This is a genomic window from uncultured Campylobacter sp., from assembly GCF_938030785.1.
In the GTDB taxonomy this organism is placed as follows: domain Bacteria; phylum Campylobacterota; class Campylobacteria; order Campylobacterales; family Campylobacteraceae; genus Campylobacter_B.
Window position 1 is genome coordinate 1 of sequence record NZ_CALHIK010000134.1, and the last position, 55,974, is coordinate 55,974.

A 55,974-nucleotide genomic window follows, 5' to 3' on the forward strand; every position below is an offset into this window, starting at 1 on the left:
GTCTATCCAAATCGATAAAGCCGAGATCGCAAAATTTAAAAGCGAGCTATAGTAAAATGCACGAGCAATATGGCCTTAAGACTTAATCCGCGATAATTTTAACATGTCTCAAATATCGTTAAATCAGAGCTTTTCTCGATCCGCTTCGGCAAATTTCATCTCAATGCTTTGTAGGTATTAGGCTCTTGTGTGCTCGTCGCACCTCTTGCCGAGAGGGTAAAATTTAGCTGGGCTTTTTCGACTTAAACGCCCTTTTTGCCGTCATATAAAAGCCGCTGAAGATAAAAAGCGCCATACAAAGCGAGACGAGCGACCATAAAATTTTACCCGCTAGCCCGAAAAAATAGCCCGTGTGAAGCTGATAGTTCGCGTCTTTAAACTCGCCCACGGTGATACCCTCCGTCTGCTTCTGCTTCGCGATTTTGTCCGCTTTTAGATCGACACTCGCGCCTTTTGGACGGGCGGTAGCGGGCGCGTCGGGCTCATAATACCTGACGCCGATCTTATCTCCCGCCGCGAGCATTAGGGTAAATTCCTTATACTCTATGCCGCTTGATCTGAATATCTCATAAGCCCTCTGCGCGTCGCTAAATTTATACGTAGCGGGCTTTTTGCCCTCCTCTTTAGCAGATGCGGCGGCGTGATCTTTAGAAGCGGCGGCTTTAGGTGCGCTAGCTTGCGGTAAATTTTGCGAACTTACGAAAAGCTTCATCACCGCGTCGTTATACCAGCCGTACGACCAGTTAAGCCCGGTTAAGCAGATAAGCAGGTAAATCACTGCACTTAGCGAACCTAGGCTCGTATGCAGATTGTAAAAAAGAGCGTATTTTTTGAGTTTAAAATTTGGCTTTATCGCCTCGATAAATTTACGCCTAAGCCTTGGGAAATGCAGCCATACGCCGCTTATTACGAGTAGTATCATCGCTGTGGCGCTCGCACCTACGATCTGTTTACCAACCTCGCCTGCGGTTTTGTTGCCGCTTAGCGCTAGGCCTAAATTTCGATGCAGCGCCATCACCGTTAGCACAAAGCCCGTGCCGCGATCCTTGCCGATGATCTGCGCGGTGTATGGATTGACCAGATACGCATCATTTCTGTTTGCGTAAATGACGAAGGCTTCGTCATCGCTTTTGGGCACGACGAGCCTTACGGGCTGCTTAGCGCCCGTTTGCTCGCTAAAGCTTTGCAGGATTTTCTCCACGCTTTGCATTTCGCCCGTTTTTTCGACCTTTTTAGAGCCCGCGTTTATTAGCGCCTCAAACTCGTGCTGATACGATAAAATCGCGCCCGTAACGCCAATGATAAGCAGCGGTATAGAAAAAACTATCGACAAAATAAGATGGACGTTAAACAAAATTTTATTGCGCTTCAAAAGCGAGCTCATTGTAGATCCTTGCGAGATAAATTTAATCTTTATTTGATTGAGGTTCGCAATTATATTGTGCGATTTTAAATATTTTCAAAAGCGAGGAATTGTTGTTTAAATTTAAGCGGCACATTTTAGGAAGCGCGGTGCGGCACAAAAACGGCGAGATCGCAGAGCGCCCAGGTACCTCACGCAATATCATAAACCGCGTGTCGTAGGATCTCAAAGCAAAAATTTAATTCGACTTTCGCGCGGCAAGATCACGCCGGTGAGGTAAAATTCTAAGCGCACCTGATCTGCGTAAGAGTAGTCTGCTTTTATTTTAAATGAAACATTGGTTTTAACTTAAGAAGCCCGAAATTACAATATCGAAATAGTAGTTTTTGACCCATTTTTTGATATAATCGGCGTCTAAATTTTAACGAAAAGCGGCCACCTTGAACGAACAAAGACGCCGCTTTAGTATAAATTTAAAAGAGAAAATCGGGGACTTATAAAGGAGTTTAGATGATAGATCCTAACGCAAAGAGAAAACGACAATTTACGATATGCTTTGCTATTTTAATGGTTATTCTGCCGCTTGCTTTTTTGTGCATGAAATATATCGATAAAGAGCCCGACGATTTAAAGCAGAGCTCTACTATCGATCAGCCGACGATGCAGAAAAAAGAGACGAGCAAAGAAAATTTTCAAATTCCGCAAAATAGCGATAAATTTATCGGCAAGAACGACGCAACGATTGAAAAAGATATCGCAAACAACTCCGTTCAAATTCCGCCTATCGATAAAGCGTCCGAAAATTCAGAACAAAGCCCGGCTATCGATCAGCACGCGATACCGAAAAAAGAGGCAAGTAAAGAAAGGGTTGAAATTCCACAAAATAGCGCCAAATTTACTAACAAGAAAAGCAATAAATTTACGGGCAAAAAAGACGTAACGATATATAAAAAAGATATCATAAATAACTCCGTTCAAATTCCGTTTGAAGTGCGCGATATGATGGTATCTCACAGCAAAAAGAGGCTATACACTCTCGGACACGACAGAGACGGTATAAGCGTGATAGATATATCAAATTTAAACCGCATAGAGCTGCTCGGGCTTTTTTATTTCCCGGAGGCTAGATATAACGTAGAAAATATCCAAGCGGCCGAGTCAAACGACGGAGAAAGCCTATATGTTGTAAGCCCGAATTTAGGTATTCTACGCCTTGACGTTAGAGACCCTAAAAATACAAAAATCGCGACTAAATTTCAAGCCAAAGGTTTCTCTAGAATAAAGCTAAGCGAAAATAATAAGCTAGCCTACGTAAAAGCCAAAAACGGTATGGTTATTTTAGATATTTCGTCGGATAATATAAAAATGATAGGCGAGTTTATAGGTATGGAGACCTTTAATCCGATAGAAAAAGGCGATATAGCTGTATACTCGGACAAATACGTTTTTATGTCGGACTTCGCGGGTCTTCATGTGCTTGACGTGAGCGATCCGAAAAACATAAAAGAGGTTTATAGACGAGATAATTTCGGAGTCATTATAAATTTACAAATTTCTGCCGATAAAAAATATCTATACGCAAACGAACTTCATAATTTTAATGTTTACGGCATCAAAAACATAGACGATATCGAGCATCTGAAAAACTATACCGTTAGCAATAGAATTTATACTTTTGATATCGGCGGGGATGACGAAATAATATATTTGTCTAGAAGCAAAGACGGCTCGGACGATACGGCTTTGCCGAGCATAGACGTCTTAGATATTTCCGGCGGATTTGAGCCTACCCGCCTAAAAAGCTATTATATGCCGGAGGCTGATGATGTAAATTCGGCGCTACCTTTAGACGAACGCCGCATGATTATATCTTTGGTGTCCGATTTTAAAGGTTTTATAAGCGTTATAAAAAATAACGATGATACAAATACTTTAACAGAAGAACCCATAAAAAATGAGATAGGAAGCAAAGAGCTAGAGGATTCAAGTAAAAATATAGACAAATCAAAGCCTGTTTGGGATCTGCCTTTTTCTCAAAACGGCTTTTCATCTATCAATATGGCCGTATCTACCGACGACGGATATATATTGGCCGGAGAGTACGAAAGCGGTAGAAGTCCCGATCTTTTTATGAAGGTTGATAAGAGCGGGCGCGAAATTTGGAGAAAAATAATCGATAAAAGCTTCATCGGAAGAGGAAATTTAATAGCAGCCCAGATGCAAAGCTACTACGTATTAGGAAACGAAGAGGCGGCTTACGTAGTAGATAAGGCGACATATAAAATCTCAAATACGCTTCCTCGCGCCCTAAAACAGATAGCTCCGACTGATAATGATGAATTTGTGGCGTGCGATTATGGAAATAATATATTTAGAATGGATAAAAACGCAAAAATAATCTGGGAGAAACCGATCGACGTTTCGCATCTGCCAGATACTTTTTATAACAGTTACATTTACGATGGAACATCCCCGGATAAGCAACCGGAGGTAAAGAAAATTAAAGAACCGAAAGACGGTCTTATAAAGATATTAAAAACGAGCGACGGAGGTTTTATTCTGGTCGTAGAAGAGCTAGGAATTCTTAAATTTAACCCGGACGGAAACCTTATATTTGAAACCAAAATAGATATGAACGGGTATTTTTTAAAAGATATGATCGAGAGCGACGACGGCTCGATTTTGATGTTATTTGAAACAAGTAATACCGCCGATATTATAAAGCTAAATGGCCAAGGCGAGCTTATAAAAAAATCGACCGTTTATCAAAGTAAAGATTCATTTTATCTAGCCTCTATCGCTAAATACAAGGAAGGCAAATATTTAATAGGGCTTAAGTTATCAAAAGATGATCGCCTGCTGCTTCTTGAAATAGACGGCGAAAACAATGTAACGGATCAAAAATATATAGACAATCTCGGAAAATATGTAGCCTTTCATAATCTATTAAATATACCGGACAGAGGCGTGTTAATCGCGGGACGTAGAACATATACAAAAATAAGACCACCTGAATATATAGGAGGCGAGCTAGTAAAACTCTCCGACTACCATATAGAAGAAGCCTATATGTTTATAGTAAATTTTCACCAAAAGCTAAGCGAGCAAAATTTTAGCGCCGAAGATAGAGAGTAAAGCGCTAAATTAGCGTCTAAATTTAATGAAAGAGCTTTGACGAAATTAGCTACGCCGCAGGGTTTGCAAGATGGAACGTAAAAATAATCAGCATACGCGGCAAAAATAGCGGTGTTAAATTCGGGGCGGGATTTTTATATGCACGAAGGGATATAGATTTTTTGCAAAATTTTATATCAGAAAAGCTCGCTGAAATTTCAAAAGCTAAAGCGGCCGAACAAGATGCCTGGGCTTAATTTAACGCTAAAAATATCTAAATTTAAGGCGGTGGCATGATATTTTTATATTTGATATTTGGCATAAATCTTTTACTGTTTGGGCTTGCTATTTTAAAAAGCATGGTTTTTATAAGCAAAGCCTCTTATAAAACCGTGCAAAAGGGCGCCTGGCTCATACCTCCTAGCCCCATAGCAAAAACTATGCTTATCGTGCTATTTTTATCCTGGGGTTCGCTGGTAGCATTTGATGAGCCTTGGATAAAAACAACAAAAGGCAGAGGTAAAGTTGCATGCTTTGATACAAACGACCCTCTATGCGTAGGCGGGTATATACAAAGAGGCGGCGGCGAGACCACACTTGTGATCGTGATGGGTCTTGCAATGATGCTAATTGCCATACTGCCGTTATCTGAAAAGGGCGTCATTATAGATAGCCGCACCGTAAGGAAAGAATGGAGATTTTTATCGTTTAAATTTAGCACAAAGATCGATATAGAAAATGCCCTTACGGAGAAAGGGATGAGGGGCGAGATGCCGATTTTGATAGTAGAAGACGGGCAAAGTGGCAAAAATTTTACGCTCTCATTCCCATACGCACAGCAAGATATAAAATTTATCGAAGCAGAAATAAGAAAGAGGCGCTATAAGATGATGAAATCAAAAGAGGCAAAAGCTCCCAAATCCGCGCTCAAAAAAACCATAAACTTAAAAGGGGCGAGCAAGTGCGCAAACATAGAAATTCTAAAAAACGACAAAGAGGACGCGGGCGATTAAATTTTAAATTTAGCCACGCGCGAGCAATAGCTGTGAAAATTTATGACAAGTTGCGGCGAAGAGACGTAATGATCGCGCGAGTAGTAGCCGTAAAATTTATGCGAGTGTGCGAACAAGTGCGCGCAAGCCCAAAAAGACGAACCCAGCGCAAGCCTAAAAAGACGAGCCGGACGCTTAAAATTTAACTCGCGATTTTAAAATCCTAAATTCCAAATCGCTCCGCCAAAATTTAGCCTATTTTTTACCTAAAATTTCGTAGAATTACGACTTTAAATTTTCAAAAAGGACACAGATGAATAAAAGTTTGGAATTTAGAGCCGACATCGGAATGCTCTTCGTGGCGATCGCTTTTGGGCTCGGGTATCTGCCCACCTCGCAGGCGCTTGCGAGCAACAACGTCTTCGTGCTGCTATTTTGGCGCTTTTTCGCCGCGAGCATCATCGCAGGCGCGATATTTTTCCCAAAGCTCAAAGCGCTCACTTCGCGCGAGATCAAGTACGGCGCGGTGCTTAGCCTATTTTTATTCGCGGGCTTTACGTCGCAGACCTTCGCCTTTAAATTTGCGCAAAGCTCCTCCGTGGCGTTCATCATCGGCCTAAACGTCGCGCTCGTACCCTTCATCGCCGCGGCGCTGTTTAGACATAAAATTTACTCCTACGCCTACGCGGGCATCGCGCTTGCGATCGCTGGGCTCTATCTCATCGGCGACACGCAGCTAGGCCTGGGCAAGGGCGAAGCGCTGGCGCTAGTCTGCGCGTGCGCGTATTCGTTTCACATCGTGCTAACCAACCGCTTCGTTCAAAGCTGCGACGTAGCGGGCATCGCCTACGTACAGATCCTCTGCTTAAGCGTGCTTTGCTGCTTTGCGACGATCTTTTTTGAAAAGGTCAGCATCGTGCCGGTGATGGACCGAAGCTTTTTCGTCGCGATGGCGGTGATCTGCCTGCTGGGAACGGTTTTTGGCTTTTTCGCGCAGGCTTTGATGCAAAAATACACGACGCCCGTAAAAACCGCTCTGTTTTTCACGCTAGAGCCCGTAACGGCGGGTATTATGGGCGTATTCGTGGGCGGCGAAAGGCTAAGCGCGATGCAAATTTTAGGCGCGGCGCTCATCCTCGCGGGCGTTTTGATAAGCGAGATCGGAAGCTACCTCAGCGCGAAACGGAGCAGATCCGCAGACGTTTGATTTTGCGGTGCCATAAAATTCCGCGCCGCATAAAATTTGCACGCGAAATTCCTTGCCGAAAAAATTCTGCGTCTTAAAATTTCGCGGCGAAATTCTGTTTTAGAATTTTACGAAGCAAAGCCGAGCGGCGGAATTTTAGCGATGAAATTTTGTCCGTTAAGCAGCGCGATGATAAAATAACGAAATTTTAAAAAAGGAGCCATTTATGAAAAAAATCATCCTTCTTGTAGCCGCGCTTGCGGGCATGCTGTTTGCCAAAAGCGTAGAGCTAGAGACGCCGCCCAATCATAAAGACGGCGTAAATCACCTGGAATTAGTGCTAGTTTTAGATAAATCGGGCTCAATGAGCGGGCTTGAGAGCGATACGATCGGCGGATTTAACTCGATGATAGAAAAGGAGCGCAAAGAGGGCATCGACGCCAGCGTCACGACCGTGCTTTTCGATACGAAATTTAACGTCATCCACGATCGCACGCCGCTTAAAAAGGTCGAAAATCTAACGTCCAAAGAGTACTCCGCCTACGGCAATACCGCGCTACTAGATGCGATCGGCAACACGATAGCGCGTATCGAGCGAGTGCCGGATATCTATGCCAAAAACAATCGCGTGCTTTTCGTCATCATCACCGACGGCTACGAAAACTCAAGCTGCGAATACTCCAGAGCGCAGATTAAGAAGATGATTAGCGACAAGCAGGAAAAATACGACTGGGAATTTATATTTTTGGGCGCTAATATCGACGCCGCGAGCGAAGCGTAAAGCATCGGTATCAAAAGCGAAAACGCCCTAAAATACGAGAATTCCAAAGAGGGCGTGAGTAAAAATTTCGAAGCGGCAGCCGAGATATCCAAAGACGTAGCGACCGACAACAAAGCAAACTCGAAATGGCGCGACAAGGTGCTTCAGGATAAAAAATAGCGAAGCGCAAAGCAAGGCGCGCTAGAAAATGAAGCGCCGCTACGAAGCGAGCGGCACAAAAATAGGCGGCGGACGTGAAAACATTCGGCGCAAAACGAGCTTTAGCAAAAACACGAGCGGCGGCGCAGAATCATAAATTTGCTCGCCAAATTTAAATGCTTCGCGCAAGCAGTGCTAATTTACGGCGCACAAGTTCCGCTCTTCGCAAGCGACACGTAAATTTCGCCGCCACGAAACGGGCGCAGCTACCAAGTGCAGCTGAATTAAAATTTCGTAAATTTAAAGAGGAGGAAACTTATGAAGGTATCCGAGATCGACACGCCGGCGCTGCTGATTGATCGCGAAATCGTGCTTCGCAATCTGCAAAAGATGCAAAGCTATGCAGACGCCGCGGGCGTGAGCCTGCGCCCGCACACCAAAACGCACAAAATGCCCTATTTCGCGAAGCTGCAAGAAAGCTTCGGCGCTGCGGGCATCACGGTCGCCAAAACGGGCGAGGCCGAGATCATGGCGGCAAACGGGCTGAAAGATATATTTATCGCAAACGAGATCGCTGGCGAGCTAAAATTTCAGCGCATCATCGCGCTTTTGCGCGCGGGGATAAACTTAAGCTTCGGCGCAGATAGCATAGAGCAGGCAAGCCTGATAGAGTGCGCCTTTGAGCGCAGCGGCACGAAGGCCTGCGTGCTTGCCGAGATCGAAGTGGGCGAAAACCGCTCTGGCTTCGTAGAAAAGCAGGATTTCACGGCGTTTATAAAATTTCTAAAAGGCTGCAAAAATATAGAATTCCGCGGCGTATTCTCCCACGACGGCCACTCCTACAAGGCCGCTGATAAAAGCGAATGCGAGCGCATCCACCTAGCCGCGCAGCGCCGCACGCTGGAGTTTGCGGATATCGCGCGCGAGCTAGCTCTGCCCGCACGCGTCGTTAGTATCGGCTCGACGCCCTCGCTCATCAACGATTTTGAAATTTTAAAGGGCGTCACCGAGATCCGCCCGGGCACATATATCTTTATGGACGCCTCACAGGCGCAGGCGTACGGCGATTATTCAATGAACGCCGCAAGCATCCTTACGACCGTCATCAGCAGACCTACGGCGGATCGCATCATCACCGACGTCGGCGCCAAGGGGCTCACGCAGCAAAGGCGCACCGAGGGCTTTACGGCAACGCCCGGGCTCGGACGCATAAAGGGCACGGACGTGTGGATAAAGGGCGTTTACGACGAGCATGCGATCATCTACGACAGAGCGCTGCGAGATGCCGTGCGCGTGGGCGATCGACTCGAAATTTATCCAAACCACATCTGCCCCGTCGTAAATTTACACGAGTTCGCCTATCTCGTTAGCGGCGGCGAGGTCATAGAAAAGATCGCTGTGCTATGCAGAGGCAAGCTGCAATGAGCGGGCAAAATTTAAAGGTGCGGCTACTGAGAGTTTGCGAAGCAGGATAGACTGCAATGAGCGGTAAATTTTAAATGCGCAGCGAGGTAAAATTTTAGCTTCGATAGATCGCGGCTAAATTTAAAGCGTGCGAGTTGGGCTAAATCGTTCTGCTCTGCCCGCGTAGAATTTTATCCCTTGTGCGAGCGAGCTTCACCCGTGCGGCGCTGCTTTTAAATTTATCGGTTTTCATACAAAGCTAAGCTTTGCGTAGTATCATACAGGATCGGGCGCCGTGCGGCCTCTGCGGCGGCGTGCAGAGCCTAAAGGATGCACTCAAAAGCGGCGGCGACGAAGCGAGCAAGGTGCAAGCTAACGTGATGTTAAGCGAATATTTCGTGATGAAAGGCGATTTTGCGCAGGCAGGCGGCACCTCAAAGCCGTAGCCCAAAACTCTAGCGAACTGGAAGAGGAATACGACGACTTACTAAACGATGAGATTTGCAAGGTCGATCTGCTCCTAGATATGATCGGTCGCTTCGGCTTTTTGGCGAAGTGAGGCGATGCGGCGGGTAAATTTGCGGTATAAATCCAGCGATTTATAGGGCAAACCGCGTCAAATTTAGCCCGCGAAAACGGCTATAAATTTAATGAAAGGCAAAAATGAGGCTTTGGACGATAAGCTTTAAATATCTCGACGCAAAGGGGCTAGTCGCACTTTGGCGCGAGGCTCTGCTAGCTAAAAACGTGCTGGCTGGACTAACTAAGGGCTACAAAAATCACCCGCAGCTTGACCGCTTTTACGCGCACGAAAACGCGCTAGAGGCGATAAACGCGTATCTGGCGGAGGTTTACGCGCAGAGCTGCGCTCGCGGCTATAAATTTGACGCGGCAAAAGTGGGCGAATTTGACGAGCGAAATTTAGCCAAAATAGCCGTCTCTCGCGGGCAGATAGAGTATGAATTTGCATTTTTGCAAGAGAAGTTAAAATCACGCGACATCAAGGCTTACGAGCGAAATTTAAGCGTAAAAAATATAGAAATCGCGAGCATTTTTAAAGAGGTCGAGGGCGGAATCGAGCCGTGGGAAAAGGTGAAAATTTAGCTCTGTTTCGCGCGGCAGCGGCGACGAGCATATTCGGCTTATGCGGGTGAGCTTTTCGCATGCGGCGCTGCTTTTAAATTTATCGGTTTGCCACAAAGCCAAGCTTTGCGTAATATCGTACAGGATCGCGCGCCGTGCCGCTTCTGCGGCGTCGCACACGCCGCGATCGATCAGCGGCGTAACGTGGCGGATTAGCGCTAGCGTCATGATCTTGCCTCTAATGCAAGCTTGCGCGGCTATTTAAGCCTTTCGTAGCTTTCGCATGAGCTTTTCCATATCTGCTCATGCTCCGCTACCGAACTCATAAATCTATCCTTGCCGCCCAGCTCGCAGGCTTTTTTGTAGTATTCTACGGCTTTAACATTATCGCTGCCCTCGTAAAGACGCGCTAAATTTAGGCACGCAGCCCAGCTATCCGCGATATCCATATCACAGCCGCGCACATAGTAACCTATGCCCTTTATAACGTCTTTACGCACGCCTCTGCCTCCGATATACGCAGAGCCTGCGTTACTGCAGCCTATCGCGTGCCCGTCATCGCAAGCTTTGTCGAACAGCTCCGCCGCCTTCGCCTCATCGCGCGGCATCCCCTCTCCGCTTTGATACAAAATGCCTAAATTTACGCACGACTCCGCATCGCCGCCTTTGCAAGCTTTGACGTATAGCGGCGCAGCCTTTAGCAGATCTTGCGGCACGCCCCAGCCATAATTGTAAACCTGCGCCAACGCCCCGCACGCCTTCACATCGCCCTTATCGCAGGATTTTGTAGCTCTGCTTATATCGTCTGCGGTGGCTACGAAATCAGCTAGCGCGAAATTTGCGGCAAGCGCCGCGACGAGCGCTAGAATTAAAATTTTATTTTTCATTTTCGTCCTTTTCGGTTTTTTAAGATCGCCCGCCAAGCCTAAGGCGCGGATTTATCATCTGGGCGTAGATTTATCGTCGCCCGCTCTTTGTTTTTTAGAGCCTCGTAAATTTCATCGACGCCGCTTAGGTTTTGATCCAAAACCTCCCTCGCCTTTTTTAGAGTGCGTGAGCCGAAAATCCCGTCCTGCTTCACTCCGATGCTTTTTTGGATATATAAAATTTTCTCTTTTTGCGAAGGCTCCGGTTTCGGCGCGGCGCTCTGCGCCGAAATTTCAGCGCCGGATCCGTTTGTATCGACGGCGGCGGCAGAGCCTGCGTCTATCTGCTCGCCTTTTTTCAAACCGAGATTTCGCGCAAGATCAAATCTCGCGTCAAGCTCGTAGAGTCTAGGCGCGTATCCAAGGCTTGCCGCAATGCCGTAAATCGCCCCGAGCAGACAGCAAGCGATCAAAATTTTACGAAATTTAACGAAAGCCTTTTGATTTTGCATACCCGTTCGGTACTCCGCGGGTACCTTGCGCCTGCGAAACATCGTAACGAGCGCGCTAAGCGGAGTAAGGACGCACCAAGATACAACCAAACAAATCGCCAAAAAAGCAACACCGCAAATCGGAGTGAGAATATAGCGCTCGGTGAAATTTTCTCCAAAAAATCCCGCCGTAAAAACCAGCGCAAAAAGCCAAAATATCGAGCCTAGACCAAACCAAACGACGGGCGAATAAACGGGCGAAATTTTATTTAAGCACCTTTTTAGCGCATCTCCCAGCTGTTTCGCGGCCTGCTGTGATATGTATCCGTCGCACGTATCCGCCACGGCGTCTTTTGGCTCGCCGCCCTGCTTCGCAAGCTTCTTTAGCGACGCGTCCAAGGCGGGCTGCGCGGCATAGCGATTAAAAAATTTAAACGCCTCGGCGCCGCTTATCTTGCCGTCCGAACCCATATCGTTAAGCATCGCAAGCTCGTCCGCAAAAAGATCGTCGAAAATCGCGGGCCGTATAAATGCAAGGAGCGGATCGCCGAAGCCCGCCGCCTCGTATCTTTTACCCAAAAGTTCAAAGCGCAACTGAGTGATCGTGTGGCTGCCTACGTAGATAAAATCGTGCTCGCCGTCGCCGCCCTGCTCCTCTTTTAGGCGAAACGGGATCTTTTGCGACAAAAACTCGCACGACTGATTGCATAAAAACTCCTGCAGCTCCTGCGCGTAAACGGCGGATCGCACCTGCACGCCTACTTTAGCCCTTGCGTGGGCGCTTACGTTTCTTATATACATAAAGTATCCCTGCCCGCCGCAGCGATCGCACTTGATATATCCGTCGCCAAAGCACGCGGAGCAGCTACGATGTCCGCTGCCGTAGCACGCGCTGCATACTTGCGTGCCGCTTCCTCCGCAGACGGAGCACGCTTCATACCTGTATGCGGTGCTCGCGCTTCCGTCGCTGCGGTACTGCGTATATGGGCGGTTTTGCCCGCCGCTGCCGCCGCAATTAGGGCAACTTTTGCGCCCTCGTCCGCCGCAGCTCGTGCAGCGCACCTTGCCGCGACCGCCGCATCTGCCGCAGCGCACCTTGCCGCTGCCTAGGCAAACGCCGCATTTTTGAAACGCGCTAAAGGGCTTAAAATCGTAATACTTCACGGCATTATCCGCCGCAGCTACGCCGCTTTGCGGATCCGATCTAAATTTAGAAAGTAAAATTTCATGCAAAGACTCGCTATGACGCGCATCTCGCAGGCAGTCTTGGGTATGGTTTTGAAACTCTTGCAAATCGTCGCCGAAATGGATCTCCGCCTTCTCTCCACCCGTTATTTCGCGCTCTTTACACTCGCCGTAAAATTCCCACGAAGCGTCTAAATAGACGCGAAAATCGTAGCACTCGGATGAAATTTCTTTTAGATCGCCGCCGTCCGCGCCGTTGCCGTCCACTAAATTTTTAAGATGCCTTAAAAACGGCTCGCTTAGATCAAATCTGTCAAAATCGCTCATCCAAATAACCTTAAAATTTTATCGTTAAAGTGCGGTTTGAGGCGCGCTCTTTTAAATTTTAAAATTCCGCGCCGAAGCTTTTACGCCGCTCTATCGCGCAAATTCCCCGCGCGGAAAATAAAATTTCAGATCACGCCAGCCCGCTTATGACGCCATCGCTAGTAATCTTCATATTTAGCGCGTTAGGAACCTTCGGTAGCCCCGGCATCAGCATTATCTTGCCGCAGACGACGACGATAAAGCCCGCTCCCGTGCGGATCTGAAGGTCTTTGACGCTAAGCTTAAAGCCGCGCGCGCGCCCAAGCGCCTTAGCATCGTCGCTGAAGCTATACTGCGTCTTGGCGATGCAGACGTTTAGCCGCTCAAGGCCCAAAGCCTTGATGTGCTGCAGCGCCTTTTGCGCTTCAGGCTCGAAAACGACCTCGCTCGCGCCGTAAATTTTAGTAGCGATCTTTTCGATCTTGCTCGCCGTATCGTCGCTAAGCTCGTAGGCAAACTTCAGCTCCTTAGCGCGCTCGCACTCATCTACTACGAGGCGGGCCAGCTCAAGCGCGCCCTCGCCTCCTTTGGCGAAATTTTCGCAAATCGCCATCTGCACGCCGCGCTGCTTGCAGTAATCGCGTACGAAAGCGATCTCCTCGTCGCTATCGAAGCTGAAGCGGTTAAGCGCCACGACGGGATTTAGCCCAAAGTTTTGTAAAATTTCAATATGCCCGCCTAAATTTACGATACCTCTTTGAAGCGCGGCAAGATCAGGGCTCGCGATATTTTCTTTCTCCGCACCGCCGTTGTATTTAAGCGAGCGGATCGTGCTAACCAGCACCGCGGCGTCCGGAGCGATGCCCGCGCGGCGACACTTGATGTCGATAAATTTTTCAGCCCCAAGCTCGCTGCCGAAGCCAGCTTCCGTAACGGCGTAATCGGCAAGCGAGAGCGCTAACTTGCTCGCCATTATGGAGTTGCAGCCGTGCGCGATATTTGCAAAGGGTCCTCCGTGCACGAGCGCGGGCGTGTGCTCTAGGCTTTGGATGAGATTAGGCTTCATCGCGTCTTTTAGCAGGATCGCCACGGCATCCGCGCAGCCCAGATCGCGCACGTATATCGGCTCTCCCTGCGTATCGTAGGCGACCATTATGTTTGCGATATTTTCCTTAAGCTCGGCAAGATCGTTCGAGAGGCACAGAACCGCCATTATCTCGCTAGCTGCGGTGATATTAAAGCCGTCCTCGCGCTGCACTCCGTCAGTGCGCCCGCCCTGTCCAACGGTGATGTGGCGCAGCGCGCGGTCGTTCATATCCATGCAGCGCTTCCATAAAATTTTATCGATCTTTAGCGGGTTTTCTTGATACAGCGAGTTGTCGATGACCGCCGAAATGAGATTGTTTGCGGAGGTGATCGCGTGAAAATCGCCGTTAAAATGCAAATTTAGATCATCCATCGGCACCAGCTGCGAGTACCCGCCGCCCGCGGCGCCGCCTTTGATACCGAAAACCGGCCCCAGCGACGGCTCGCGCAGCGCAAGGCAAACGCTTTTGCCCAGACGCTTTAGCGCGTCGGCTAGACCGATAGAAGTCGTCGTCTTGCCCTCGCCAAACGGCGTCGGATTGGTCGCCGTGACCAAAATAAGCTTCGAAGCGCGCGATCGCGGCTTGATATTTAGCTTGGCTTTGTAGTGCCCGTACAGCTCGATCTCATCCTCGCCAAGCCCCAAATTTTTCGCAACGTTTGAAATTTTATCCGGCTTCGCCGCATTTGCTATTTCGATATCGCTCAACATTTTCTCTCCTTAAATTTAAAATTTTATCGCGCAGCTTTTACGCACCGCCTCTTTAAATCCGCGCATTAGCTCGCGCGCTATGCGCACCTTATCCGCTAGCCGCGCAAATCAAAGCGCGCGGCGTGAAATTCGCCCCGACTAAATTTCGATCTCGATGCCCACGGGGCAGTGGTCGCTGCCCATCACGTCGCTTAGGATGAAAGCATCTTTTAGCCGCGAGCGCAAATTGGCCGAGATGAAAAAATAATCGATCCGCCAGCCTACGTTTTTTGCGCGCGCGTTAAAGCGGTAGCTCCACCACGAGTAGGCGTCCCGCAGCTCGCCGCGCACGGCACGGAAGGTATCGACGAAGCCCGCCGCCTCCACCTCATCGAGCCATGCCCGCTCGATCGGCAAAAAGCCCGAGGTTTTGGAGTTTGCTTTGGGGTTTGCAAGATCGATCTCGCGGTGCGCGGTATTTACGTCGCCGCAAAATATCACCCCGAGCCCCTGCTCCGCGAGGCTGCGCGCATAGGCTAAGAATTTCGCGTAAAATTCCATCTTATAGGCTAGCCGCGCCTCGTCCTTTTGGCCGTTGGGAAAGTAGATATTAAAAAGCACGACATTGCCGAAGCGGTGCTGCAGCACGCGCCCCTCGTCGTCGGGAAAAAACAGCGCCTTGCTCGTCTCGCTTTTAAATTTAGCCAGGCTCGCCACGCCCGAATATCCCGCGCGAGCGGCGGAATTTAGATCGATCTGAGAAAATCCGAGCTCGTAAAGCCCTTTCGGAGCGTCCTTTTCGCTCACCTTGATCTCTTGCAAGCCCAAAAAATCGGGATTTTGCTCCGCAAGCCACGCAAAGCCGTCTTTGCCGAGCACTGCGCGCAGCCCGTTTACGTTCCAACTAATCAGTTTCAAATTTAGCCTTTGGCGCAAAAATTTTGGTATGATTATACGAAATTTTGACTAAATTTAAAGGAAAATTATGCGCAATCAGCCCAAATACCGATTTTTTGCCAACTGGAGCTACGCGATGGCGGGTCTTGCCGAGATGCTACGCAGCGAGCGTAGCTTCAGGCTCGAGCTTTACGTGTTCATCCCGCTTGCGCTGTCGCTATTTTTTTGGAATTTCAGCGCGGTGCTAAATCTATTTTTGATCTTCGGCGCAGTCTTTACGCTCGTGCTCGAGTGCATAAACTCCGCCATTGAGCGTGCGGTCGATCTTGCCACGAGCGAAATCCACCCGCTAGCTAAGGGCGCCAAAGATACCGCAAGCACGGCCGTGATGATGAGCCTATTTCTCAACGCCGCGCTGTGGGGCTACGCGCTGATAGATAAGCTATTTTAGCGGCGAACTGCGTATAAAAATTTAATTTCACCGCAGCGCCATAGATAAATGGCAAATTAAGCCTAAATTTCGTAAAATCGCCACCAAGACGCGAGGTCGCGTAATACGTTTAAAGGCAAACAATGCAAAACTCAACCGCATAAATTCCGCTAAATTTAAACCGAGTCAACCAATCAAATTTAAATTTAACGGAGAAAAACCATGAAAAGACGAGACTTTCTAAAACTAGGCGCGCTCGCGGCAGCTTCGGCGCAGGCAAAACAATTTGACGCCGCGGCGCAGGCGATATTTGACGAGCAGATGGGGCTTTGCGCGAATAAATTTGGCGCGTTTTACGTAAAAACCATCGGCGGCAGGGTCGTTGGCACCGAGCCGTTTGAGGGAGATGCTATGCCGACGGTGCTAAACAACGCCCTAAGCGATCATATTCAAAACGAAACGCGCGTGAAATACCCATACGTACGCAAAAGCTTCCTATCCGATCCCTCAAATCCAAAGCCGCAGCTTCGCGGCAAAGAGCCCTTCGTGCGCGTTAGCTGGGACGAGGCGATAAAGCTAAGCGCTAAAATTTTAAAAGAAAACTTCGACAAATACGGCTCGGAGGCCATTTACGGGCAGCTTTATCAGTGGGGCAGTCTCGGTAAGGTCGGTCACTCGCAGCGCACCGCAAAGCGCATGCTAAACGTGCTAGGAGGCTACGTGAACGAGCTTGGCGGCTACTCATACGGTGCGGCTACGGCGTTTTTACCTCACGTGACGGGCTCGATCGATCCGACGCACGCTCCGACGCGCTGGGAGGGCGTGGTAAAGGAGGCCAAAACGATCGTGTTTTGGGGCACGAATCCCGTCGTCTCAAACAAGATCGCTACCTCCGTGCCGATGCACAACTCCTACGTCTACTACGAGATTATGAAGGATAAATTTAAAAAAGGCGAGATGAAAATTTACAGCGTGGACGTTTACCGCAACGAAACGGCGGAGTATTTCGGCGCGGATTATCTTGCCGTGCGCCCCTGCACCGATACGGCGATGATGATCGGGCTTTGCGAATATCTCTACGAAAACGGACTTTACGACAAGGAATTTATTGAGCGCTACACGGTCGGGTTTGATAAATTTAAGGATTATTTCACGGGCGCAAAAGACGGCGTGAAAAAGGATCTAAAATGGGCGAGTAAAATTTGCGGCGTGAGCGAAAAAGAGCTAAAAAATTTAGCCGATACGTTAGCTAAAAAAGACACGCTCATCGTCACGGGCTACGCGATACAGCGCCAGCACCACGGCGAGATGGCGTACTGGGCGCTGATCACGCTAGCTGCGATGCTAGGCGACATCGGCAAGACGGGGCGCGGCTACGTGATGAACGATCAGATGCATAAAAACGCAGATATTAGCTTCATCGCGCCCAAGCTTCAGGCATTTAACCCAGCGGTAAACGAAAAATACATCGCCCCGCAAGGCAAGCTAGCCAAAGCCAAATACCACGAGATACCAAACAGCAGGCTCATAGACGCGATCATGGAGCCTGGCAAGCTAATCGAGCGCAATGGCAAAAAGTACGTCATGCCGCACATCCGCGTGATGTTTAACGCCAACGGCTCGACCTTTACCCGTCACCCTGACACCAACCGCGCTGTCGAAGCGATGAAAAAGATCGAAGCGATCATCACCACCGAGCCCTTTTGGACGAGTACGGCAAGGCTCAGCGACATCGTGCTGCCAGCTGCTCTTGAGTGCGAGCGCACGGACATCGAGTTTGCAAACTCGACTAGCGAATACCTCTTTGCCATTAAACCGCTAGTAAAGCCCGCCGGGGAAAGCAAGAGCGACTTTGAGATCGCGCGGCTCATCTGCGCGCAGTGGGGCGAGGAGTACGAGCAGGCCTTTAGCGAGGGCAAAACGGAGCTTGAGTGGGTGAAGGAAATCTACGAAAATGCCGCAAAGCAAGCCGAGGGTATGGGTATAGCGATGCCTAAATTTGAGGAGTTTTGGCAAAAAGGATATGTCAAATTTGATAAGATCGACGAGAAAAAGCGGTACTTCACAAACTACGCGGACTTCCGCGCCGATCCCGAGAAAAACGCGCTAAAAACACCGTCTGGCAAGATCGAGCTCTACTCCGAAGCGGTCGAAAAGCTAGGTTATCCCGACTGCCCGCCGCACGCGACGTGGATGGAGCCGTTTGAGTGGCTGGGCGGCGACGTGAGCAAGTACCCGGTCGCCATCAGCGGCGCGCACTCTAAATTTAGGCTCCACTCGCAGTTAAACAGCTCGCTGCTTCGCAACTACGCCGAGATCGCAAACCGCGAACCAGCACTCATTAGCCCCGCCACGGCAAAGGCGCGCGGCATAAAAACGGGCGACGTGGTGAGGATCTACAACGACCGAGGCGAGATCCTCTGCGGCGCGCTGGTGAGCGAGCGAGCGCAAGATAACGTCGTGATAGTAAGCGAAGGCGCGTGGTACGACCCGGCCGTCTGGGGCGAGCGTAGCCTATGCAAACACGGCAACATAAACGTGCTAACCAAGGACGTGCCTAGCTCGCAGCTCTCGCAAAGTAACACCGCGCACACGAGCATGGTGCAGATCGAGAAATTTAAAGGCGAACTGCCGAGCGTAACGGCGTTTGATAGGCCTGTGACGATAGAGGCTTAGACATTACTTTCTTTGAGCGAGCTGGAATTTTGATTTTTAAGGCTATAAATTTAGGACTCTTGAAGGCCGCACGGACGAAATTTATCCGCGCTTCGTGCGGCCTTTTTTGAAATTTCGGTTTTAGAATTTAATCTTTAAAGCCGCACGCAAAACCCTACTATGTGCGGCTGCAAGCTACAAGTCTGGGCTTTTGTTTTCCTTTCGGTAGCCGCGCAGAGCCGATTTTAGCGCGACGCGCAGCGCGCACGAGCGATACGCTTCGCCATTCATAGATATCTTTAAATTTAGATGCTTACATTCATGCAGCGGATTATTTATGCTCCGCACCAAAAGCTAGCGGCGGCAAAATTTTAAAATTTTGCGCCTTAGCGATAAATTTAATCACGATAAAATTTGCGCGTGAAGCAAAAATAAATTTGCGCAAAGATAGAATTTCCAACCGCCGCGAGCGTGAAATTTTAAAAGCAGCCGCCGTATCGAAAGAAAATGTTACTATAAATTTAAAGTAGCTCGCATCGGTAAAATTCCGAGGCTGAAATCCACGAGCGGCACGCGCGAGGCGATGCGGGTTAAATTTGCGCGCACTTTAAAAACGACAAACCGCTTTAAAGAAATTTCAACCGCGCTCGCGCTATGAAATTTTAAAGGTAAGTTGCCATACCGAGCTACCGCAAAATTTAAAGCGAATTAGCCGCAGGATTCCGCATGATTAGACCAAAAAATTGCGCCGCAAAATTTTAAATGTAGTTTACTACATCCAGGCTTCCGCTAAATTTAGCAGGACGGCTGCGCTGCGAAATCGAGGGTCACGCCTATCCCAAGTAAGCTTGCCCGTGAAATTTTAAAGACAAGTCGCCGTGCCTACGCTGCCGCCAAATTTAAAATAAACCAATCGCACTGTAAAATTTTAAAAGTAAGTCGCTGCGCCCAAACTAGCTAAATTTAAAATAAAGCAATCGCTCCGTTTATGCTACGAATGCCGCTCGTCCGCAAGCCGCGCCCGCAAAGCCTCCGATTGCAAGCTCCGCGCCGCAAGCGCCCTACGCTACGACGTTTGGAAACTCATAGACCACGCGGCCGCTTTTGATCGTGCAAACCGCAGCGCCCGTAAGCTGTTTGCCGAAAAGCGGTGAGTTACGCGATTTGGACTTATTTAGCGCCTCGTCGTAAACGTAGGAAATCTGCGGATCGATGATCGCGACGTCGGCCAAAAGGCCCTCTTTAATCTCGCCCTTGTCTTTTAAATTTAGAATTTTAGCCGGGTTAAACGAGCACAGCCGCACCATGTCTTCAAGGCTGATGACGCCCTCGTTTACGAGCCGCAGCGTAAGCGGCACGAGGGTTTGAAGCCCCAAAATTCCAAACGGCGCATGGTCGAATTCTACGAATTTATCGTCAGTGTTGTGCGGCGCGTGATCAGTTACGATGGCGTCGATCAGACCGCTTTTAAGCGCCTCTCTGATCGCTTGCACGTCGCTTTGAGTGCGAAGCGGCGGCGACATTTTAAAATTCGTATCGTATCCCATCAGCTCGCGCTCGTCGAAGGTGAAGTGATGCGGCGTAGCTTCGCAGGTGACGCGGATGCCCTCGCGCTTAGCCTGCTTTATGAGCTTTAGCGACCACGCCGAGCTTACGTGCGCGATGTGGATGTGCCCGCCCGTCTTTTTAGCAAGCAGCAGATCGCGCGCGATCATGATCTCCTCTTTTTCGCTCGCCATCCCCTTTAGGCCGAGGATCGCGCTGACTTTTCCCTCGTTCATCACGCCGCCGTGGCAAAGCGAGCAATCCTCGCTGTGATTTATCACGAATGAGCCGAAGTGCGCGGAATATTCGAGCGCCTGTCGCATCACGGAGCTGTCGGTCACAGGCAGCCCGTCGTCGCTGAAAGCCACGCAGCCGGCTTCCAGCATATCGCCCATCTCAACGATCTTTGCGCCCTTGCAGTCCTGCGAGATCGCGCCTATGGGCAGCAGATCGATCAGTCCGCGCCCTTTAGCCTTAGCGATCATCGCGCGAGTAATGCTGGAGTTGTCGTTCACGGGCCTAGTATTCGCCATCGGAAGGCAGGTCGTCACGCCGCCTGCGACCGCGGTTTCGCTGCCGCTGATGACGTCGTCTTTGTATTCGAGCCCCGGGTCTCTGAAATGTACGTGCATATCGATGAGACCGGGCATCACGAGCTTGCCCGCAGCGTCTATGACGCGATCTGCGGCGGGACACTCGCGCGTGATCTTCGAAATTTTATCGCTCTCGATCAGGACGTTTGCTTCCTCGCTGCCGTCGTGATTAACGATCGTACCGTTTTTTATCAAAATTTTCATCGTACGCTCCTGTTTAAATTTATCGTATGAAGTATCGCCATTCGCATCGCCTCGCCGTTTTCTACCTGATCTAAAACGCAGCTATAGCGCGGATCGTCGGCTACGTCGGAGTTGATCTCCACGCCGCGGTTGATCGGGCCCGGGTGCATTATCATGACGCCCTCTTTTGCCGCTTGCATTCGCCTCGCAGTAAGTCCGAAAAATTTCGAGTACTCGCGCACGCTCGGGAAGCTCGGCTCGCCGTCTTGCCGCTCAAGCTGTATTCTTAGCATAATGATGACGTCGGCGCCCTCGATCGCCTCCTCTACGCTTTTGCATATCGGGCAGCCGAACGCGTCGCAGTCGCGCAGCATCATCGGAGGGCCGAAGAGCCGCACGTTTATGCCTAGTTTTTTCATCGCCCAGATGTCGCTTCTAGCCACGCGCGAGCGAAATATATCGCCGATGATCGCGACGTTTAAATTCTCGATTCTGCCCTTGTGCTCGCTGATCGTAAAAAGATCCAGTAGCGCCTGGCTCGGGTGCTCATTCAGCCCGTCGCCCGCATTTACGATCGATGCGTCGCAGTTGGCCGCGACAAATTTCGCCGCACCCGAGCAGCTGTGGCGCAGCACGAAGATATCCGTGCGCATCGCCTGCATATTTCTGATAGTGTCGATCAGCGTCTCGCCCTTTTTCGTGCTGCTGTCTGCAGCCGTGAAATTTACGCTGTCCGCGCCCAGGCGCTTGGCTGCGATCTCAAAGCTCGTGCGGGTGCGGGTGGAGTTTTCAAAAAACGCGTTGATGACCGTCTTGCCGCGAAGCGAGTCGGATTTTTTGACATCAGAGCGGTTGAGCGCTTTAAACTCGCGCGCTAGACCTATAAAGTCGTAGATGTCCTCGCGGCTTAGATCCTGCGCGCTAAGAAGATGCTTTAGCTTATACATTCCCTCTCCTTTTTTGGGCCGAATTTCAGCCGTAATTGTATAAAAAAATCTCTGATAAAATTTTAAAATTTAAGAGCTGGGCTCAAATTTAGACGCGGAATTTTGCTTGGAATTTCATTTGAGTTCGCATACGAAGCGCGAGCGGAATTTTAAAATTTTACCCGCGGCGGCATGCGGAATTTTGAAATTTTACCCGCGGCGGGCGGCGGAGCGGATACGAAGCGTAAATTTAAAATTTTAAGAAGCGCCACGGACTATGAAATAGTCGCGTAAATTTAAAATTTAGCGAAGCGGATGCGGAGGACGAAGCAGCCGCATAAATTTAAAGCTGTGCGTAAAATTTTAAATTTAACAGGACGGCGCGGACGCTCGTGCTGCACGGCTCGCCGCTGTTTTGCGCGGACGCTATAAATTTAGCGAGCAAGGAAAAGCGGTTTGGATCGGACGTGTCCCGATCGGGGCGCGTAGAATTTAGCGCCCGAGTACGGGGCACAAAATTTTAACTCCCCAGTGCGGGACGTAAACCGGCCTTGCGCGGGTTTTTTGCAAACTGAAATCGTGCAACGAAAAAATTTCCGTGCGCCGCAACGCATGCGCCGCAAAATGATGAAATTTAAAAAATCTTACGCCAAGAGGATGAAATTTTAAAAAGCCTGCGTCGAAAGATGATGGAATTTAACAATGCTTGCGGCCCGCACGCAAAATTTTAAACCGCCGTCCGAGTAAAATTTAACGAAACTGCCGCGCCGAGCAAATTTAATAAAATTTAGCATCGTTTCTCTGCGAGCATTCTCCACAACAAACAAATTTAAGCTAAATTTAGCCGCGCTTAAATTCTAAAGCTTTGCCTATCAGTCGCCTCTTCAAGCTCGGATTTATCGTCGTGCTCTTGCGAACGCCCGCCGCGCGGCTCCTGCTGTGGCGCGACGCCAAATCCCTCCAAGACCTTACCGATACTTTCGTTTGCGTCCTTGATGATGCCTTGCAGGCTTTCGCCCATTTTATCAAGGTTTTTGCCCGCCTCGCGCGCCACCGCCTCGCCCTGCTTTAGCAGATCCTTGGTCCTGTCCACGTTGCGAGCGGCGAAATCGTTCAGCGCTTCGGGCGCCTTTTTCTGCAAATTTTGCAAAGCCTCGCCCAAAACTTTAGCATCGTTTGCAAGCTCGTCTATCGTGGAGTTCAGATCGGAGCTCTGCTTGCTCTCAAAACCCTGCGGCGCGGAGCCTCGTATAGAGCTTTGCGTAGAGCTTTGAGTGGAATTTTGCCCCGAGCTATCCGCGCTTTTATTAAAATTTTGCCCTTGATTACCCGCGCTAAAATTCTGTTCCGAACGCGTGCTTTGTTCGCGATCTTGTCTGTCCGATCCGCCGTCGCAGCCGCTTAAAATACATGCCGCAGCTAGCGCCAAAGTAAAATTTCGCGCCGCATTTATAAAGCTAAAATTTCTAGCGCGACCCTCTGAGATAAAATTTCGCTCGCCGCTAGCCCGAGTAAAATTCCGCTCGCCGTATACCGAAGTAAAATTTCGCGCACTGTCTGCCGAATCGAAATTTTGCCATCGTTCAAAGCCCTGCTCGCCGCTCGTTCGGATAAAATTCTGCGCCGAATCGCGCCCGCACCCTTTCAAAATTCGTCTTTTCAAAATCCGCTCCTTTAAATTTCATCTCTCGCAGACGCGCTCGGAAGTCGCCCGAAAAACAGATCACTTCTAAGCTTTAAAAGCAAGCAGATAGCGATATCAGCGCTTTGTTCGCGGATGTAGTTTCGATCGCCTTTTAGATGAAATTCCCCGACGATCTGTTTGCCGCCCTGCTCCTTCGCGCCGATAAAGACCGTCCCCACGGGCTTTTGCGCGCTTCCGCCGCCGGGGCCCGCGATACCGCTTACTGCAAGAGCGAAGCTCGCCCCGCTGCTTTGTAGCGCGCCCTCCAGCATCTCGCCCACGGTCTGCGCGCTGACCGCGCCGTAGCGAGCGAGCGTATCTTCGCTCACGTTGAGCCAGAGATTTTTTATCTCGTTGGCGTAGCTTACGAGCGAGCCGTCAAAAACGTCGCTCACGCCCGCGACCGCGCCGAATTTTGCGGCGATGAGCCCTGCGGTGCAGCTTTCGGCAAAGGTGATCTTAGCGCCTATTTCGCGCAGTCTATCCACCACAAAGCCCATAAAATCGCCGCCTTCGATGTAGCAGCTCTCATAATACTTGCCGACGCTTTGCAAAAACGCGTCCAGCGCTCCAAATTTCATCGCACTGGCGCGCACTAGCAGCAAAAAGGAGCTGGGTCTGCTGATCGTAAGCGAAATTTTATAGCTGATCGCAAGGCTCTCTAGGCGCTGCTTTACGCTTTCGTATTCGCAATCGAAAAGATAAAAGCTCTCGCCCGCGCTCGGCGCGTCTTGAAGGATCGGCGGCAAGCTCTGCAAGCAAAGCACCTTGATCACGTTTACCGAGCAACCTCTGACGTTTAGCAGGAAGCTATTTTTCGCCACCGTGCGCGCCATCGAGGGCGCTAGGGTTTCTCCGTTTTTCAGCTCGAGCGAATCGAAAGAGAGCGTCGATAAAATTTTCCCGACGACCGCGTAGGCGGAGTTTGCCGCAAAGATCGTGATAAAATCGTACGAATCGATCATCTTTTCAAGCGCGAAGGGCAAAACCTTATCGTTTTCGCTTAAGAATTTCAGATCGTCCATCCGCCCAAAAACTCGTTCATAGCTGCGAGAAATATAGCTCATCAAAGCCGCGTCGTAGCGGATCTCCTCGCCGATTACAAGGATGATATTTTTCATAAAGACCCTCATTAAATTTTCGCACATTATAGCATAAACGCAGACTGCTCTTTCAGAGCTTTTTAATGGCGTTTTGGATAAACTTCACAAATTTTTTAAGACATGAAAAGGTACAAATATGGACTACAAAGATACTCTCTTTCTTCCTACTACGGATTTTGCGATGCGAGGCGCACTGCCGCAGAACGAGCCTGCGCGGTTTAAGGCATGGTACGATGAGCGTAAAATTTACGAAAAGATGAAGGCTAAGCGCAAGGGCGCAAGCGTTAGCTTTAATATCCACGACGGCCCGCCGTATGCCAACGGACACCTCCACATCGGCCACGCGCTGAATAAAATTTTAAAAGACATCATCACCAAAACCCATTATTTTTTCGGCGAGGAGATCCGCTACGTGCCGGGCTGGGACTGCCACGGCCTGCCGATCGAGCAGCAAGTAGAGATTAAACTAGGTGAGCAGAAAAAATCGCTTTCAAAAGTGCAGATCCGCGAGTTTTGCAGACAGCATGCCAAAGAGTTCATCGACGTGCAGCGCAATGAATTTAAAGATATGGGGATTTTGGGCGACTGGGACAATCCGTATCTGACGCTAAAATTTGAATTTGAAGCTGAAATTTACAAGGCGCTCTGCCAAATCGCGAAAAAAGGAATTTTAATCGAGCGAAGTAAGCCCGTATTTTGGAGCTGGGCGGCAAAAAGCGCGCTTGCAGAAGCCGAGGTCGAATACAAAGACAAAGAGGACTACTCGATCTTCGTGGCGTTCGATCTAAGCAGTGAAGCGAACGCTAAAATCGGCGCAAAAGGCGCCAAAGCGGTCATCTGGACGACCACGCCTTGGACGCTGCCCGCAAACGGCGCAATATCTTTGAACCCGAATGAAATTTACGCGCTGACGAGCGAAAATTTAATCCTTGCTAAACCTTTGGTCGAAAGCCTCGTAAGCCTGGGCATCACCAAGGGCGAGATTGTTAAAGAATTTAAAGCCGCCGAGCTTGAGGGCTTAAACGCAATCAATCCGCTAAATGATAGAGCTTCGAAATTTATCCTCGGCGAACACGTTTTAATGGACGGCGGCACCGGGCTCGTGCATACGGCTCCGGGACACGGCGAGGACGATTATTTCGTAGGGCTTAAATACGGCATCGAAGTGCTGATGCCGGTGGATGAGGGCGGATGCTTTGATCAAACCCTTAAAACTAAAAAACTTTTCCGCGAAGACGTCGTAGATGAGCTCGTGGGGATGCATATCTTCAAAGCAAACGAGAGAATTTTACAGCTTTTAGGTCCCGCGCTTATCAAATCCGGTAAATTCGTCCACTCCTATCCGCACTGCTGGCGCACGCACAAGCCGGTAATCTACCGCGCGACGAAGCAGTGGTTTATCGCGATGGATGAGCCTAAACTCAGCGGCAAGACGCTGCGCCAAGTAGCCCTTGAAGAGATCGGGAAAGTTAAATTTTATCCGCAAAGCGGCATCAACCGCCTAAGCTCAATGATAGAAAACCGCCCCGATTGGTGTATCTCGCGCCAAAGAGATTGGGGCGTGCCGATCGCGTTTTTCCGCGACAAAAGCACCAAAGAGCCGATTTTTGATGAAAAAATTTTAAATAATATCTACGAGATTTTTAAAGCCAAAGGCGCGGATGCTTGGTGGCAGATGGAAATTTCGGAGCTTTTGCCGCAGGACAGCGGCTATAAGCCTGAAAATTTAGAAAAGGTGATGGATATCTTAGACGTTTGGTTTGAGAGCGGCTCGACGTGGAAGGCGGTGCTGCAAAGCGGCGTTTACGATGCGGGCAAATTCCCTGCGGATATGTATCTTGAGGGCAGCGACCAACATCGCGGCTGGTTTCAAAGTTCATTACTTCTGAGCTGCGCGATCAACGAATGCGCGCCGTATAAAAGCATACTCACTCACGGATTTACCGTCGATGAGAAGGGTCAAAAGATGAGCAAGTCCGTCGGAAACGTCGTCTATCCGCAAGAGGTCGCAAAGAGCCACGGCGTTGAAATTTTACGCCTTTGGGTCGCGATGAGCGATTATTCGACCGATCTAAAGATCAGCGACAATATCCTTAAGCAGGTAAGCGAGCAGTACCGCAAGATCCGAAATACTATAAGATTTCTGCTCGCAAGCACCAGCGATCTGGGCGAGATCGAGACGAGTAATTTTACGCGGCTTGACCGCTGGATCCTAACGCGCGCTGCAAACGCCTTTACGGGCGCGGAAGCGGCGTTTAGAAACTACGATTTTTCAAAGGGCTTCAATCAGCTACTAAATTTCTTAAGCGCCGATCTGAGCGGAATTTATCTTGATATCTGCAAAGACAGGCTCTACTGCGACGCACCCGACGAGCCGCGCCGCAGAAGCGCGCAAAGCGCGATCGCGCTAATCACGCGAGCGCTATTGCCTCTGATCGCGCCTACGCTAACCTACACGATCGACGAAGTAATGCAGTTTGCGCCGAGTATCATCAAAGAGGGCAAAGAAGACGTCTTCGATCTGATCTACAAGCAGGTAGAATTTGACGATTTCATAGAATTCGACGAAATTTTAATCAGATCGAGGGAGAAATTTTTCGAACTCATCGACGCGCTGAAAAAGGACAAGATCATCAAATCGACGCTTGAGCTGGTTTTGCAGACGAGCTCGAACGAAATTTTATCAAACGACATCCTAGGCGTAGCGGATTGGTTCATGGTAAGCGACGTGGACACTCTGCAAAGCGGGCCGGCTCTGGCGGAGTTTAAGATAAACGACGAAATTTTCCGCCTTGTAAAATCATCGAAGCACAAATGCCCGAGATGCTGGAAATTTAACGCAAAAGAGCCTGATGGGCTCTGCCCGCGCTGCGCGAAGGTCATGCATGCTCGCTAGCCCCATAAGTCTCGGCTTCGTATTTTTTACGATCGCGCTGATCTGCGTAGCGACGGGCGTGGGGATCTATTTCGTGAATAAATTTAAGGATGGCAGATGATAAGTTTGAAAGAGGCTCTAAAGCTGAGCGGGGATGAAATTTCAGCGCTTAGAGCGGAGTTAAAGGATAAAATTTTAAAAACTAAAGAGCTCGGCGCCTACGTCGAGCAGCTCACGGGCGAGGCTCTAAACATCAGCGGCGAGGGCGTACCGATCGCGATCAAAGATAACATTCAGGTAAAAGATTGGAGCGTCACCTCGGCGAGTAAAATTTTGCAAGGCTACGTCGCGCCTTACGATGCGACGGTAATCAAAAAGCTACGCGAGCGCGGCCTGGCGCCGTTTGGACGAACGAATATGGACGAGTTTGCGATGGGAAGCACGACCGAGAGCTCATTCTACGGCAAAACTCTAAATCCGACCGATCACTCGCGCGTACCCGGCGGCAGTAGCGGCGGAAGCGCGGCTGCCGTAGCGGCAAATATCGCCGTAGCCGCACTCGGAAGCGATACGGGCGGCTCGATCCGCCAGCCGGCGGCATTTTGCGGCTGCGTAGGCTTTAAGCCGAGCTACGGCAGGGTCAGCCGCTATGGGCTCGCGGCGTATTCGAGCAGCCTCGATCAGATAGGACCGATTACGCGCAGCGTCGAGGATGCAGCGATTTTATACGACATCATCGCAGGCCGCGACGAGATGGATAGCACGAGCTACGCGGGCGCTTACGAAAGCACCGCGGATAAGCTAAACGCCGATCGCAAGCTTAAGATCGCCGTTATAAAAAACTACGTGGACGAGGCCTCGCAGCAGGTCAAAGAGGCTCTAAATTTAACTATAGAAAAGCTAAAATCATTCGGCCACGAGATCGTTTACCGCGATCTTTGCAGCTCCAAATACGACATCGCGACCTACTACATCATCGCAACCGCCGAGGCTAGCGCAAATTTAAGCCGCTACGACGGCGTGCGCTACGGAAACCGCGCGAAGGCTCTAAATTTAAAAGAGCTCTACGCCAACACTCGCGGCGAAGGCTTCGGCGACGAGGTCAAAAGAAGAATGCTTCTAGGCACCTTCGTGCTAAGCAGCGGCTACTACGACGCGTATTACATCAAAGCGCAGAAGGCAAGAGCCTTCATCAAAAGCGAATATGAGGAAATTTTAAAAGACGCCGATTTGATCTTTATGCCGATCGCGCCGGGCGTAGCGTATAAATTCGGCGAGCTTAGCGATCCGCTTCGCGCATATCTTAGCGACATCTACACGATCGGCGTAAATTTAGCGGGAGTTCCCGCGATCTCCGTGCCGGTAGCAAAAAACAAAGAGGCTCTTAATATCAGCGCGCAGCTCATCGGGCGCGCCTACGACGAACAAACGGTGCTGGACGGCGGCTTGAGTTTAGAAAAAATCGTGAAAGGATAAGTATGAAGATCGTCAAAAAGGCTCTGACCTTCGAGGATGTTTTGTTGGTACCGCAATATTCTGAAATTTTACCCAAAGAGGTCGATATCAGCACGAGTTTTACGAAAAATATCACGCTAAATACCCCTCTCGTGAGTGCTGCGATGGATACGGTCACCGAGTACCGCACCGCGATAATGATGGCGCGCCTCGGCGGCATCGGCGTGATCCACAAAAATATGGACGAGGACTCCCAAGCCAAGATGGTTCGCCGCGTAAAAAAGAGCGAAAGCGGCGTCATAATCGATCCTATCTCGATCAAGGCGGACGCCACGATCAAAGACGCTCTCGATCTGATGGGCGAGTACCATATCAGCGGCATTCCCGTCATCGACGACAACGGCGTGCTGATTGGGATTTTGACCAATCGCGACCTGCGCTTTGAAACCGACACCGCCGCGCTAGTAGGCGAGAAGATGACCAAAGCTCCGCTAATTACCGCTCCAAAGGGCTGCACTCTAGATGACGCGGAGAAAATTTTTAGAAACAGTAAAGTAGAAAAACTTCCGATAATCGACGCGAACGGCCATTTAGAGGGGCTTATTACGATTAAAGACCTTAAAAAGCGCATCGAATATCCAAGCGCTAATAAAGACAAATTCGGACGCCTTCGCGTCGCCGCGGCGATTAGCGTAGGCCATCTGCAAAGAGCCGAAGCACTCGTCAAAGCGGGCGTAGATGCGCTTGTGATGGACTCTGCGCACGGACACTCCAAAGGCATTATCGACACGCTTAAGGAGCTGAAGCGAAATTTCGACGTCGACGTAGTAGTCGGAAACGTCGCAAACCCCGCCAGCATAAAAGATATCGCAAACGCAGGAGCGGACGCGATTAAAGTAGGTATCGGCCCGGGCTCGATCTGCACTACGCGTATCGTAGCGGGCGTGGGCGTGCCGCAGTTTACCGCGATCAACGATTGCGCGATCGAGGCGGCTAAATTTGGAATTCCGATCATCGCAGACGGCGGCATCAAATACTCGGGCGACATCGCCAAAGCTCTAGCTGCGGGCGCAAGCTCGGTGATGATGGGAAGCCTGCTTGCGGGCTGCTACGAAACCCCGGGCGAGCTCATTACGTTTCAGGGCCGCCAGTACAAAACCTACCGCGGTATGGGCTCTTTGGCGGCGATGCAGAAGGGAAGCTCGGATCGCTACTTTCAAGACGGCACCGCAAAAGAAAAGCTCGTACCCGAGGGCGTCGAGGGGCGCGTACCTTACGCGGGCATGTTAAAAGACGTGATCTTTCAGCTGCTAGGCGGCTTGCGAAGCTCGATGGGATACTGCGGCAGCAAGGATATCGCGACCTTTCAGCAAAAGGCGGAATTCGTCGAGATCACGAGCGCAGGTCTTAAAGAAAGCCACGTCCACGACGTCATCATCACGCAGGAAGCGCCGAATTACCGAGTAAATCAGTGATCCTTCAAAGCAAAATTCAAAATTTCGACGAGCCGCTTTATCTGGAGAGCGGCCGCGTCTTTTCCAACTTCAAGCTCGCCTATGAAACCTACGGCGAGCTAAATTCCGATAAATCCAACGTCATCGTCATCTGCCACGCCCTAACGGGCTCCGCGCACGCCGCGGGGCTCTACGAGGGCGACGTCAAGCCCGGCTGGTGGGACGGGCTTATCGGCGATCATAAGGCGGTTGATACGACGAAATTTTTCGTCATCTGCATAAACATACTGGCTTCGCCTTTCGGCTCCACCTGCCCGCTCGATATCGATGAAAGCAGCGGCCGCGAGTACCGCTTGCGCTTTCCGGTAGTGGTCGTCTCGGACGTCGTGCGCGCGCAGATGATGCTTTTAAAGCGCCTAGGTATTTCGCGCGCCCGTGCCGTTATCGGCGGCAGCCTAGGCGGCATGCAGGCGCTGTGCTACGCGATCGAATATCCGGAATTTGCGGATGAAATTTTCGTGCTGGCAAGCACATACGCCACGCAGCCTTGGGCGATCGCGTTTAATAAGATCGCGACCGAGGCCATCTTGCGCGATCCGAGCTTTAAAAACGGCAACTACGATAAAAATCTGATCGCCGAGCGCGGGCTTGACGGCATGGCGGTGGGGCGCATGGCGGGGCATATAAGTTTTTTAAGCCCAAGCTCGATGCAGGATAAATTCGGGCGCAACTACGTCGAAACCGACGGTCTTTACGAGATCAACGGACGCTTTCAGGTGGATCGCTACCTTGAATACAACGGCGAAAATTTCGCGCGCAGGTTCGATCCGCTGTGCTATCTCTACATCGCCAAGATGATGAATATATTTGATTGCACGCGCCACTACGGCAATCTCAAAAACGCCTGCGCGCAGATCAGATCGCGCCTACACCTCATCTCTTTCAAAGGCGACGTGCTCTTTCCGCCGGAGCTGATGAAAGAAATTTACGATGCGATGAGCGATCTGGGCAAAAAGGATCGCGCGAGCTACGCGCAGATCGACAGCGACTACGGACACGACGCGTTTTTGGTCGAGATAGAAAAATTTGATTACATCATAAAAAGGATTTTGGATGAGTTTTGAAGAAAAAATGGAGAAGATTAACGCGCTTTTAAAGAGCCTAAACGACAAGGATCTAAGCCTAGAAGAGAGCGTGAAGCTGTATAAGCAGGGTGTGGCGCTGCTAAAAGAGGCGAAGGAAATTTTAGAAAACGCCAAACTCGAGGTTGCCGAAATAAACGCGCCCGAGCAGGCTTAGGAGGCGACGATGATAAACGTATGCGTTTTGCAACTACCGACGCTTTCGATGAGCGAAAATCGGATCGATTACTATATGAAGGTCGCCAAAGACAACGGCGCGCGGATCGTGCTGCTGGGCGAATATGAGCTAAATTCCTTCTTTAGCGAGCTTAAAAAGATGCCCCGCTCTATCGCGTGCGAACAGAGCGAACACAAGCAGGAGCTGATGGCGCGGCTGGCTGCCAAATACGACCTGCATATCGTAGCGCCGATAATCAGAGCCGCTAGCGGCGCGATTTTGAGGCAAGCGGGCATCTTCGGCGGCGCGGCTCAAAAGAGCGTGCACGGCAGCGAAAATTCTTTAAGTCTTAAAGGCGAGCCCGGTTGCAAGGGCGAGCTAAATTCTAAGAGCACTTTAAATTCCAACGATGGTTCAAATTCTAAAGGCGCTTTAAATTCCGCAAGCGAGCAGAGTTCCAAAGGCGGCTTAAGCTCCTGCGGCGCAAAATCTTTAAATTTCAAAACCTCAAATTTAAAAAGCGCCCCCGAAGCCTCAAACGCTCTAAATTCCAAAGAAAGCCAAAAAGACGCAAGCGAAGAGGAGATCTTTTGCGCGAGCGAAAACGAGCCCATCTGGGTGAAATCCTGCGCTAAATTTTCGCCCTCGGAGGTGAAATTTTACGATCAAAATATCCTGATGGACTATCCGCACTGGAACGAGGAGGGCTTTTTCGCCAACCGCAAAAGCCGCAAAATCGGTAAAATTTCGCCGATGATCTTTAGCGAAGGCGGCGTAAAATTCGGCGTGTGTTTTGGCTACGAGGCGCATTTTGACGTATTTTGGCGCTATTTTATGCAAAAAAACGTCGGCTGCGTGCTCGTGCCGTGCGCCTCGACCTTCGAAAGCGGCGGGCGCTGGCGCGAGCTTTTGAAGATGCGCGCGTTTACGAACTCGCTCTACGTCATCCGTGCCAACCGCATCGGCGAGGCGAAATTCGGCGATAGCGAGTTTAAATTTTACGGCGAGAGCTTCGTCGTAACCCCCGGCGGCGAGATCGTAAACGAGCTGAAAAACGAAGAGGGCGTGCTGATGTGCGAAGTGGACGCGGACGAGATCGCTGCGGCGCGCGGACTGTGGAAATTCCGCAAAAATCTAGTCAGCAGGGGGCTTTTATGAACTACTTTCACAGACAGATCCAGCTTTGGGGCGAGCAGACGCAGCGCGCGCTTGCGGACAAGCGCATCCTGATTATCGGCGCGGGCGGGCTTGGAAGCAGCCTTTCTTACGCACTCGGCGCAAGCGGCATCGGGCGGATCAGCGTCGTGGATTTCGACACGGTGGCGCTTCACAATATCCACAGGCAAATTTTATTCACGCTCGAAGACGAGGGCAAATTTAAAGCGGATGTTTTCAAAAGCCGCGCGGAAAGCCGCTACGACGGCGTGAGCGTAGAGGTGTACAAGAGCCGCGCGGAGGAATTTTTCGCTAGCGCGACCGCCTCGGGCGAGAAATTTGATCTGATTTTGGATGCGACCGACAATCTCGCCACGCGCGCGCAGATCGATGCCTTTGCTAAGCAAATAGGCGTACCATGGGTGTTCGCGTCGGTGGACAGCTGGCAGTGCCAAGTCTGCTTCGTGCAGAATGCGGATTTTAAATTTTTCCCGAGCCTAAACGCGACGCCTGCGGGCATAACGGCTGCGATCGTGATGTTTGCGGCGAGCTTTGAGGCAAACCTCGCTCTGCGTTATCTGGCGGGGCTTGAGGTCGAAAAAGACCTGCTTTACTACGCGAACTTTTTTGGCGGCGAGCTGGAAGTTAGGAAGATAAGGCTGTAAATTTTGATTTGTGGACGGATAAATTCAAGATACAACCGCTATTTCAGTGAGAAATTTATAACTTAATTCATCTTACACATCTTCGAACATATGGCAAGCGAAATCTTTCATACAAGATACAGAATTGTGGCAATGGTTAAATTCCAGACAAAATTTAGCCATTACTTTTTCACTATATTTAAGCTATCGAAATTTTAGAATTTTATAAACTATATTTTAAATTCCTAGTCTTATAAAATTTAGTACTCATTTTTTCACTCCTTGAGATTTGTCTATCTTATCTTGTAGATTTTTTACATATTCATTGAAAAGCATCTGATTGCCGTTATATTTAATCATTAACTTATTGCGGCTCTTGCTATTTAAAACTAAGTTATATTTTTCTGCAAAATTAAGGTATGCTATAGCTGCTTTTGTGTCAGGAAATGTGACATTTCTATCTCTAAACCGAGCTCTTAAACTATCAAATTCTTTTTCGGTTTTTATATCCTCTTCTTTCAAATTCGTTAATTTCTCATCGCCGCAATATCTGCCATACTCTCTTACGGCGGTATCGTAATAATTGAGTATTATCGGATCGGGCGTGATTTGAATGCTTTTTTCAGGTTTCGGGTCGCCAAACGGGAAATTCTTGCGTTCCTCTTCGTGCTGTTTTGCTACCCTTTCATTTATCGCGGTTCCATATCCGCCTAAAATTTTCTCTCCTTTTCGATAATCTCTCATATGAAATATATAAACCCATTTCTTGCCTAAGCTATCCAGATAATACGTAATGCAGTGTTCGTAAGCGAGATCCAATTCCTCCTGCGTAGGCTGCCCTATTACATTATATTTCAATAAAATATCTAATACAGGCTCATAGTTAGGAGTTGAATTTAAAAGAATATAATACGACCTTGGCAAAATAGAATTTTTAGCATCACTTACAATATATATGTAATCGTACTTCTGATCACTCAATTGGGGCTTATATCCGTGATCTAAGATTATTTCTATCATTTTTGAAAAACCATTTGTAATCAAATAATATAAGGGGTCAATATCTCCTTTGGGTCCAGTTCTAAAAACGCAAGCATCCTTATCCAATTTTATATAAGCCTTGCCATTGTCGACTAAAATCGGGCTACTGGTTTTATATATTGGACAGTCCAAATACCACTGCACCGCCTTCACCTCTTCAAATTTAACCCCGTTATCTAGTAATAGTTTTGCCGTTTTGGTGGAGTTGTTTTCTATCGCATAGGCTAGCGGACTAAGTTTATATCTGTCCTTATGCCTCATATCCGCCCCTAGCTTTATAAGCTCTTTAGCGGTATTTTCATCGTCGTAAAACGCGCTATAAATAAGCGGGCTAGTGCCTGCATGCATCTGTAAATTTACGCTTAGATTATTGTCTTTTAAGAAGCTTAAAACGCCGTTAGTATCTTTAGCCTTTAGCATAAGCCGAAGCTTTTTTAAAGTAGCGTTTTCTTCCCAATGAGAATTCGTATATTCCGCCTCATCATCAATATCCCAGTAGCGAAACGCAAAGCTATCGACCTCTTCTTGGCTTACGTATTTGCTAAGACCTGGCACTTTGGAAACATTAGTATCGGCAGTAACGGTAAAATGGGTTTGTTTACGCTCCGTAAGACCCGATCTTTCGGCTAGCAGATACAGCGCGCATACGACTACAGCGCAGATAGCATAAATAAACCGAAGTTTAAAGCTTTTCAAAATTTCCCTCCTCTTTAACAAAACGTCATTTTGCTATTTTGGAGCGCATTATAGCCCAGATTAAATTAAATCGAAATTTTACATGGCGGGCGGGTAAAATTTTATATAAATTTAGCCCGCAAGCCTTGAAATTTGAGCAAGTTTAGAAGATAAATGCGTATTTAGAATTTTAATTAGCTTTATTCTAGATCGCTCAAAAGATCCGCCAAGCTTACGCTTGATAAGGACTTTTTAAAATCATTCTGAATACGAGCAAATCGCGGCGCGAGTACCGCCTCGATCTTGCCGCCCACGGGGCAGGCGCGCGGCGAGCCTTTGTGCAGGCGAAACATCGCGTCCTCCTCGCTCACCGCCTCGTAAATGTCTAAAAGCGTGATGAGCCGCACGTCGCGAGCTAGCGTGATGCCGCCCACGCCCGCGGTCGTGAGCACCAAGTCCGCGTTTTTTAGCTGCGAGATTAGCTTGCGCGCGATGGCGGGGTTTATCCCCGAGCTTGCGGCGACGAAATCGCCCGTGACCTTCTCCTCGCGAAAATACGCGACGCAAAGCATGATGTGAACGGCGAGTGAAAATTTGATACCTATTTGCATAACCGGCCTTGATTTAAATTTAAAACCGCACGTTAGTTTCGTGCGGCGTTATTTTAGCTAAATTATGCAAAATTTTAAGCTCACGCTCTCTCGCCGACGGCGGTAAAGCGCTTTTGCACGAAAGCGCCGTTTTTTAGCTCGTCTATGACCGCGAGCGCGAGGTCTGCGTAGCTGATGTAGCTCTCGTTTTTGGAGTTTAGTATTAGATTATCGCCGCCAAGGACATATTTGCCCGTGCGAGCGCCGTTTGCGTCATAGTCTCCGGCAGGCGAGACGTAGGTCCAGAGCACATCGGTTCTGCCTTTTAGCTCAAAAAACGACTCCGCCGTAGCCCTTGCCACGCCCATATACTCAGGCGGGAAGTCAGACGTATCCATAGCCATAGTGCCTTTATCGTCCACATATAGCGTACCTGCGCCGCCGATGACTAGTAGCCTTGTTTTTGTACCGCTAAGCGCGTCTGCTAGGTGTTTTGCTACCTTTTTATGAAGCCCAAATGTTTCGGGCGTCATGCCGCAAATGCGCTAATAACGGCGTCAAAGCCTTCCAAATCGGCTTTGCTAAGCTCAAAAACGTCTTTATAAACGACTTTTACGTCGCCATTTTTATACCCTTTGTTTCGCACGATAGCCGTTACGTCATGCCCTTGCTTTAGGGCTTCTTGCACCAAATTTGAACCTGATTTTCCGTTTGCTCCGATGATTGCTACTTTCATTGTTTCTCCTTTAAATTTGATTTGTTTTTATTTCTGCGTAAATTTACAGCCAGCTTGGCTTTACATCGTCGTTTATCACGCCGTCGCCGTTAGTGTACTGCTCCAGGCTGCCGCGTTTGGTCTGGATACAGATAAACCTCATCCCCTGCGCGCCCGCCTTAAAGCACCTTTTGCCGTCCGGATCGATGCGGATCGCGTCGCCCTCGCTGACCGCCTTCTCCTCGCCGTCGATAAAAAGCGTGCCGCCGCCTTTTAGCACCAAGTAAAGCTCCTCGTTTTGCTTGTGCGAATGCACGAAAGGCACGCTCACGTTTGCGGGAAGCTCGTTGATAGAGAGCTCGCAGCCGCTTAAATTTAGAGCGTCTTTTAGCTCGACTCTGGGTTCGTTTTTCGTTGAAAGGATCTTGTAGTTTGACATCTTCGTCTCCTTAGATTTTTGTTGTAATGCTATAACTTACAACTGATGAACGAAGTATAATAAAATTTTGTTGTAATGTCAAGAGTTACAGCAAAAATTTCGCAAAATTTAGTGCAAATTTTAAAATCAGCTAAAATCCGCGCGATTTTAAACAAAAGAATTTTATGCAAAATAGCGCATTTAGAAGGCTTACGATCAGCCCCAGCGACACACCGAGGCTGATAGAGGAGTTTAGCAAGCTAAAAGACATCGGCAAGCGCGTAAACATCGAGCTAGAATGTAAAATAGATAAAATTTAGGCGCTTTTTTGAGGTATAATGTATCTAAAATTTCCCGAAAAACGAGGTCAAAATGCACGAAAAACACGCCCATTGCGCGCATTCGCACACGTCAAACAAGGTCGTTTTGAGAAATTCCTTCCTTATAATCTCCGCTTTTATGCTGGTCGAGGTCGCGGGCGGCTTCGCGACGAACTCGCTCGCCCTGCTCTCAGACGCCGGGCATATGCTCTCAGACGCCGCAGCGCTCGGGCTTTCGCTATTTGCGTTTAAATTCGGCGAACGCAAGGGCAATCTGCAAAAGACCTTCGGCTATAGGCGGATCGAAATTTTAGCCGCGACGATAAACGCCGTCACACTCATAGTCATCGCTGTTTTTATCGTCATCGAGGCGGCGCGGCGCCTGCAAAACCCGCCCGAAGTAGCCACCGCGGGCATGCTCGCCATCAGCACGCTGGGTCTTGCCGTAAACATCGTCGTGGCGCTTTACATGCTGCGCGGTGGCGACGTGAGAGAAAACGTCAATATGCGCGGCGCCTACCTGCACGTGCTGGGCGACGCTGCGGGTTCGGTGGGCGCGATCGCGGCGGCTGTGCTGATGATGTGCTTTGGCTGGGGCTGGGCGGACGCGGCGGCTAGCCTGCTCGTGGCCGCGCTCATCGTAAAAAGCGGCTGGGGCGTGCTAAAAGAGAGCCTAAACATCCTGATGGAGGGCTCGCCAAAAAGCGTGAGCCTAGACGGGCTCGTCGCACAGATCAGAGGCGTGGACGGAGTGCTCTCGGTGCACGACCTGCACGTCTGGAGCATCACGAGCGGCGCAAATGCGCTAACGGCCCACATCGTAGTTAGCGGCGAGCTGAGCGTGCGCGAAGCGGAGCAGATCTTGCGCGAAATATCGCACGAAATGGAGCATCTGGGCATCACGCACACGACGCTACAGCTTGAAAGCAGTGAAAATGACTGCGCCGACGAGCTAATCTGCGAAGTAAGATCAAGCGACGAGCACTTGGGGCATAGTCATTAAATTTTGGATTTGGAATTTTGCTTGATCTGAAATATAAAATTTGGCTTGATTTGGAATTTAAAATTTTGCTTGATCTGAAATTTTAAATTTTGCCCGCGCCGTGGAATTTCGGAATTTTAAAAATTTTACGCTCGTTGTAAAATTTTAAATCCTTTCGTATGGTGGAATTTTAAAATTTCGCCCCGCGGACGCCATTTAAAAATCAGGCGCTGTACGCGTAAAATAGTAGAATTTTACGCAGCAGGTCGCTGCATCATTCAAAACGGCGCCTATACACGTTTGTGGAATTTTCAAATTTGACGAGAACGGCAGTCTAGCAATTGCGGCGAAATTTGGCAGAAACTTGGAATGGTTTAAATTAGCCAAACACTATCTATTCTAATAGCGCTAAAATGACGCACGCACGCCGCCTTTTAAATTTAGCCAAGCGATTCGCGCCAATAAATTTTAAAATTCCGTGCCGCGAATTGAGCTGCAAATCGAGCTGCAAATTTAAACTACTCTCAAAATTTACCTAAATTTCACTCATTATTTTCCTACCGATTTGAGTCTGTTAAAAGCAAATTTGACGTATAATCTCGCGAAATTTCAGGGAGCCAAGGTGCGCAAAAACATAAAATACCTAATTTACAAGTTCTTTTTGGGCAACGTCTTTTTGGCTATTTTTGTGATTTCATTTTACGTTGTTTCGTGGCATATTGAAAATATTTCAAATATCGATCTTATGAGCCTTTTGAAGGGATATTTTTTATTTCCGGGCGATATTCGCCTGCCTTTTACGACGGCGATTCTTGAGCTATTTGCCTTTTACATCAGTAGCAGTTTGAGCGATTTTTACGTCAAAGGGGTCGATCGTAAGCTAAATTTTATATTTTTCATCGCCTTTGCGACGATAGGAATTCTAGCGCTTACCGCCGTTACTTATATCATAGTATTCGGTTTTATGCTATTCGGTCTGGATCTGGATAAAAAATTAGTAGCGATATTATCCGCCGTGATATTATTCATAGGCACCTATTCCACGGCATTTTCATTTCGCAAAAGCGATTACGAGCTCGGTAAATTTTTACAAATCGTTAGTCTAAAAAGGCGCTGGAATGCCAACGAAACACTATCGTCTATTTTATTGCTTATAGGCGTAATAATATGGTTAAACTTTATCGTTTTTGAATCTAAATAAAGCTAAGCGCACCGTTTAAATTTCGTCCGTAAGCGTAAATTTCATAGGCGTAAATCGCCCGCACGGCGCGATGAAATTTTAAGCACGGAATACTTTTTATCAAAATTTAAACCTACGCATTATAATTACAGGAATTAAAAGGACGGCAATCGGTTATGAAAAGAGATATATTAATCGCGATTTTAGGCTTACTTTGCGTCTTTATAGATATTAATTACATAGGTTTTCTTATCGTATTAAATTTGATGGTAGTCTTGGTTTGCGCCGCTTTTCCTTTTATGAAAAAGAACTATATATTTTTTCTACTGCTTGTCGTAAATTTAGCTTTGTATTTTAACGCTATCGACACCCCTTTTGAAAAGCCCGAGCTTTGGACTTATCATATACCGGCACTAGCAAATGCGACATACGGGTTAAGCGCCCTAATTTATGCTTCGGGATTTGTCGCTTTTGTTCCGCTTGCGGCATATATCTGTTTTTTATATTCGCTCTGTGTCGTTGCCTGCGGCATACGTGAGAAATTTCAAAGTTTACGCTAAATTTACGATTAAAATTTTAAGCCGTTGTTTCGTATAATTTCGCAGAATTTTAAGGATTGCGTATGAAAATATATTTCTACAAATTACTTCTGGGCATCTTACTGACGGGCATATTTTCATTCTCGCTCGGCTTTACTTTATCGCACGTAAGCATCATATCGAATGCAGTTTTTGGCGCATCGCTATTACCCTACGCTTCCTTGGGCACCGAGGTCGTAAAAGCTATCCTAACGATAATTTCAGCATTTTATATCGCTGATAAAATTATAGACTTTCGCATTTTAGGCATCGATTGCAAGCTAAATTTTATATTTTTCATCGCCTTTGCGACGATAGGCGTGATTATCGTTAGTCTGCTATCTTTATTTATGATCGTCGGCATAATGATATTAAATAAATCAGAAATTGCATTTGCGGCGATGTGTCTATCCCTCGGATCGATTTGGACCGCTTGGTTATTTCATATCAGCGGATACAGGCTCGGGGCTTTCTTGCAAAATTGCAGCCCAACGACAAAATCTACGGCAAGAAAATACAACATAGACAAGGCGCTATTGGTCATTATAATAATAGTAGCGCTGCTGATTCTTATACCGATAATAGCGAAGCTTTTGTGATTTTTATTTTAAAATTTTAAACCAGCCGTAGAATTCGTTCGCTTCCAGGTGCGGATCGCCCGCGCGAGATATAAAAAGCGGCTGTAGCGCGGCATTTGCTCTAAAATTTCCCGCGTCCCTCATCTGCGCGCCGTAAAAAATAAGCGCGTGGCTTGCAAACTGCGCGAACTCGTCAAACGAACTCGCCCCCGCCTCTATCATCGTGATTTTCGCGCCCGCGGGCAGCGAGCGCGAGACCTCTATCTTGCGCCCTTCGACGCCGAAAAGCGGAATGCTCGCATCAAAATCCGAAAGTGCGCGGCGCGAGTATATCCAAACGTCGGGTGCGCGCGGCTTTAGATTTTGCGGCGCGGCACGCACGTCTAGCACCAGCATATCGGCTCTGCCTGCCAAAGTGCTAATTTCGTCAAATTTAGCCGCACGCACGTCCAGCGTCGGTCTGTCGGCGCGCACGGTTTGTCCGCCCACGCCTACGTAATCGCACACGCCGCGCAGCTCGTGCACGAACGCGCGCTGCTTCTCGCTGCCGATCCGCCCATGCACCGCGCCGTTTAGCGTGGCGTTGATTTTGATGAAGCAAAAGCCGCTCGCGCGCGCCAGATAAAACGGCTCCGCAAGCTCTGCTGCCGCGGCACGGCAAACGTCAAATTTCACCTCTATGCCCCCACGGCGTAAAATTTCCGCACCGCCCGCAGCCTGCGCATTCGTATCGCGCGCGCCGATTACCACGCGCGATAGCCCGAGCTGCGCCAAAAGCTCGGCGCAAGACGGGGTCTTACCGCGGTGCGCGCAGGGCTCGAGCGTGACGTAGGCGCAAGCGCCGCGCAAAAGCCCGCCGTGTCGGTTTAAGATAAAATCGTAAGTGAAGCTCGGCTGCAAAAGCGCGCTTTTTAGGGCTTCTAGGTTTTGAAATTTAACGCCGAATTTGCGGGCGTATTCGCGAGCGAAATCCCGCGCGAAATTTGCGTCCAGATCGCACAGCGCGGCGAAAACGGCGTTTGCCTCGGCGTGTAAAAATCCCGCCTTTTTGTGCGCGCCTATGCCTAGAACTCTGCCGCCCTTATCCAGCAGCAGGCAGCCCACGGCGGGGTTTGGTAGCGTCAAGGCCTGATAGCGCCACGCAGCCCGCAGCGCCAAATCCATGTAAAATTCGTCGTTCATAAAAGATCCAAAATTTAAATTGTCCCGCTCCGCCGCGCTTGTTTAGCCGATTTGCGATTAAGCCGTGTTTGCAAATAGATACTGGGGCATAATTCGCAATACAGGCGCTGCAAAATTCACGGGCGCAGTATTTGTCGCGGGCGATAAAATCTAAATTTACGATAAAACGTAAAATTTAGAATTCTACTTTGCAGCAAAAGGTTTGGAATTTTACCGCACCCAAAACGGCGCGTAAATTTTAAATTTAGCCGCTTTCGGGCGCGACGTAAAATTCCAAAGCAACGCGCAAGCGTCGCGCAAGCGTCGCGCAAAACTTATCTTTTAGCGGCGCAGTGTGAAATTTCAAAGCGCCGCCTAGTAGCGCGGAAAATTACCTTTTATCGGCGTAACATAAAATTTCAAAACAAGCAAAGCGGCACCGGAATTTTAAAATTCTGCGCCGAGCGCCGCGAGAGATCAAGAGTAACAAGGAGCTGCCAAAAGCAATCGGGAGCTGTAAATTTCAAAAGCAATTTTAAAATTTAAACCTCAAAATTCGGAGCTGAAATTTCAAACTCATAAATCCCGCGCGGTAAATTTTAAAGCTTCATTCGCAAAATTTCAAATCTGCGCGCTGGGCTTTAAAATCCGCGCCGCTACCACTGCACGTAGGTTCGCGCCTTTTTGATCTCGTCAAGTCGCACGCTTACCTCGCCGCCGTCCGTGCGCAGTCTAAGCACGCCGCCTTCGCAGCCAAGCACCTCGCCGCTTAGCTTCTGCCCGTCCGTGCGGCTTAGGCGCACCAGCTCGCCCGCGGAGTTTGCGAAATGCTGCGGCTTGCTTAGCTTGCGCTCAAGCCCGGGCGAGCCGACCTCCAGCGTCCACTCACCCTCAAGCGGCGGCTCCACGTCGTAAATCGGCGAAAGTAGCCGCGATAACCGCTCGCAGTCGTCCAGGCCTACGCCGCCTGCTTTCGTGATGCTGATGCGGTAGATCGTCCTGCCGTTTTCGCTCACCGTCTCCACGTCGTAAAGCTGCACGCCGCATTCGCGCGCCAAAGCCTCTAAATCAACCATTTTTGCGCAGCTCCTCCTCTATTTTGTCGAAAAGATCGTCCATTTTGTTTTGATACTCCAAGCGGTCGTCAAATTTGAAGTGAAACGCGGGGCAGCGGTACCAGCCCTCCGCCTCGGCGCAGAAATTTTGCAAATATCTAGCCACGCGGCCGAGCTTTTCGAGCACGAATTCCTGCTCGCGCTCGTCGAAGGCGTTTTTATCCAGATATACAAACGCGTCGTAGCGCCCGCGCTTGCACTCCACGTCGGTGACGCACAGCCCGCGCAAAAGCTCGTCCTCAAGGCTCGCGAGCGCTTCGGGGATGAGCTGCTTTAGCACGCTTTGCGTGCGAAGTCTTCTGAGTTCGATCGGGTTCATCTTTACCTCGCTATCTTAAATCGCCGTAGATTATACGGCGTGGAATTTTATTGCTCCGCTGCGGAATTTTATCTCGCGTCCGTCTCGCGGCGGCACGGAATTTTATTTCGTTTCGGCGCGGCGACAACGCAGAATTTTATCTCGCTTCGGCATGGCGACGCGGAATTCTATTTCACTTCAGCGCGGCGAAATATCCGTCCTGCGGCGACGCGGTCTGTTTAAATTTGACGCGGTTTGCGTCGCGCCAGAGCGTCTATTTAAATTCTGAGCGGTTTACTGCGCGCAGACACTGCGAGCGGCGCCGCACCTTTTAAAATTTCGCTCTTGAATTTTAAAAGGCACAAGCCCTGCTTTGAAATTTTGCTTTTAAATTTTAGCCCGCGCGCTTCGCGCTTAAATTTAAAACGCAGATCACATATAATTTCATGGCTCGCGTACGAAAGCTCGTCGCATAGCCACACCGCTACCGCATAAATATTTCCGCGCAAGGCGCAGTTCTATTCTGCGCCGTGCTCTGCTCGCCACGACGCGTTATATTCGCTGCGCACTGCCTGTCTTGGCGCTGCCCAATAGCACCCGCGCGCCGTTGCGGCTTTATTTTGCGTCGCTTGCACAGCGCTATCCTCCGCGTCGCTGTTTTGCCGCACACTGCGCCGCTTCGAAATTTATCTTAAATTTTAAAAACGCTTCGATGCTACACGAAAGCTAAATTTTACCGCTTTAAAATTTCAACTTTGCGATTAAATTTAAAAATTTAAGTCGCATGGAAAATCCGCGATCAGCAAGCGGCGTAAATTTAAAATTTGATCGCAAAGCCGCGCTGCAAGAAAAATCTAAAACATTAAAATTTTAAAATTGACGCTATGCGGCAAAGCCTCGCGCAGAAACCGACAAAATTTAAAGCCTTGCTCACGCGCTCCGTCGCTAAATTTAAAAAGCGAAATTTTACGCCCAAATTCTGCGAGCATAAAATTTCAAAGCGCGATCGAAGCTTAAAATTTAGCCGCAAGCCGTGCAAACGAAGCGAATGCCCACGCGGAATTCCGCGAGCATTAGTCGATCGTAGCCTGCTCCTCTTTTTGCTTGTAGCTTTCGATGAAATCGCCCACGCGCATATCATCGTAGCCCTCGATGCCTACGCCGCACTCGAAGCCCTTGGCGACCTCTTTGGCGTCGTCTTTGAAGCGCTTGAGCGAGCTGACATTGCCTTCGAAAACGATGACTCCCTCTCTGATGACACGGATCTTTGCGCCGCGAGCGATAAGGCCGTCGGTAACCATACAGCCCGCGATCTGCCCGATCTTAGGCACGTTGATGACCTGGCGGATCTCGGCTTGACCCAAGGCCTCCTCGCTGATGATCGGGCTCATAAGGCCGCTCAAAAGCGCCTTGATATCGTCGATTAGATTATAAATGACGTTGTAGGTCTTAATCTGCGCGCCGCGCTCTTTGGCAAGCTCTTTGATCTCGCCCGTAGGACGGACGTTGAAGCCCAAGATCACGCAGTTTTCGCTGGCGCTTGCCAAGGCGATGTCGTTTTGCGTGATACCGCCGATGCCGCTGTGGATGATATCGACCTTGACTTCGTCGTTGCGGAGCTTCTCAAGGCTTGCTTTGATAGCTTCCAGCGAGCCTGCGACGTCGGCCTTGACAATCACAGGAAGGCTTTTTAGCGAGCCCTCGGCGATCTTGGCGCTTAGCTCGTCAATGGTGACCTTGGTCGATTTGCTAAGCTCTTTTTGGCGCTGATGCTCGTAAATTTTGCTCGCATACTCGCGCGCTTCCTTATCGCTTGAAACGCCGATCAGCGTCTCGCCCGCGCCCGGAACCTCGCTAAGGCCTATGATGACGCCGCATTCGCCCGGCAAAATTTGCTTTAGCGCCCTACCCTTATCGTCGCTAAGCGCACGCACCTTGCCGTATGCGATGCCCGCTACGACGGTGTCTCCGACATGCAGGGTGCCGTTTTGCACGATGACGGTAGCAACCGCGCCGCGCCCTTTTTGCAGGGAGCTTTCGATGATGGTTGCCTTAGCCTGCTTGCTAGGATCGGCTTTAAGTTCCAAAAGATCGGCTTGCAAAAGCACGATCTCTAATAAATTTTCAATTCCGTCGCCAGTTTTTGCGGAGATCGGCACGAACTCATAGCTGCCGCCCCACTCGGTAGGCATGATGTCAAGCTCTGCAAGCCCCGTTTTTACGAGATCGGGATTTGCGGAGGGTTTGTCCATTTTATTTATCGCGATGATGATGGGCACGTTTGCAGCCTTGGCGTGAGCTATGGCCTCTTTGGTTTGAGGCTTGACGCCGTCGTCTGCAGCCACTACGATGATTACGATATCGGTAACCTCGGCTCCGCGCGCGCGCATCGAAGTAAAGGCCTCATGGCCCGGAGTGTCGATGAAGGTGATCTTCCTGCCGTTTTTCTCGACCATATACGCGCCTACGTGCTGCGTGATACCGCCCGCTTCGCCGCTTGCGACGCGAGAGTTTCGGATGTAATCGAGCAGGCTCGTTTTGCCGTGATCGACGTGCCCCATAATGGTAATAACCGGCGCTCTGGCGATTAAATTTTCTTCACCTTCACTATCCTCGTAAGCTTTGATGTAGTCAAACTCCTGCGCCTCATCGACGATATTTACCTCGATGCCAAACTCGCTTGCTAAAATTTCTATCGCGTCCTCGTCCAAAAAGTCGTTTTTCGTAGTCATCATCCCAAGCGCAAATAGCTTGCCGATGATCTCGCTAGGCTGCTTTTTGATCTTGTCGGCAAACTCGTAAACGCGGATCTCTTTCGGGATATTTACCGAGCTCACGCTTTCGCTATCGCGCTCGCGAGGGGCTTTTTTATGCTTTTTGCGACCGCCGCGACTTATGCCACCCTCGCCGCCGAACATCTGACTCTGAGAGGTTCGGTAGATATTGGGCTGGTTTTTATTTTTAGTGCGGTTTTCGGTCTGGATCGGTTTGACGGTGAAATCTGGCATTACCACGACGTCCTCGTCCTCGATGACGATATCGGCCATCTCATGATCTGGGATAATGTCGATTTTAAGGGCGTCCTCTTTTTTGGCAGCGGGAGCTTTTTTCTTTTCGATCTTTTTCTTTTTCAAATTTAGTTCGGCGTTTGAAAAGATCGCCTCCAAGCTCGCGCTCATCTTTTCGCGCCTAGGCTCGATTCTTTCTTGTGTCGGAGTTTGAACTTCTTTCTTCTTTTTGACAATGACTAGACCGCGGCGCTTTTGCAAGCTCTCGCTAGCGATGCTATCGCCGCTGTTTATCTGCACCGGAGCAGGCTTTGAAGCGGTATTTTGCTTCTCCTCTTTATCCTGCGCAGCGGAGGAAATTTCTTCTTTTTGATTTTGGGCTTTTTCGGTTTTCGCCTCGGGCTCTTGCGTCCGCGCTTTTTCATCGCTAGGCTCTTTGGCGCTCTGTGCGGGCTCTTTGGATTCGGAAGCTTTTAAGCTTTCCGCCTTTTTAGGGCTCTCTTTTTTAGCGGTTTTTTTAGTTTCGCTATGTTTTTTGGCGGGCTTACTCTCGTCTTCTTGCGCTTTTTCGGAGCTTTTCTTTGCGGGCTTTGACTTCTTCCCCGGCAAAATTCCCGTCTGGATATAATTGTAAATAGCGGTAGCTTCTTCCTCGCTTACTTTATTCGACGCGGTTTTTACCTTTTTAAAGCCCATCTCCTGCGCTTTTTCGATTATCTCTTTGCTTGCGTATCCAAGCTCGTCCGCGATATCTTTAATCAGAACACCCATTTAAAACCCTCTCCTTGATATGTCCCAAATCTGCGCTAGACGCAAATTTAGATAGATATTTTGAAATTTTCTCTTTTTGATTTATGCAACCGTCGCAAATATAAAATTGTCTGTTTGAGCTTATATTTTTAAAATTTTGCAAAAAGGCGTGGAGTTCGCGCTTGGCGAAGCGCCCCTTGCAAATAACGCACATCCTAATCGGTTCGCTCATGCGATTATATCTTTATTTTTCTTAGTCAATATTAAAGCCGCCATTGTCGATATCTAAAATTTCGACGCGGAAGTTTTGAAAATTTTCACTAAGGCAGGCTTTAAGCTTCGCGGCGTCGGATATGTAGGCTAAATTTAAAAAGCTTGAGCCGCTGCCGGAGAGCGAGCTCATAAGCGCGCCGTTATCATAGGCGATCTCACGCACCTTAAAAAGCTGCGGAAGCACGCCCATACGCATCTGCTCATGCATCTTGTCGATACAGGCGTAGCGCAAGCTGTCGTAGTCGCGCCGCATAAAGCAAGCGGTAAGAAACGCCGCGTGCGAGAGGTTGTTAACGCAATCTTTGATCGAAAAGCTCTTAGGCAGCTTGCCCCGCGATTCATTCGTAGGCATCGGCGTATCGGGGATAACGACGACGGCTTGCAGGTCTTGCGAAATTTCGCATTTTTGCGTGCGAACCGTCTTACCGTCCACGACGCTGCTGACAAAGCCGCCGAGCGTCGCGGGCGCGATATTATCAGGGTGATTTTCATATTCCAGCGCCGTGTTTAAAATTTTAGCGCGATCGATCTCAAAGCCGCAAACTTTATAAGCACTTGCGATGGCGCCTACAATCACGGCCGAGCTGCTACCCAGCCCGCGCGAAAACGGGATGTTGTTGTGAAAGGCAAATTTAAAATTTAACTCTTGCCCGCCGCCTAGTTTTCTGTAAATTTCATTGAAAATATTCAAAAAAGCGTTGCCCTTCTTAAGCCACGCTCTGTCGCTGCCCTCGCCGCTAAGCGATACGCAAAAAAACTTCTGCTCGGTAATCTCTACTTCGTTAAATAGCCCTAGGCTAAGGCCGAGCGCGTCGAAACCAGGGCCTAAATTTGCGCTCGTCGCAGGAATTCTTATAATCAAATTTTCTCCTAAACCGCTTCTATGATGTAATTTGGAAGTATATCATCGCTTTTATTTAAAACCGATAAATCCTGCGGCAAAGATAGCGCGGCGGGGGCGCATTTTTTCATCCTGATTTCGCCGCGCTCATAAACGTAGCTGAAGTTTTTATTTGCTCTGATCGGCCCGAAGCCGCTTAGCTCAAAGCCGCTGATCGCGCGCAGAGGTACATCAAGAGCGATGCTAAGCGTGCGCAAGATCACGTAGCTCACCTTCATACCCATGAAGCTGCCGGGAGTGTTTGCGTAGATGAGCTCTTTGATTTTATAAGTTTTTAGAATTTCGCTAAATTTGCAGATCAGAAATTCATCGGCTTTTTCGCCTTCGGCGCTTGCAAATTCCGCTATCTTAGCGCCGTTTTCATACACGCCGATCAGACATAGCGCGCTAAGAGCGGCAATTAAAATTTCAACTTCTTTGATTTTTTAGGCCTTAGGCGAAGACTGTTTGGTATTCGCGTACGATCTCGGCGGTAAGGTCAGCAAGCTCGAAATTTTTAGCGTCAGCCAAAGCTGCTAAAGTTAGTTTATGATTTAGATCGTGGCTTCCCGCAAACGCCGTGTAATCGCCCAAAATCGGGGCGCCTACGAGCGCAAGATCGCCGATCGCATCTAAAATTTTATGACGGACGAACTCGTTTTCAAAGCGCAAACCCTCTGGATTTAAAATTTTATTCTCGTCTATTACGACGGCATTTTCCAAACTACCGCCTAGAGCTAGCCCCATAGAGCGCAGCGCCTGCACGTCTTTCAAAAATCCAAACGTTCTGGCACGCGAAATTTCTTTGACATAGGATTTCTTGCTAAATTCAAAAACATAGTGCTGAGTGCCGATGAGCGGATGGCTAAATTTAATCGTATAATCAAATTTAGGGCTCTTGCTTGGGCTTAGTCGCACGAGCTTATCGCCCTCTCGAACCTCCACCGCTCGCTTGATGATGAGAGCTTTTTTATTCGCATCGAGCTCCTTTACGCCGGCTTCGTCCAAAAGCATACAAAAGCTCGCGGAGCTACCGTCCATCACCGGAATTTCATTAGCATCGACGATGATGCGGATATTATCGATGCCGTAGCCGTTTATCGCGCTCATTAGGTGCTCGATCGTCGATATATAGCCTTTGTCGTTGCCTACGACGGTTGCCATCTGCGTATTTACGACGTTTTTCGGCTCGCCTTTAAAACTAATACCGAGATCGCTTCTGTAAAAGACGATTCCACTACCGGCTTCAAGCGGCTCCAAAGTCAGCCTAATCGGTTCGCCTTTGTGAAGCCCGATGCCCACGGTATGGACTTTTTTGCCTATCGTTGTCTGTCTCATTTTTATCCTCGTTTTCATTAATCCGCGCATTATAGCAAAAATTTTAAAATTTACTTACCCTTTTGGATTAATTTTTTAGACGATTCCAAAACGTCCGAGATATTATCTTTGATCCACTTTGAATCCATCCACTCCTCCGGTCTTACGTCCACCCCCTGCACAACTATGCCGAAGTGAAGGTGATCTCCGAATGCAAAGCCGCTCGAACCCGTCTGCGCTAGCGTATCGCCCGGTTTTACGTCGCTACCCACGCTCAGTTGTGTCGCCGAGCAGTGTCCGTAGATGCCGTATAATCCGAAGCCGTAGTAAATCCCTAAATTTAATCCGAAAATTCCGTTTTCTTGCGCGAAAACCACCTTGCCGTAGTTGCTCTCTTTGATGTCGGCGTTTGCGACGCTAGCAAGATCGAGCCCCATATGCCACGACTCGCTCACCTGCCGCTCATCCATAAAAAATATCCTATGATCGGCGAAGCTCGCCACCGCCGCGCCCTTTGCGAGCGGATAGAACGGCTTTGGCTCGAAACTCTCTATTTTATCCTCATGCACCGCGCTAGTAGCGGCGTGCAGATCGTCGCTGTTTTTGTTGCGAAGCGTCTCGTTTACGAATTTAAATTTTTCCAGATCGCTCATTGAGTTAAAATTCTGCGCGTACTGGCTAGCCAGATCGCTTACCTTGCCGCTGATGAAATTTGCGCTCAGTTTGATATTTGAGAGCTTGTATTTTCTGTCCTGATAAAAGTATTTAATTTGCGAGGTGCTGACGTTGCCCGCAAGATCGGTGGCGACTACTTCGGCGCGGAATTCATCTAAATTTGCGGGCCACGCCACGAGCGAAGCGTAGTAGCCGTCCTTGACAAACGGCGTTGCTTTGAAATCTTTCCCGTAATTCGTATGGATGTAAACCTGATCCAGCCTCTCGTCCGACGCGCCGAAAACCACTACGGCGCTGCCGCCTTTGGTGATTTTGTAAGATTGCGCAATGACGTTGATGACGGGCTTTTTGTTGTCGATTATTATATTTGCGGTTTTTTCAGCCTTATTGCCTTGGGCGAAATTCCAAACGCTGACGTCGGTTGCGATAACTTCGAGCTTATAATTTTTATCGCTATTAAAGATCAAATTTTTAGGGAATTCCACCGGAATTTCGACTGCCGTTTGCGGGACGTTTAGCTCCTCGTTTACTAACGGAATGACGCTCGAGCCGTCGTTTAAATTTACGCGGATCAGTTTAAGTCCCGTGTCGTCTGAAATTTTAATCTTTAAAGGCGAGGTCAAATTCCAATAAATTTCACTTGCAAGCGCGATCTGCGGAGGATTTTTTTCAAATTTAGGCGAGGTGAAAATTCTAAAAATTCCATAGATGACGGCGCACAATATAATAAGAAGTATTAAAATTTTAAATTTGGTTTTACTGCCGTTTCTGCGCATGAGTTTGCCTTTGTGTGTGATTTTAGCCGCGATTTTACAGGCTTAACGTAAATTATCGGTAAAGTTTAGCGAAATTTAGGGGAAACGGGCGCGATTTTATGGGCGCAAATTTATCCGCGCCGAAAACCCAAAGCCGCATTAAAACCGGCAAATTTTTAAAATTTAAAATTTAAAGCGCGCTAAATTTAACTCTGCTTGCAAGCCCAAAAAAGATGAAATTTTAAAATTTAAAGCAAGTCTAAATTTAAAAAGGAGCCGCTCTTGCGACCCCTAAATTTAGACTAATTAAAGCGCGAACCTATGCTAAACTCAAAGCTATTGGTGTCGTCGTGCGGCTTTTTATTCAGAGGTTTGACGAAATACAGCTGCAAAGGCCCCATCGGCGTCATCCACTCGATACCAGCACCCGCGCTATAGCGCTCCTCCTCGTTCCAGCTATTATCGCCGATCATTCCGTAATCAAAAAAGGTTACGAGGCGCATCTTTAGCCTATCGATAACCGGGAAGCTTAGCTCAAAGGAGTTATTAAAACTCTGCATACCGCCCGTCTCGATATAGCGACAATTATTCGCGGCTAGACAAATTTGCTTTTTCGGAATGCTCCTGCTGTCGTAGCCTCTGACGTTTTTCATACCGCCTAGGAAAAGCTTTTCGTTAATCGGGATTTTTTTGCCCGTCTCCCAGATGTAGCCCGCTGCGGCCTTGTATCTGAAAATAATATCGTAGTCGATGTAGTCGCGTAAGCCAAAGTAGTAATTAAACGATCCTCGCGCTTTGGTGTATTCGATATCGCCGCCAAGACCTGCGTATTCGAGGCTCGTGCTTGCAATAACGCCACTGCGAGGCAGATAATAATCGTCGGTGTTGTTAAACGTGATCGCAGGGATAATCGAGCTTTTTAAATTTTTACCGTCTTGATAGCCTGCCGCGGCGTAGTATTGATTTAAGCCCTTTATTTCGCTCTTTTCAAAATAATAAGTTAGGCTGGCATCGGTATAGCGTCCCAGCTTGCGGCCGCCGGTGATCGAAAATCCGTAGGATTTCTCGTCGTAATCGTTCCAATCGTAGTCGTTGGCGAAGATCGCGCCGCCGAGGCTGTATTCGGAGTCAAATACGCGCGGATTGGTTAGGCTTATGCGTCCGCTTAGGGCATCGTCGCTCTTTTCGACCGAGAATGCGCCGTGCAGGCCGGTGCCGAATACGTTTCTATCGCTGATACCGCCGCTTAGTAGCAATCCGTCATCGCTTCCGTAGCCGATACCGCCGGTAATCGAGCCCGTAGGAGCTTCTTTTACGACGACCTCAAGATCAATCTTATCGTTTGAAACGCGATTTTCCTTGATCTCGACCTCATCGAAATATCCCGTACGCTTTAGCGAGCTAAGAGAGTCGTTATAATCCGTTTTACTGTATAAATTCCCCTCGGTCAGATACATCTCGCGGCGAATGACCTTATCTTCGGTTTTGTCGTTACCAGAGATCGTTACGTTTCTGATATAGACCTTATCCTCCGGGATAACCTCATAGGTGATATCGACCGTTCTTTCCTCTTTGTTTTGCTTGGTTTTAGGCACTACGCGCACGTAGGCATAACCCTGATCGGCTACTAGAGTTTCCAGCTTTTCCATATCGCGGCGTAACCAAGCGGAGTTCATAGTATCACCCTTTTCAAGCTTAAAATCATCTATGACTTCGGCCTTATCTAAAACGATATAATTAGGGCACTCGATATCTACCGAGCTTACTTTATATCGCTCGCCCTCGCTGATATAGTAGGTAAGATCGGCGGTGTAGTTATTCATATCCGCATTAAGCAGCGGCTCGGATACTTGGGCGTCCAAATAGCCCTTTTTATAATATTCCTCTTGAATTCTATTGGCGTCGTTAGGAAGCTCGGCGGTTTTTACCTTGCCGTCGTTAAAGCCCCACATCCAGCCTAAAATTTCACGCTCTTTATTGGCGACGGATGGCTCTATATCGCCATAGTCGAGCTTGTCCGCACCTACCAAATTTACCTTGTCGATTATGATATTTTCGCCGCGATTTACCTCGATCGTCAGCAAGATGACCGATTTATCGTCGTTTATCGGCTTTGGATAAAATTCCACCACGGTGTCGAAAAAGCCCTTAACCTCGTAGTACTGTTTGATGCGCGTCTCCGCCTTCTTAACCGCCACCTCGTCGTAAACCTGCCCCGGACGCAGACCGATGAGCTCATTGATCTTGTCGCGGTCGTTGGTGACTACGTTTTTGATCTCGACCTTAGCGATAGTCGGCTTCTCGGTTACGTTGATCGTTACGTCTCCGCCCTGCTCACTGATATAAACGTCGCTAAAATAGCCCTGCGCGAATAAATTTGAAATCGCGGCGTTGGTATTTTCGCCGGTGATTTGATCGCCTACTTTAAGCCCCGAAATTTGCTGTGCGACCTGCGGAGAGAGGTGTCTAAGTCCTTCAAATTTAATGGATTTGATCTGCGTGGCGCATGCTACGGAGAGCCCGCCTACTAAGAGTAAAAAAACGCTTTTTTTCATAAAATTTTACCTAAAACTGAAAATAATTTGCGTATAATACCACATTAAAATTAAAACTTGCATATATCAAAAGGGAATTTTATGAAGATAGGAATCATCGGTCTAGGTCTCATAGGCGGCTCACTCGGGCTGTGTCTAAAGAGCACCAAAATCATCAGCGCCGTCTACGGCTGCGACATCAGCCGCGAAAATGAAAAAGAAGCTCTGCGACTCGGGCTCGTACATGAAATTTTAAGCCTAAAGCAGATGAAGCAAATCTGCGACGCGATATTTCTCGCGATCCCCGTAGAGGCGATCTTGCAGACGCTTCAAGATCTAAGCGACTGCAGAAGCGAGACGACGATCATCGATCTGGGAAGCACTAAATTTAAAATTTTACAAAACTGCCCGCCGCAGATTAGACGAAATTTCATCGCGGCTCACCCGATGGCGGGAACCGAAGATTCCGGTCCGCAAGCGGCATTTAAAGAGCTTTTAAACGGCGCGGTAGTCGTCATCTGCGACGATCACGGCGCGGACGAAACACACGTCAAGCGCGCGGTCGAAATTTTTTCGTTTGCGGGGATGAAGATCGTATTTATGGACGCAAAAAGCCACGATCACCACGTGGCGCTCATCTCGCATCTGCCCCACGCGATCAGCTACTCGCTCGTAAACAGCGTTTTAAAAGAGGAAAATCGCCGCAACATCATAAATTTAGCCGGCGGCAGCTTCTCGGGCATGAGCCGTATCGCCAAGAGCTCGCCGCAGATGTGGGTCGATATTTTTAAGCAAAACCGCACGAACCTACTGGGCGCGATCGATGCTTTTAAAAACGAACTGGATCTTTGCGTGGGGATGATTCGTGACGAGCGCTGGGATGAGCTTGAGGCGTGGATGTATGAAGCGCGTAAGCTAAGGGATATTATTTAAAATTTCACGCGATCTGGCTGCGCGACGGACGCTTTAAGAACGCACCTTTAAATCCTAAAATTTCGTCTTCAGACAGCCCGCTTAAATTTAAATTTTAATCCGCGCTATCCCGATACAAACTCAAAAATCTATGCACTCCTGCGTGAAAATTCTCTTTGAGGGAAACTCCAGCGCGCAAAGCCTCGCCTTCTCGCCCCAGTGCTTTTTATAAACGCAGCCCAGATCGATATTTGCGCTAAATTCCGTAATGACGGGCTTTTTTACCGGCGTGTGCCCGTAGACATTAAAAATTCCATCATTCGCGCTATCATCTCCGCGCCCGCTTAGCACATGAGCGGCGAAGCTTTTCGCACGCTCTGCATCGTGTCTAATCCCCCACGCGCGACCCACTGCGGAGTGCGATACGACGAGAGCGCGACCGCTTTCATCACGCAAATCATACTCTAGGTAAATCGGCAGCCGCGAGACAAACCGCAGATGCTCCTTGCATTGCTTCACGCCTCCGTGACGATAATACGACGCTAGCGTCGCTTCACCACCATTATTAAACAGCCAGCTTTCATCCAGGCTAAAAAATGCGTAGAGGTCATTTAAGCTCGTAAATTTGCCCGTTTTTGCGCATCGCAGGGCGGTTTTTGCATTACGCACGAAGCTTCTTTCGTGATTACCCATCACTGCGTCATATCTTCCTGCGCGCACAAATTCAACCACATCCGCGCTCGCAGGGCCTCGGTCGATCAGATCGCCAACGAAGCAAATTTTACTATCAAATTTATGCGGCAGCTGCTCTATTAACGCCAAAAGCGATCTGTAGCAGCCGTGCACGTCGCCGATGATGTAGATATTTTGCATAATTTCTCCTTAAATTTTAACGCCCTCGCCTTTTAACGCGCGGGCTGTGATTGTAAGCGGTAGATAAAAGCTCTGCGCTAAATTTTAAAATTTCGCGCGCTAGGACTTGGGCGGATAAATCTGCTTTAAGACCCTATTTACGACTAGCAGAGCAAGGATATAAGCTGCGAAAATACTGATTACCAAATCGCCTCCGCACCACCCTAATACCGTGGCAATCGCTATCCCGACAAGGGGCGATACAATTAAAACCGCTACGGTAGGCAAAAATAGATTGACGAAAAAATCCGCAAGCTTACCAAAATCCTTTAACTTTGCGGCAAGTATCGCACATGTCCAGCAGAAAAATATCCAAAAAAATAGGAAATATGCGAATTTTTTCTGTAGCCATTCTATAGGATCGTCAAACTGGGCGCTAGATGTGTAAAAAAACGGTTCTATCATAAAACCAGCCAAACTCGAAACGCACATAAAGCAAAAACTCATCGAAAATGCGCAGGCTATAATTTTTAAAATAATCATCAAAGCTCCTAAAATTCTAACTTTAGGCGAAAAATTCCTCGATCAGCCGCGCCATCTCGCTCTCGGCGGCGACGTGGTTGATCTGCTCGCGAAAGCTTGCGGCGTTTTCGCGCCCCTTGGAGTATTCGTGCAGATGCTTGCGAAATATCGCCACGCCGTGGCTACCGTAATGACTTAGCATTTGAGAGAAATGATAGAGCACGACCTCCCTTTTTAGCGCGTCGCTTGCGCGTTCGCCCG

At 48.9% G+C, this 55,974-nt stretch carries 49 protein-coding genes; 22 read left to right on the forward strand and 27 right to left on the reverse strand.

The features are described from left to right. Positions 1 to 223 precede the first annotated feature (223 nt). Entirely contained in the window at positions 224 to 1,384 is a 1,161-nt protein-coding gene (locus Q0438_RS07525) for a PepSY domain-containing protein (RefSeq protein WP_299189819.1), read from the reverse strand. Between the two features lie 489 nt (positions 1,385 to 1,873). Here Q0438_RS07525 and Q0438_RS07530 point away from each other — a divergent pair, with 489 nt between their 5' ends. From Q0438_RS07530 to Q0438_RS07560, 7 genes are all read left to right on the forward strand, one after another. Beyond that, the gene (locus tag Q0438_RS07530) at positions 1,874 to 4,498 is read left to right on the forward strand and encodes a hypothetical protein (RefSeq protein WP_299189820.1); all 2,625 of its coding nucleotides are present in this window, start codon (positions 1,874 to 1,876) and stop codon (positions 4,496 to 4,498) included. Positions 4,499 to 4,770: 272 nt separating this feature from the next. Next, positions 4,771 to 5,490 carry a hypothetical protein gene (locus Q0438_RS07535; protein ID WP_299189827.1) on the forward strand — a complete coding sequence of 240 codons (720 nt, stop codon included), beginning with the start codon at positions 4,771 to 4,773 and terminating at the stop codon, positions 5,488 to 5,490. Between the two features lie 292 nt (positions 5,491 to 5,782). Next, positions 5,783 to 6,676, forward strand: a complete 894-nt coding sequence (locus tag Q0438_RS07540; RefSeq protein WP_299189830.1) for a DMT family transporter — start codon at positions 5,783 to 5,785, stop codon at positions 6,674 to 6,676. A 205-nt stretch (positions 6,677 to 6,881) separates the two neighbouring features. Beyond that, positions 6,882 to 7,436, forward strand: a complete 555-nt coding sequence (locus Q0438_RS07545) for a vWA domain-containing protein (protein ID WP_299189831.1) — start codon at positions 6,882 to 6,884, stop codon at positions 7,434 to 7,436. A 456-nt stretch (positions 7,437 to 7,892) separates the two neighbouring features. After that, a complete protein-coding gene (locus Q0438_RS07550) occupies positions 7,893 to 8,999 on the forward strand; it encodes an alanine racemase (RefSeq protein ID WP_299189833.1) in 1,107 nt (368 codons plus the stop codon). Positions 9,000 to 9,244: 245 nt separating this feature from the next. Continuing rightward, positions 9,245 to 9,424: a hypothetical protein gene (locus Q0438_RS07555; RefSeq protein ID WP_299189837.1), complete on the forward strand. Its 180-nt coding sequence runs from the start codon at positions 9,245 to 9,247 to the stop codon at positions 9,422 to 9,424. A gap of 217 nt (positions 9,425 to 9,641) precedes the next feature. After that, positions 9,642 to 10,082 (forward strand): pyrimidine dimer DNA glycosylase/endonuclease V, encoded by a 441-nt coding sequence (locus Q0438_RS07560; RefSeq protein ID WP_299189843.1) that lies wholly within the window; start codon positions 9,642 to 9,644, stop codon positions 10,080 to 10,082. Positions 10,083 to 10,318: 236 nt separating this feature from the next. Here the strand turns inward: Q0438_RS07560 and Q0438_RS07565 are convergent, their stop codons facing one another. The 4 genes from Q0438_RS07565 to Q0438_RS07580 form a co-directional block, all read right to left on the reverse strand. Beyond that, positions 10,319 to 10,948, reverse strand: a complete 630-nt coding sequence (locus Q0438_RS07565; protein ID WP_299189844.1) for a tetratricopeptide repeat protein — start codon at positions 10,946 to 10,948, stop codon at positions 10,319 to 10,321. 38 nt (positions 10,949 to 10,986) lie between these two features. Then, positions 10,987 to 12,930, reverse strand: coding sequence for a hypothetical protein (locus tag Q0438_RS07570; RefSeq protein WP_299189845.1), 1,944 nt, complete (start codon positions 12,928 to 12,930; stop codon positions 10,987 to 10,989). Positions 12,931 to 13,060: 130 nt separating this feature from the next. Further along, entirely contained in the window at positions 13,061 to 14,707 is a 1,647-nt protein-coding gene (locus Q0438_RS07575) for a formate--tetrahydrofolate ligase (RefSeq protein WP_299189846.1), read from the reverse strand. Positions 14,708 to 14,845: 138 nt separating this feature from the next. Further along, on the reverse strand, positions 14,846 to 15,604 hold the full coding sequence (locus tag Q0438_RS07580) for an exodeoxyribonuclease III (RefSeq protein ID WP_299189853.1): 759 nt from the start codon (positions 15,602 to 15,604) through the stop codon (positions 14,846 to 14,848). 67 nt (positions 15,605 to 15,671) lie between these two features. Between Q0438_RS07580 and Q0438_RS07585 the strand changes: the two genes are divergently transcribed. After that, complete coding sequence (locus tag Q0438_RS07585; RefSeq protein ID WP_299189858.1) at positions 15,672 to 16,034, forward strand: diacylglycerol kinase; 363 nt, start codon at positions 15,672 to 15,674, stop codon at positions 16,032 to 16,034. 201 nt (positions 16,035 to 16,235) lie between these two features. Beyond that, positions 16,236 to 18,689, forward strand: coding sequence for a molybdopterin-dependent oxidoreductase (locus Q0438_RS07590; protein WP_299189860.1), 2,454 nt, complete (start codon positions 16,236 to 16,238; stop codon positions 18,687 to 18,689). A 1,040-nt stretch (positions 18,690 to 19,729) separates the two neighbouring features. Here the strand turns inward: Q0438_RS07590 and Q0438_RS07595 are convergent. The 4 genes from Q0438_RS07595 to Q0438_RS07610 all read right to left on the reverse strand — a co-directional run bounded on the left by Q0438_RS07595 (position 19,730) and on the right by Q0438_RS07610 (position 24,720). Then, complete coding sequence (locus tag Q0438_RS07595) at positions 19,730 to 21,010, reverse strand: dihydroorotase family protein (protein WP_299189862.1); 1,281 nt, start codon at positions 21,008 to 21,010, stop codon at positions 19,730 to 19,732. Continuing rightward, the gene (locus Q0438_RS07600; protein ID WP_299189865.1) at positions 21,007 to 21,936 is read right to left on the reverse strand and encodes an aspartate carbamoyltransferase catalytic subunit; all 930 of its coding nucleotides are present in this window, start codon (positions 21,934 to 21,936) and stop codon (positions 21,007 to 21,009) included. The genes Q0438_RS07595 and Q0438_RS07600 overlap by 4 nt, the downstream gene beginning before the upstream one ends. Positions 21,937 to 22,765: 829 nt before the next feature. Next, positions 22,766 to 23,578, reverse strand: a complete 813-nt coding sequence (locus Q0438_RS07605; RefSeq protein WP_299189867.1) for a hypothetical protein — start codon at positions 23,576 to 23,578, stop codon at positions 22,766 to 22,768. Between the two features lie 11 nt (positions 23,579 to 23,589). Further along, positions 23,590 to 24,720 carry a CinA family protein gene (locus Q0438_RS07610; protein WP_299189869.1) on the reverse strand — a complete coding sequence of 377 codons (1,131 nt, stop codon included), beginning with the start codon at positions 24,718 to 24,720 and terminating at the stop codon, positions 23,590 to 23,592. 118 nt (positions 24,721 to 24,838) lie between these two features. Here Q0438_RS07610 and ileS point away from each other — a divergent pair, with 118 nt between their 5' ends. The 7 genes from ileS to Q0438_RS07645 all read left to right on the forward strand — a co-directional run bounded on the left by ileS (position 24,839) and on the right by Q0438_RS07645 (position 33,605). After that, entirely contained in the window at positions 24,839 to 27,598 is a 2,760-nt protein-coding gene (ileS, locus tag Q0438_RS07615; protein WP_299189871.1) for an isoleucine--tRNA ligase, read from the forward strand. 96 nt (positions 27,599 to 27,694) lie between these two features. Beyond that, positions 27,695 to 29,053, forward strand: a complete 1,359-nt coding sequence (gene gatA / locus Q0438_RS07620; protein ID WP_299189873.1) for an Asp-tRNA(Asn)/Glu-tRNA(Gln) amidotransferase subunit GatA — start codon at positions 27,695 to 27,697, stop codon at positions 29,051 to 29,053. A gap of 2 nt (positions 29,054 to 29,055) precedes the next feature. Beyond that, positions 29,056 to 30,507, forward strand: a complete 1,452-nt coding sequence (gene guaB, locus Q0438_RS07625; protein WP_299189875.1) for an IMP dehydrogenase — start codon at positions 29,056 to 29,058, stop codon at positions 30,505 to 30,507. Then, a complete protein-coding gene (locus tag Q0438_RS07630) occupies positions 30,504 to 31,610 on the forward strand; it encodes a homoserine O-acetyltransferase (protein ID WP_299189877.1) in 1,107 nt (368 codons plus the stop codon). The genes guaB and Q0438_RS07630 overlap by 4 nt, the downstream gene beginning before the upstream one ends. Further along, positions 31,600 to 31,785 carry an exodeoxyribonuclease VII small subunit gene (xseB, locus tag Q0438_RS07635; RefSeq protein WP_005872361.1) on the forward strand — a complete coding sequence of 62 codons (186 nt, stop codon included), beginning with the start codon at positions 31,600 to 31,602 and terminating at the stop codon, positions 31,783 to 31,785. Before Q0438_RS07630 ends, xseB begins: the two co-directional genes overlap by 11 nt. Positions 31,786 to 31,794: 9 nt before the next feature. Further along, positions 31,795 to 32,943 carry a carbon-nitrogen hydrolase family protein gene (locus tag Q0438_RS07640; RefSeq protein WP_299189879.1) on the forward strand — a complete coding sequence of 383 codons (1,149 nt, stop codon included), beginning with the start codon at positions 31,795 to 31,797 and terminating at the stop codon, positions 32,941 to 32,943. Continuing rightward, positions 32,940 to 33,605, forward strand: coding sequence for a ThiF family adenylyltransferase (locus Q0438_RS07645; RefSeq protein ID WP_299189880.1), 666 nt, complete (start codon positions 32,940 to 32,942; stop codon positions 33,603 to 33,605). The genes Q0438_RS07640 and Q0438_RS07645 overlap by 4 nt, the downstream gene beginning before the upstream one ends. Positions 33,606 to 33,851: 246 nt before the next feature. Here Q0438_RS07645 and Q0438_RS07650 read toward each other — a convergent pair whose 3' ends face one another. The 5 genes from Q0438_RS07650 to Q0438_RS07670 form a co-directional block, all read right to left on the reverse strand. Beyond that, positions 33,852 to 35,321 (reverse strand): ankyrin repeat domain-containing protein, encoded by a 1,470-nt coding sequence (locus Q0438_RS07650; RefSeq protein ID WP_299189882.1) that lies wholly within the window; start codon positions 35,319 to 35,321, stop codon positions 33,852 to 33,854. Between the two features lie 179 nt (positions 35,322 to 35,500). Continuing rightward, a complete protein-coding gene (locus Q0438_RS07655; RefSeq protein ID WP_299189884.1) occupies positions 35,501 to 35,911 on the reverse strand; it encodes an Rrf2 family transcriptional regulator in 411 nt (136 codons plus the stop codon). Positions 35,912 to 35,991: 80 nt separating this feature from the next. Then, positions 35,992 to 36,423, reverse strand: coding sequence for an Rrf2 family transcriptional regulator (locus Q0438_RS07660; protein WP_299189886.1), 432 nt, complete (start codon positions 36,421 to 36,423; stop codon positions 35,992 to 35,994). Next, positions 36,420 to 36,626, reverse strand: a complete 207-nt coding sequence (locus Q0438_RS07665) for an NAD(P)H-binding protein (RefSeq protein ID WP_299189888.1) — start codon at positions 36,624 to 36,626, stop codon at positions 36,420 to 36,422. Before Q0438_RS07665 ends, Q0438_RS07660 begins: the two co-directional genes overlap by 4 nt. A 43-nt stretch (positions 36,627 to 36,669) precedes the next feature. Further along, entirely contained in the window at positions 36,670 to 37,044 is a 375-nt protein-coding gene (locus Q0438_RS07670) for a cupin domain-containing protein (protein ID WP_299189889.1), read from the reverse strand. 164 nt (positions 37,045 to 37,208) lie between these two features. Between Q0438_RS07670 and Q0438_RS07675 the strand changes: the two genes are divergently transcribed. The 5 genes from Q0438_RS07675 to Q0438_RS07695 all read left to right on the forward strand — a co-directional run bounded on the left by Q0438_RS07675 (position 37,209) and on the right by Q0438_RS07695 (position 40,682). Then, entirely contained in the window at positions 37,209 to 37,343 is a 135-nt protein-coding gene (locus Q0438_RS07675; RefSeq protein ID WP_299189890.1) for a hypothetical protein, read from the forward strand. 52 nt (positions 37,344 to 37,395) lie between these two features. Continuing rightward, positions 37,396 to 38,346, forward strand: a complete 951-nt coding sequence (locus Q0438_RS07680; RefSeq protein WP_299189891.1) for a cation diffusion facilitator family transporter — start codon at positions 37,396 to 37,398, stop codon at positions 38,344 to 38,346. Positions 38,347 to 38,947: 601 nt separating this feature from the next. Next, a complete protein-coding gene (locus Q0438_RS07685; RefSeq protein WP_299189894.1) occupies positions 38,948 to 39,526 on the forward strand; it encodes a hypothetical protein in 579 nt (192 codons plus the stop codon). 155 nt (positions 39,527 to 39,681) lie between these two features. Further along, complete coding sequence (locus tag Q0438_RS07690; protein WP_299189896.1) at positions 39,682 to 40,065, forward strand: transporter; 384 nt, start codon at positions 39,682 to 39,684, stop codon at positions 40,063 to 40,065. 62 nt (positions 40,066 to 40,127) lie between these two features. Further along, positions 40,128 to 40,682, forward strand: a complete 555-nt coding sequence (locus Q0438_RS07695) for a hypothetical protein (RefSeq protein ID WP_298706082.1) — start codon at positions 40,128 to 40,130, stop codon at positions 40,680 to 40,682. A 3-nt stretch (positions 40,683 to 40,685) separates the two neighbouring features. Here Q0438_RS07695 and ribD read toward each other — a convergent pair whose 3' ends face one another. From ribD to bamA, 10 genes are all read right to left on the reverse strand, one after another. Beyond that, entirely contained in the window at positions 40,686 to 41,843 is a 1,158-nt protein-coding gene (gene ribD / locus Q0438_RS07700) for a bifunctional diaminohydroxyphosphoribosylaminopyrimidine deaminase/5-amino-6-(5-phosphoribosylamino)uracil reductase RibD (RefSeq protein ID WP_299189897.1), read from the reverse strand. Between the two features lie 635 nt (positions 41,844 to 42,478). Beyond that, entirely contained in the window at positions 42,479 to 42,898 is a 420-nt protein-coding gene (locus tag Q0438_RS07705; protein ID WP_299189898.1) for a ribosome maturation factor RimP, read from the reverse strand. Next, positions 42,891 to 43,256, reverse strand: coding sequence for a 30S ribosome-binding factor RbfA (gene rbfA, locus Q0438_RS07710; protein WP_291935762.1), 366 nt, complete (start codon positions 43,254 to 43,256; stop codon positions 42,891 to 42,893). The genes Q0438_RS07705 and rbfA overlap by 8 nt, the downstream gene beginning before the upstream one ends. Positions 43,257 to 44,308: 1,052 nt before the next feature. Continuing rightward, positions 44,309 to 47,014, reverse strand: coding sequence for a translation initiation factor IF-2 (infB, locus tag Q0438_RS07715; protein WP_299189899.1), 2,706 nt, complete (start codon positions 47,012 to 47,014; stop codon positions 44,309 to 44,311). Next, positions 46,998 to 47,225, reverse strand: a complete 228-nt coding sequence (locus tag Q0438_RS07720) for a hypothetical protein (protein ID WP_040304108.1) — start codon at positions 47,223 to 47,225, stop codon at positions 46,998 to 47,000. The genes infB and Q0438_RS07720 overlap by 17 nt, the downstream gene beginning before the upstream one ends. 21 nt (positions 47,226 to 47,246) lie before the next feature. After that, positions 47,247 to 48,128 carry a homoserine kinase gene (gene thrB, locus Q0438_RS07725; RefSeq protein WP_299189901.1) on the reverse strand — a complete coding sequence of 294 codons (882 nt, stop codon included), beginning with the start codon at positions 48,126 to 48,128 and terminating at the stop codon, positions 47,247 to 47,249. Between the two features lie 8 nt (positions 48,129 to 48,136). Further along, the gene (locus tag Q0438_RS07730) at positions 48,137 to 48,535 is read right to left on the reverse strand and encodes a glycoprotease (RefSeq protein WP_299189904.1); all 399 of its coding nucleotides are present in this window, start codon (positions 48,533 to 48,535) and stop codon (positions 48,137 to 48,139) included. A gap of 64 nt (positions 48,536 to 48,599) precedes the next feature. Beyond that, positions 48,600 to 49,484, reverse strand: coding sequence for a UDP-3-O-acyl-N-acetylglucosamine deacetylase (gene lpxC, locus Q0438_RS07735; RefSeq protein WP_299189906.1), 885 nt, complete (start codon positions 49,482 to 49,484; stop codon positions 48,600 to 48,602). Positions 49,485 to 49,534: 50 nt separating this feature from the next. Then, positions 49,535 to 50,914: a M23 family metallopeptidase gene (locus Q0438_RS07740; RefSeq protein ID WP_299189908.1), complete on the reverse strand. Its 1,380-nt coding sequence runs from the start codon at positions 50,912 to 50,914 to the stop codon at positions 49,535 to 49,537. A gap of 281 nt (positions 50,915 to 51,195) precedes the next feature. After that, the gene (bamA, locus tag Q0438_RS07745; protein WP_299189910.1) at positions 51,196 to 53,448 is read right to left on the reverse strand and encodes an outer membrane protein assembly factor BamA; all 2,253 of its coding nucleotides are present in this window, start codon (positions 53,446 to 53,448) and stop codon (positions 51,196 to 51,198) included. Between the two features lie 81 nt (positions 53,449 to 53,529). On the opposite strand from bamA, the gene Q0438_RS07750 reads away from it, so the two are divergent. Beyond that, on the forward strand, positions 53,530 to 54,360 hold the full coding sequence (locus tag Q0438_RS07750; RefSeq protein ID WP_299189912.1) for a prephenate dehydrogenase: 831 nt from the start codon (positions 53,530 to 53,532) through the stop codon (positions 54,358 to 54,360). A 120-nt stretch (positions 54,361 to 54,480) separates the two neighbouring features. Here the strand turns inward: Q0438_RS07750 and Q0438_RS07755 are convergent, their stop codons facing one another. From Q0438_RS07755 to Q0438_RS07765, 3 genes are all read right to left on the reverse strand, one after another. Beyond that, the gene (locus tag Q0438_RS07755) at positions 54,481 to 55,212 is read right to left on the reverse strand and encodes a metallophosphoesterase (RefSeq protein WP_299189913.1); all 732 of its coding nucleotides are present in this window, start codon (positions 55,210 to 55,212) and stop codon (positions 54,481 to 54,483) included. A gap of 99 nt (positions 55,213 to 55,311) precedes the next feature. Then, positions 55,312 to 55,734 (reverse strand): hypothetical protein, encoded by a 423-nt coding sequence (locus Q0438_RS07760; RefSeq protein ID WP_299189914.1) that lies wholly within the window; start codon positions 55,732 to 55,734, stop codon positions 55,312 to 55,314. Between the two features lie 22 nt (positions 55,735 to 55,756). Then, positions 55,757 to 55,974 (reverse strand): tRNA-dihydrouridine synthase (locus Q0438_RS07765; RefSeq protein WP_299189915.1); only part of this gene is annotated, 218 nt, incomplete at its 5' end.

What these genes read in the sequence shown, in the direction of transcription:
- Q0438_RS07525 (WP_299189819.1), bottom strand. Translation starts at nt 1,384, where the DNA reads ATGAGCTCGCTTTTGAAGCGCAATAAAATTTTGTTTAACGTCCATCTT.
- Q0438_RS07530 (WP_299189820.1), top strand. Translation starts at nt 1,874, where the DNA reads ATGATAGATCCTAACGCAAAGAGAAAACGACAATTTACGATATGCTTT.
- Q0438_RS07535 (WP_299189827.1), top strand. Translation starts at nt 4,771, where the DNA reads ATGATATTTTTATATTTGATATTTGGCATAAATCTTTTACTGTTTGGG.
- Q0438_RS07540 (WP_299189830.1), top strand. Translation starts at nt 5,783, where the DNA reads ATGAATAAAAGTTTGGAATTTAGAGCCGACATCGGAATGCTCTTCGTG.
- Q0438_RS07545 (WP_299189831.1), top strand. Translation starts at nt 6,882, where the DNA reads ATGAAAAAAATCATCCTTCTTGTAGCCGCGCTTGCGGGCATGCTGTTT.
- Q0438_RS07550 (WP_299189833.1), top strand. Translation starts at nt 7,893, where the DNA reads ATGAAGGTATCCGAGATCGACACGCCGGCGCTGCTGATTGATCGCGAA.
- Q0438_RS07560 (WP_299189843.1), top strand. Translation starts at nt 9,642, where the DNA reads ATGAGGCTTTGGACGATAAGCTTTAAATATCTCGACGCAAAGGGGCTA.
- Q0438_RS07565 (WP_299189844.1), bottom strand. Translation starts at nt 10,948, where the DNA reads ATGAAAAATAAAATTTTAATTCTAGCGCTCGTCGCGGCGCTTGCCGCA.
- Q0438_RS07570 (WP_299189845.1), bottom strand. Translation starts at nt 12,930, where the DNA reads ATGAGCGATTTTGACAGATTTGATCTAAGCGAGCCGTTTTTAAGGCAT.
- Q0438_RS07575 (WP_299189846.1), bottom strand. Translation starts at nt 14,707, where the DNA reads ATGTTGAGCGATATCGAAATAGCAAATGCGGCGAAGCCGGATAAAATT.
- Q0438_RS07585 (WP_299189858.1), top strand. Translation starts at nt 15,672, where the DNA reads ATGCGCAATCAGCCCAAATACCGATTTTTTGCCAACTGGAGCTACGCG.
- Q0438_RS07590 (WP_299189860.1), top strand. Translation starts at nt 16,236, where the DNA reads ATGAAAAGACGAGACTTTCTAAAACTAGGCGCGCTCGCGGCAGCTTCG.
- Q0438_RS07595 (WP_299189862.1), bottom strand. Translation starts at nt 21,010, where the DNA reads ATGAAAATTTTGATAAAAAACGGTACGATCGTTAATCACGACGGCAGC.
- Q0438_RS07600 (WP_299189865.1), bottom strand. Translation starts at nt 21,936, where the DNA reads ATGTATAAGCTAAAGCATCTTCTTAGCGCGCAGGATCTAAGCCGCGAG.
- Q0438_RS07610 (WP_299189869.1), bottom strand. Translation starts at nt 24,720, where the DNA reads ATGAAAAATATCATCCTTGTAATCGGCGAGGAGATCCGCTACGACGCG.
- ileS (WP_299189871.1), top strand. Translation starts at nt 24,839, where the DNA reads ATGGACTACAAAGATACTCTCTTTCTTCCTACTACGGATTTTGCGATG.
- gatA (WP_299189873.1), top strand. Translation starts at nt 27,695, where the DNA reads ATGATAAGTTTGAAAGAGGCTCTAAAGCTGAGCGGGGATGAAATTTCA.
- guaB (WP_299189875.1), top strand. Translation starts at nt 29,056, where the DNA reads ATGAAGATCGTCAAAAAGGCTCTGACCTTCGAGGATGTTTTGTTGGTA.
- xseB (WP_005872361.1), top strand. Translation starts at nt 31,600, where the DNA reads ATGAGTTTTGAAGAAAAAATGGAGAAGATTAACGCGCTTTTAAAGAGC.
- Q0438_RS07640 (WP_299189879.1), top strand. Translation starts at nt 31,795, where the DNA reads ATGATAAACGTATGCGTTTTGCAACTACCGACGCTTTCGATGAGCGAA.
- Q0438_RS07645 (WP_299189880.1), top strand. Translation starts at nt 32,940, where the DNA reads ATGAACTACTTTCACAGACAGATCCAGCTTTGGGGCGAGCAGACGCAG.
- Q0438_RS07655 (WP_299189884.1), bottom strand. Translation starts at nt 35,911, where the DNA reads ATGCAAATAGGTATCAAATTTTCACTCGCCGTTCACATCATGCTTTGC.
- Q0438_RS07660 (WP_299189886.1), bottom strand. Translation starts at nt 36,423, where the DNA reads ATGACGCCCGAAACATTTGGGCTTCATAAAAAGGTAGCAAAACACCTA.
- Q0438_RS07665 (WP_299189888.1), bottom strand. Translation starts at nt 36,626, where the DNA reads ATGAAAGTAGCAATCATCGGAGCAAACGGAAAATCAGGTTCAAATTTG.
- Q0438_RS07670 (WP_299189889.1), bottom strand. Translation starts at nt 37,044, where the DNA reads ATGTCAAACTACAAGATCCTTTCAACGAAAAACGAACCCAGAGTCGAG.
- Q0438_RS07675 (WP_299189890.1), top strand. Translation starts at nt 37,209, where the DNA reads ATGCAAAATAGCGCATTTAGAAGGCTTACGATCAGCCCCAGCGACACA.
- Q0438_RS07680 (WP_299189891.1), top strand. Translation starts at nt 37,396, where the DNA reads ATGCACGAAAAACACGCCCATTGCGCGCATTCGCACACGTCAAACAAG.
- Q0438_RS07690 (WP_299189896.1), top strand. Translation starts at nt 39,682, where the DNA reads ATGAAAAGAGATATATTAATCGCGATTTTAGGCTTACTTTGCGTCTTT.
- Q0438_RS07695 (WP_298706082.1), top strand. Translation starts at nt 40,128, where the DNA reads ATGAAAATATATTTCTACAAATTACTTCTGGGCATCTTACTGACGGGC.
- ribD (WP_299189897.1), bottom strand. Translation starts at nt 41,843, where the DNA reads ATGAACGACGAATTTTACATGGATTTGGCGCTGCGGGCTGCGTGGCGC.
- Q0438_RS07705 (WP_299189898.1), bottom strand. Translation starts at nt 42,898, where the DNA reads ATGGTTGATTTAGAGGCTTTGGCGCGCGAATGCGGCGTGCAGCTTTAC.
- rbfA (WP_291935762.1), bottom strand. Translation starts at nt 43,256, where the DNA reads ATGAACCCGATCGAACTCAGAAGACTTCGCACGCAAAGCGTGCTAAAG.
- infB (WP_299189899.1), bottom strand. Translation starts at nt 47,014, where the DNA reads ATGGGTGTTCTGATTAAAGATATCGCGGACGAGCTTGGATACGCAAGC.
- Q0438_RS07720 (WP_040304108.1), bottom strand. Translation starts at nt 47,225, where the DNA reads ATGAGCGAACCGATTAGGATGTGCGTTATTTGCAAGGGGCGCTTCGCC.
- lpxC (WP_299189906.1), bottom strand. Translation starts at nt 49,484, where the DNA reads ATGAGACAGACAACGATAGGCAAAAAAGTCCATACCGTGGGCATCGGG.
- Q0438_RS07740 (WP_299189908.1), bottom strand. Translation starts at nt 50,914, where the DNA reads ATGCGCAGAAACGGCAGTAAAACCAAATTTAAAATTTTAATACTTCTT.
- bamA (WP_299189910.1), bottom strand. Translation starts at nt 53,448, where the DNA reads ATGAAAAAAAGCGTTTTTTTACTCTTAGTAGGCGGGCTCTCCGTAGCA.
- Q0438_RS07750 (WP_299189912.1), top strand. Translation starts at nt 53,530, where the DNA reads ATGAAGATAGGAATCATCGGTCTAGGTCTCATAGGCGGCTCACTCGGG.
- Q0438_RS07755 (WP_299189913.1), bottom strand. Translation starts at nt 55,212, where the DNA reads ATGCAAAATATCTACATCATCGGCGACGTGCACGGCTGCTACAGATCG.
- Q0438_RS07760 (WP_299189914.1), bottom strand. Translation starts at nt 55,734, where the DNA reads ATGATTATTTTAAAAATTATAGCCTGCGCATTTTCGATGAGTTTTTGC.